Annotated in this window: 53 protein-coding genes and 1 tRNA gene (2 of these 54 only partly in view); 31 read left to right on the top strand and 23 right to left on the bottom strand. The window is 67.3% G+C overall.

Going from position 1 to position 57671, the window contains the following annotated elements; translation table 11 throughout:
• Positions 1–380, top strand: the 3' portion of a protein-coding gene (gene modA / locus G6N28_RS16000; RefSeq protein ID WP_197745790.1) for a molybdate ABC transporter substrate-binding protein. Its footprint begins 367 nt before the window's first position; only the last 380 of its 747 coding nucleotides appear in the window; its start codon lies beyond the left edge, outside the window; its stop codon occupies positions 378–380.
• Here the strand turns inward: modA and G6N28_RS16005 are convergent, their stop codons facing one another.
• A complete protein-coding gene (locus G6N28_RS16005; RefSeq protein WP_163901876.1) occupies positions 381–1229 on the bottom strand; it encodes an LLM class F420-dependent oxidoreductase in 849 nt (282 codons plus the stop codon). It abuts the gene before it with no gap.
• 301 nt (positions 1230–1530) lie between these two features.
• Here G6N28_RS16005 and G6N28_RS16010 point away from each other — a divergent pair, with 301 nt between their 5' ends.
• The 7 genes from G6N28_RS16010 to G6N28_RS16040 all read left to right on the top strand — a co-directional run bounded on the left by G6N28_RS16010 (position 1531) and on the right by G6N28_RS16040 (position 10285).
• Entirely contained in the window at positions 1531–2442 is a 912-nt protein-coding gene (locus G6N28_RS16010; RefSeq protein WP_163901878.1) for a DUF5336 domain-containing protein, read from the top strand.
• A gap of 61 nt (positions 2443–2503) precedes the next feature.
• Positions 2504–3904, top strand: coding sequence for a cell division protein PerM (locus G6N28_RS16015; RefSeq protein WP_163901880.1), 1401 nt, complete (start codon positions 2504–2506; stop codon positions 3902–3904).
• A 10-nt stretch (positions 3905–3914) separates the two neighbouring features.
• On the top strand, positions 3915–4544 hold the full coding sequence (gene purN, locus G6N28_RS16020) for a phosphoribosylglycinamide formyltransferase (RefSeq protein WP_163901882.1): 630 nt from the start codon (positions 3915–3917) through the stop codon (positions 4542–4544).
• Positions 4541–6109, top strand: coding sequence for a bifunctional phosphoribosylaminoimidazolecarboxamide formyltransferase/IMP cyclohydrolase (gene purH, locus G6N28_RS16025; protein WP_163901884.1), 1569 nt, complete (start codon positions 4541–4543; stop codon positions 6107–6109). Before purN ends, purH begins: the two co-directional genes overlap by 4 nt.
• Positions 6110–6255: 146 nt before the next feature.
• Entirely contained in the window at positions 6256–6825 is a 570-nt protein-coding gene (locus G6N28_RS16030) for a hypothetical protein (protein ID WP_235674589.1), read from the top strand.
• 108 nt (positions 6826–6933) lie between these two features.
• Positions 6934–8316, top strand: coding sequence for a sigma 54-interacting transcriptional regulator (locus G6N28_RS16035; protein WP_163901886.1), 1383 nt, complete (start codon positions 6934–6936; stop codon positions 8314–8316).
• Positions 8309–10285 carry a VWA domain-containing protein gene (locus G6N28_RS16040; protein ID WP_163901888.1) on the top strand — a complete coding sequence of 659 codons (1977 nt, stop codon included), beginning with the start codon at positions 8309–8311 and terminating at the stop codon, positions 10283–10285. Before G6N28_RS16035 ends, G6N28_RS16040 begins: the two co-directional genes overlap by 8 nt.
• 80 nt (positions 10286–10365) lie before the next feature.
• Here G6N28_RS16040 and G6N28_RS16045 read toward each other — a convergent pair whose 3' ends face one another.
• From G6N28_RS16045 to G6N28_RS16080, 8 genes are all read right to left on the bottom strand, one after another.
• Entirely contained in the window at positions 10366–10953 is a 588-nt protein-coding gene (locus tag G6N28_RS16045) for a DUF1707 SHOCT-like domain-containing protein (RefSeq protein WP_163901890.1), read from the bottom strand.
• A gap of 94 nt (positions 10954–11047) precedes the next feature.
• Entirely contained in the window at positions 11048–11809 is a 762-nt protein-coding gene (locus G6N28_RS16050; RefSeq protein WP_163901892.1) for an SDR family oxidoreductase, read from the bottom strand.
• Positions 11809–12576: an enoyl-CoA hydratase family protein gene (locus tag G6N28_RS16055; protein ID WP_163901894.1), complete on the bottom strand. Its 768-nt coding sequence runs from the start codon at positions 12574–12576 to the stop codon at positions 11809–11811. The genes G6N28_RS16050 and G6N28_RS16055 overlap by 1 nt, the downstream gene beginning before the upstream one ends.
• Complete coding sequence (locus G6N28_RS16060) at positions 12576–13736, bottom strand: acyl-CoA dehydrogenase family protein (RefSeq protein WP_163901896.1); 1161 nt, start codon at positions 13734–13736, stop codon at positions 12576–12578. Before G6N28_RS16060 ends, G6N28_RS16055 begins: the two co-directional genes overlap by 1 nt.
• Positions 13733–15682 carry an ATP-binding protein gene (locus G6N28_RS16065; RefSeq protein WP_163901898.1) on the bottom strand — a complete coding sequence of 650 codons (1950 nt, stop codon included), beginning with the start codon at positions 15680–15682 and terminating at the stop codon, positions 13733–13735. The genes G6N28_RS16060 and G6N28_RS16065 overlap by 4 nt, the downstream gene beginning before the upstream one ends.
• A gap of 76 nt (positions 15683–15758) precedes the next feature.
• Positions 15759–17354 (bottom strand): acyl-CoA carboxylase subunit beta, encoded by a 1596-nt coding sequence (locus G6N28_RS16070; RefSeq protein WP_163901900.1) that lies wholly within the window; start codon positions 17352–17354, stop codon positions 15759–15761.
• The gene (locus G6N28_RS16075; protein ID WP_163901902.1) at positions 17351–18511 is read right to left on the bottom strand and encodes an acyl-CoA dehydrogenase family protein; all 1161 of its coding nucleotides are present in this window, start codon (positions 18509–18511) and stop codon (positions 17351–17353) included. Before G6N28_RS16075 ends, G6N28_RS16070 begins: the two co-directional genes overlap by 4 nt.
• Complete coding sequence (locus G6N28_RS16080; protein ID WP_163901904.1) at positions 18508–20241, bottom strand: acyclic terpene utilization AtuA family protein; 1734 nt, start codon at positions 20239–20241, stop codon at positions 18508–18510. Before G6N28_RS16080 ends, G6N28_RS16075 begins: the two co-directional genes overlap by 4 nt.
• 209 nt (positions 20242–20450) lie before the next feature.
• On the opposite strand from G6N28_RS16080, the gene rpmF reads away from it, so the two are divergent.
• The 8 genes from rpmF to G6N28_RS16115 all read left to right on the top strand — a co-directional run bounded on the left by rpmF (position 20451) and on the right by G6N28_RS16115 (position 27320).
• Positions 20451–20624, top strand: coding sequence for a 50S ribosomal protein L32 (rpmF, locus tag G6N28_RS16085; protein ID WP_046749894.1), 174 nt, complete (start codon positions 20451–20453; stop codon positions 20622–20624).
• A 54-nt stretch (positions 20625–20678) separates the two neighbouring features.
• Positions 20679–21365, top strand: coding sequence for a response regulator transcription factor (locus tag G6N28_RS16090; RefSeq protein WP_163901906.1), 687 nt, complete (start codon positions 20679–20681; stop codon positions 21363–21365).
• Entirely contained in the window at positions 21365–22819 is a 1455-nt protein-coding gene (locus tag G6N28_RS16095) for a HAMP domain-containing sensor histidine kinase (protein ID WP_163901908.1), read from the top strand. The genes G6N28_RS16090 and G6N28_RS16095 overlap by 1 nt, the downstream gene beginning before the upstream one ends.
• A gap of 189 nt (positions 22820–23008) precedes the next feature.
• Positions 23009–24346: a S1C family serine protease gene (locus G6N28_RS16100; protein ID WP_163901910.1), complete on the top strand. Its 1338-nt coding sequence runs from the start codon at positions 23009–23011 to the stop codon at positions 24344–24346.
• Between the two features lie 35 nt (positions 24347–24381).
• Entirely contained in the window at positions 24382–24927 is a 546-nt protein-coding gene (locus tag G6N28_RS16105; RefSeq protein ID WP_407664970.1) for a MogA/MoaB family molybdenum cofactor biosynthesis protein, read from the top strand.
• Between the two features lie 59 nt (positions 24928–24986).
• Positions 24987–25145 (top strand): hypothetical protein, encoded by a 159-nt coding sequence (locus G6N28_RS26755; protein WP_170307900.1) that lies wholly within the window; start codon positions 24987–24989, stop codon positions 25143–25145.
• A gap of 387 nt (positions 25146–25532) precedes the next feature.
• The gene (locus G6N28_RS16110; RefSeq protein WP_163901914.1) at positions 25533–26177 is read left to right on the top strand and encodes a porin MspA; all 645 of its coding nucleotides are present in this window, start codon (positions 25533–25535) and stop codon (positions 26175–26177) included.
• A 498-nt stretch (positions 26178–26675) separates the two neighbouring features.
• Positions 26676–27320, top strand: coding sequence for a porin MspA (locus tag G6N28_RS16115; protein WP_163901916.1), 645 nt, complete (start codon positions 26676–26678; stop codon positions 27318–27320).
• A gap of 63 nt (positions 27321–27383) precedes the next feature.
• On the opposite strand, the gene mscL is transcribed toward G6N28_RS16115, so the two are convergent.
• From mscL to G6N28_RS16135, 4 genes are all read right to left on the bottom strand, one after another.
• On the bottom strand, positions 27384–27842 hold the full coding sequence (gene mscL / locus G6N28_RS16120; RefSeq protein ID WP_163901918.1) for a large-conductance mechanosensitive channel protein MscL: 459 nt from the start codon (positions 27840–27842) through the stop codon (positions 27384–27386).
• Between the two features lie 106 nt (positions 27843–27948).
• Positions 27949–28599: an SAF domain-containing protein gene (locus tag G6N28_RS16125; protein ID WP_163901920.1), complete on the bottom strand. Its 651-nt coding sequence runs from the start codon at positions 28597–28599 to the stop codon at positions 27949–27951.
• 71 nt (positions 28600–28670) lie between these two features.
• Positions 28671–29021: an FmdB family zinc ribbon protein gene (locus tag G6N28_RS16130; protein WP_163906311.1), complete on the bottom strand. Its 351-nt coding sequence runs from the start codon at positions 29019–29021 to the stop codon at positions 28671–28673.
• A gap of 72 nt (positions 29022–29093) precedes the next feature.
• Positions 29094–29696, bottom strand: coding sequence for a 5-formyltetrahydrofolate cyclo-ligase (locus G6N28_RS16135; protein ID WP_235674590.1), 603 nt, complete (start codon positions 29694–29696; stop codon positions 29094–29096).
• 66 nt (positions 29697–29762) lie between these two features.
• On the opposite strand from G6N28_RS16135, the gene G6N28_RS16140 reads away from it, so the two are divergent.
• The 5 genes from G6N28_RS16140 (at position 29763) to G6N28_RS16160 (ending at position 34079) form a co-directional block, all read left to right on the top strand.
• Positions 29763–30674 carry a UTP--glucose-1-phosphate uridylyltransferase gene (locus G6N28_RS16140; protein WP_163901925.1) on the top strand — a complete coding sequence of 304 codons (912 nt, stop codon included), beginning with the start codon at positions 29763–29765 and terminating at the stop codon, positions 30672–30674.
• Between the two features lie 67 nt (positions 30675–30741).
• The gene (gene glp / locus G6N28_RS16145; protein WP_163901927.1) at positions 30742–32010 is read left to right on the top strand and encodes a molybdotransferase-like divisome protein Glp; all 1269 of its coding nucleotides are present in this window, start codon (positions 30742–30744) and stop codon (positions 32008–32010) included.
• A gap of 14 nt (positions 32011–32024) precedes the next feature.
• The gene (locus tag G6N28_RS16150; protein ID WP_179962095.1) at positions 32025–32678 is read left to right on the top strand and encodes a GNAT family N-acetyltransferase; all 654 of its coding nucleotides are present in this window, start codon (positions 32025–32027) and stop codon (positions 32676–32678) included.
• 257 nt (positions 32679–32935) lie between these two features.
• On the top strand, positions 32936–33940 hold the full coding sequence (sepX, locus tag G6N28_RS16155; protein ID WP_163901929.1) for a divisome protein SepX/GlpR: 1005 nt from the start codon (positions 32936–32938) through the stop codon (positions 33938–33940).
• A gap of 63 nt (positions 33941–34003) precedes the next feature.
• Positions 34004–34079, top strand: a tRNA-Ala gene (locus tag G6N28_RS16160).
• 32 nt (positions 34080–34111) lie between these two features.
• Here the strand turns inward: G6N28_RS16160 and G6N28_RS16165 are convergent.
• Positions 34112–34762 (bottom strand): tyrosine-type recombinase/integrase, encoded by a 651-nt coding sequence (locus G6N28_RS16165; RefSeq protein ID WP_235674591.1) that lies wholly within the window; start codon positions 34760–34762, stop codon positions 34112–34114.
• A 41-nt stretch (positions 34763–34803) separates the two neighbouring features.
• Between G6N28_RS16165 and G6N28_RS16170 the strand changes: the two genes are divergently transcribed.
• A complete protein-coding gene (locus G6N28_RS16170; RefSeq protein ID WP_163896473.1) occupies positions 34804–36414 on the top strand; it encodes a VldE C-terminal domain-containing protein in 1611 nt (536 codons plus the stop codon).
• Positions 36415–36482: 68 nt separating this feature from the next.
• A complete protein-coding gene (locus G6N28_RS16175) occupies positions 36483–36785 on the top strand; it encodes a hypothetical protein (RefSeq protein ID WP_163901931.1) in 303 nt (100 codons plus the stop codon).
• Positions 36786–37062: 277 nt separating this feature from the next.
• On the opposite strand, the gene G6N28_RS16180 is transcribed toward G6N28_RS16175, so the two are convergent.
• Positions 37063–38022 carry an IS481 family transposase gene (locus G6N28_RS16180; protein WP_163901933.1) on the bottom strand — a complete coding sequence of 320 codons (960 nt, stop codon included), beginning with the start codon at positions 38020–38022 and terminating at the stop codon, positions 37063–37065.
• Between the two features lie 219 nt (positions 38023–38241).
• Between G6N28_RS16180 and G6N28_RS16185 the strand changes: the two genes are divergently transcribed.
• The gene (locus tag G6N28_RS16185; RefSeq protein WP_163901935.1) at positions 38242–38880 is read left to right on the top strand and encodes a hypothetical protein; all 639 of its coding nucleotides are present in this window, start codon (positions 38242–38244) and stop codon (positions 38878–38880) included.
• A 76-nt stretch (positions 38881–38956) separates the two neighbouring features.
• Positions 38957–40498 carry an AlbA family DNA-binding domain-containing protein gene (locus G6N28_RS16190; protein WP_163901937.1) on the top strand — a complete coding sequence of 514 codons (1542 nt, stop codon included), beginning with the start codon at positions 38957–38959 and terminating at the stop codon, positions 40496–40498.
• A gap of 39 nt (positions 40499–40537) precedes the next feature.
• Here G6N28_RS16190 and G6N28_RS16195 read toward each other — a convergent pair whose 3' ends face one another.
• A complete protein-coding gene (locus G6N28_RS16195) occupies positions 40538–41443 on the bottom strand; it encodes a S1 family peptidase (RefSeq protein WP_235674592.1) in 906 nt (301 codons plus the stop codon).
• A gap of 387 nt (positions 41444–41830) precedes the next feature.
• Positions 41831–42172, bottom strand: a complete 342-nt coding sequence (locus G6N28_RS16200; protein ID WP_163901941.1) for a hypothetical protein — start codon at positions 42170–42172, stop codon at positions 41831–41833.
• A 142-nt stretch (positions 42173–42314) separates the two neighbouring features.
• Here G6N28_RS16200 and G6N28_RS16205 point away from each other — a divergent pair, with 142 nt between their 5' ends.
• A complete protein-coding gene (locus tag G6N28_RS16205; RefSeq protein WP_163901943.1) occupies positions 42315–42509 on the top strand; it encodes a hypothetical protein in 195 nt (64 codons plus the stop codon).
• A 152-nt stretch (positions 42510–42661) separates the two neighbouring features.
• On the opposite strand, the gene G6N28_RS26900 is transcribed toward G6N28_RS16205, so the two are convergent.
• From G6N28_RS26900 to G6N28_RS16220, 3 genes are all read right to left on the bottom strand, one after another.
• Entirely contained in the window at positions 42662–43063 is a 402-nt protein-coding gene (locus G6N28_RS26900) for a ribosome modulation factor (protein WP_197745791.1), read from the bottom strand.
• Positions 43064–43074: 11 nt separating this feature from the next.
• Complete coding sequence (locus G6N28_RS16215; RefSeq protein WP_163901945.1) at positions 43075–43293, bottom strand: hypothetical protein; 219 nt, start codon at positions 43291–43293, stop codon at positions 43075–43077.
• 80 nt (positions 43294–43373) lie between these two features.
• On the bottom strand, positions 43374–43727 hold the full coding sequence (locus G6N28_RS16220; protein ID WP_163901947.1) for a hypothetical protein: 354 nt from the start codon (positions 43725–43727) through the stop codon (positions 43374–43376).
• Between the two features lie 482 nt (positions 43728–44209).
• On the opposite strand from G6N28_RS16220, the gene G6N28_RS16225 reads away from it, so the two are divergent.
• From G6N28_RS16225 to G6N28_RS16235, 3 genes are read left to right on the top strand one after another with little or no spacing between them, the layout of a single operon-like run.
• Entirely contained in the window at positions 44210–44533 is a 324-nt protein-coding gene (locus G6N28_RS16225; protein ID WP_163901949.1) for a WXG100 family type VII secretion target, read from the top strand.
• A gap of 9 nt (positions 44534–44542) precedes the next feature.
• Positions 44543–46219 carry an alpha/beta hydrolase gene (locus tag G6N28_RS16230; RefSeq protein WP_163901951.1) on the top strand — a complete coding sequence of 559 codons (1677 nt, stop codon included), beginning with the start codon at positions 44543–44545 and terminating at the stop codon, positions 46217–46219.
• Entirely contained in the window at positions 46216–46872 is a 657-nt protein-coding gene (locus tag G6N28_RS16235; RefSeq protein ID WP_235674593.1) for a hypothetical protein, read from the top strand. The genes G6N28_RS16230 and G6N28_RS16235 overlap by 4 nt, the downstream gene beginning before the upstream one ends.
• Before the next feature lie 41 nt (positions 46873–46913).
• On the opposite strand, the gene G6N28_RS16240 is transcribed toward G6N28_RS16235, so the two are convergent.
• From G6N28_RS16240 to G6N28_RS16250, 3 genes are all read right to left on the bottom strand, one after another.
• The gene (locus G6N28_RS16240) at positions 46914–47294 is read right to left on the bottom strand and encodes a hypothetical protein (RefSeq protein ID WP_163901953.1); all 381 of its coding nucleotides are present in this window, start codon (positions 47292–47294) and stop codon (positions 46914–46916) included.
• Between the two features lie 153 nt (positions 47295–47447).
• Positions 47448–48212 carry an SDR family NAD(P)-dependent oxidoreductase gene (locus G6N28_RS16245; protein ID WP_163901955.1) on the bottom strand — a complete coding sequence of 255 codons (765 nt, stop codon included), beginning with the start codon at positions 48210–48212 and terminating at the stop codon, positions 47448–47450.
• A 114-nt stretch (positions 48213–48326) separates the two neighbouring features.
• Positions 48327–48947, bottom strand: coding sequence for a superoxide dismutase (locus G6N28_RS16250; RefSeq protein WP_163901957.1), 621 nt, complete (start codon positions 48945–48947; stop codon positions 48327–48329).
• Positions 48948–50216: 1269 nt separating this feature from the next.
• Between G6N28_RS16250 and pks2 the strand changes: the two genes are divergently transcribed.
• Complete coding sequence (gene pks2 / locus G6N28_RS16255; RefSeq protein ID WP_264072905.1) at positions 50217–56507, top strand: sulfolipid-1 biosynthesis phthioceranic/hydroxyphthioceranic acid synthase; 6291 nt, start codon at positions 50217–50219, stop codon at positions 56505–56507.
• Between the two features lie 25 nt (positions 56508–56532).
• Positions 56533–57671, top strand: the 5' portion of a protein-coding gene (locus G6N28_RS16260) for a condensation domain-containing protein (RefSeq protein ID WP_163901961.1). The gene runs 307 nt beyond the window's last position; 1139 of the gene's 1446 nt are visible here — the first part of the coding sequence; it begins with the start codon at positions 56533–56535; its stop codon lies beyond the right edge, outside the window.

Raw genomic sequence — 57671 nt, forward strand, 5'->3', positions numbered from 1 at the left:
TCCGCGACCTGACCCGCCCCGACATCGCCGTCGTCGTCTGCGCCCCCCAGGTGCCGTGCGGCGCGGCCACCCGCCGCGTCGAACGGGCCGCGGCCGTCGACCTGTCCCCGGCCAGTGAGGAATCATCGGTCACCGACGTGCTCAACAAGGTGACCAGCGGGCAGGCCGACGCCGGGTTGGTCTACATCACCGACGCGATCGACGCCGGAGACAAGGTCACCGCCGTGCCCTTTCCCGAGGCGGAAGGCCTCGTCAACACGTACCCGATCGCGGTGCTCGAGCAGTCGCAAAACCCTGATCTCGCAACGAAATTCGTCGCGGCCGTCACGGGCGAACCCGGGCAGCGGGTGCTCGCCGCGGCCGGTTTCACGACACCCTGATCACGACATGTCGGCCAGCTTGCCCGCCAGACGCTCGACATAGGCGGCGACATCGTCGGGGGACTTGTCGGGCAGCCCGAACAGCACCTCGGTGACGCCCAGGTCGGCCCAGCGCGCCAGCTTGTCCGCATCCGGCTTGAAGTCCAGCGCGACGATCTGGGGTGCGCCCTGCCGGCCCGCGTCCGCCCAGATGTCCTGCAGCAGCTTCACCGGTTCGTCGATGTCGAAGTCGCGCGGCGTGGTGATCCAGCCGTCGGCCGAGCGGGTGATCCACTTGAAGTTCTTCTCGGTGCCCGCCGCGCCGACGAGCACCGGGATGTGCGGTTGCACCGGCTTGGGCCAGGCCCAGCTCGGGCCGAAGCTGACGAACTCGCCCTCGTAGGACGCCTCCTCCTGGGTCCACAGCGCCCGCATGGCCTCCAGGTACTCGCGCAGCATCGTGCGGCGCCGGCCCGGCGGCACGTTGTGGTCGGCCAGCTCGTCGGTGTTCCAGCCGAAGCCGACACCGAGGCTGACCCTGCCGCCGGACAGGTGATCGAGCGTGGCGATCGTCTTGGCCAGCGAGATCGGGTCGCGCTCGACCGGCAGGGCGACCGCCGTCGACAGCCGCACCCGCGTCGTCACCGCGCAGGCCGTGGCCAGGCTGACCCAGGGATCCAACGTGCGCATATAGCGGTCGTCGGGCAGCGACTCGTCACCTGTGGTCGGATGGGCGGCCTGCCGCTTGACCGGGATGTGGGTGTGTTCGGGCACGTAGAAAGTGGTGAACCCGTGGTCGTCGGCGAGTTTGGCCGCGGCTGCCGGGGTGATTCCGCGGTCGCTGGTGAAAAGTACGAGCCCGTAATCCATGACTGGATTAGAACGTGTTCTAGTCGCCGGAGCAACACCGGGGTGCGATAACCCATATTCACGCCCCGCCGGAACCACTTCGCGGAAGGTATTGCGGCGTATCGCAAACGTCGCCCGGTTCGGCGGCGCGGCGGCTTTTCGCGCCTTGACTAGGAGATCGAGGGCGTCGATGCGCCGGGGTCGTTGCAGATGCGCGAAATCGAAGATTCCGAAGAGAATTCGATCGGCCAACCCGCGCCCGCGTCGGACCCATCCAGGTGCGCTAGCGTGGTCTGCACGCCCGTCCAGCACAGGAGAGGTCATGACCTACCCGCCCGGTCCACCCGGTAGCCCCGGATACTCCTCGGCACAGCAGCCGACCAACCAGTTCGCCGCGCCCACACAGCAGTTCGGCAAGGTCGGCGAACCTTCTTCGTCAGCGCCGGAAGCCGCCAGCAGGCTGCCCCGCTACCTGACCGCCGCCATCGCCGCGCTCGGCCTGGCGGTGTACCTGTCGAGCTTCGGCCCGCTCTTCACGATCGCCGCATCCGATTTCCCCGGCCTGGTGGACGTCAGCGGTGGCTCCTTCGGACTGGTGCTGACCGTCGCCGCCGCGGTGCTGGCCGGACTGCTCGCCGGCGTCGGCCTGCTGCCCAGGCAGACGGTCTCGACGTCGCTGGTGACGGTCCTCGCGCTGCTGGCGTTCCTGCTCGTCATCGCCGAGGTCATCAACAAACCCAGCGTCGCCTCCATCGACTGGGGGCTCTACCTGGTCATCGCGTTCACGGTGCTGCAGGCGATCGTCGCCGTCGCGGCATTGCTGTTCGAGACCGGCATCATCGCCCCGCCCGCCCCGCGCCCGAAGTACGACCAGAACTACGGGCAGTACGGGGGTCCAGGCGGCTACTACGGTCAGCAGTACGGCGGACCGCAGCGGCAGCCGCACCAGCAGCGGCCGGGCTATCCCACCCCGTACGGCGGCTATCCGAGCGGCCCGTCGACCGGCGGGTTCGCCAGCCCGCAGACCGGCTCGCAATCCGGATCGCAACCCGGCTCCCAGCCCGGCTCGCAGGCGGGTTCGCAGTCCGGTGGCCAGGGCGGCGGTCAAAGCGGGCCCCCGACCCCGCCGACCGGGTTCCCGACCTACGGCCAACCGCCGTCCAGCTCGACCCCGGCGACACAGACTCCCTCGCAGCCGTCGTCCTCCTCGCAGTCCGGGCAGCCGCCGTCGTAGTCTGAGCCGCGCGTGCGTCAACCTTCGCGCGCGCTGAGCTTGTGCGAGGAGCGGCCAACCAGTGGACAACCGACCGGTCGGCCCGCGCCAGGCACGGGAGCTGCTTCGGGTCGCGTTCGGGCCGTCGATCATCGCGCTCGTCCTCATCGCTGCGGTCGTCCTGATCCAGCTGCTCATCGCCAACAGCGAGATGACCGGCGCGTTCGGGGCGACCGCCAGCATGTGGCTGGGCGTGCACCTGGTGCCGGTGTCGATCGGCGGCGCCGAACTGGGCGTGCTGCCGCTGCTGCCCACACTGGTGATGATCTGGGGAACGGCCCGCACGACGGCGGCTGCGACCTCACCCCAGAGTTCGTGGTTCGTGACGCGCTGGGTGGTGGGCTCCGCGCTGGGCGGGCCGCTGCTGATCGCGGCAATCTGTCTGGCCGTCGTCCACGACGCCGCGTCGGTGCTGACCGATCTGCAGACGCCCAACGCCCTGCGCGCCTTCGGCAGCGTGCTGGCCGTGCACGCGATCGGCGCGGCCGTCGGGGTGGGATCCCGGGTGGGTCGACGGCTGCTGGACGCGTCGCCGCTGCCGGAATGGCTGCCCGACGCGATCCGCGCCGCCACCGCCGGGGTGCTGGCGCTGCTGGGTCTGTCCGGTGCGGTGGCGGCCGGATCGCTCATCGTGCACTGGTCGACCATGCACGACCTGTTCGGGATCACCGAGTCGACGTTCGGGCAACTCAGCCTCGCCGCGCTGTCGATCCTGTACATCCCGAACGTGCTCGTGGGTACCGCGGCCGTGGCCGTGGGCTCCAGCGCCCACATCGGGTTGGCGACGTTCAGCTCGTTCACGGTGTTCGGCGGCGACATCCCGGCGCTGCCGGTGCTGGCCGCCGTGCCGACGCCGCCGCTGGGCCCGGTCTGGGTGGCGCTGTTGATCGTGGCGGCCGTGTCGGGTGTGGCGATCGGCCAGCAGTGTGCGCGACGCCCGTTGCCTTTGCTGCCCGCGCTGCTCAAGCTCGTCGTCGCCGCAGCGCTGGCGGCCGTGACGATGGCGCTGCTCGGCCACGCCGGCGGGGGCCGGCTGGGCAACTTCGGCGACGTGGGCGTCGACCAGACCACGTTCGGGCCCGCCGTGTTCCTGTGGTTCGTCGCGATCGGTGGGCTGACGGTGGCGATGTCGGGCGGCGTCGCCCGCCGCCCCAAGGCACCGAAGCCCGCGCCCGAGCCCGAGCCCGAGGCACAACCCGAATCCGAGCCCGAACCCGAGCTCGAGGCGGACGACGACGGCGACGTCGAGCCGGAACCCGAGCCCGAGCCGTCCGAGGAGACCGCCGCCGACACCTCTGCGGGGGTGGACGAGCACGTGCCGGCCGAGGCACCCGCGACCCTCGAGGACCTCGAGGAACACTTCCTCGTCGACGACGACGCCATGCCGGACACCGCGAAGCGACCCCGTAACGGTGACGATTAGGCTCCCAGGCGTGCAGGAACCGCTTCGTGTGCCACCCAGCGCACCGGCGCGGGTGGTGGTGCTGGCATCGGGCACCGGGTCGCTGCTCGCCTCCCTGCTCGCCGCCGCGGTCGGGGATTATCCGGCCCGAGTGGTCGCGGTCGGCACGGACCGCGAGTGCGCCGCGCTGCAGATCGCCGCGTCGTCGTCGGTGCCGACCTTCACCGTCGCGCTGCGTGACCACCCCGACCGCGCGGCATGGGACGCCGCGCTCACCGAGGCCACCGCCGCATACGAGCCGGACTTGGTGGTCTCCGCCGGTTTCATGAAAATCCTTGGCCCGCAATTTCTTTCCCGATTCCCGGGTCGGGTGATCAACACCCATCCGGCTCTGCTGCCAGCGTTCCCCGGCGCGCACGCGGTGCCCGACGCGCTGGCCTACGGCGTCAAGGTCACCGGCTGCAGCGTGCATCTGGTCGACGCCGGCACCGACACCGGGCCGGTGCTGGCCCAGGAGGCGGTGCCGGTCCTCGACGACGACGACGAAGCCACCTTGCACGAGCGGATCAAGGTCGTGGAGCGACGACTGCTCGTGGACGTAGTGGAAGCGCTCGCGACCCGCGGCGTGACCTGGACCGGACGAAAGGCGACCCTGGGATGAGCGATAAACGACCGATTCGCCGCGCGTTGGTCAGCGTGTACGACAAGACGGGGCTGCCCGAACTGGCCCGCGGACTGCACGACGCCGGGGTCGCCATCGTCTCGACCGGATCGACTGCCAAAACCATTGCCGACACCGGGGTTCCGGTGACGCCGGTGGAGGAGGTGACTGGCTTTCCCGAGGTGCTCGACGGACGGGTCAAGACCCTGCACCCGCATGTGCACGCCGGGCTGCTGGCCGATCAGCGCAAACCCGAACATGTTTCGGCGCTGGCCGAACTCGGTGTCGCCCCGTTCGAACTCGTCGTGGTGAACCTGTATCCGTTCAGCGAGACCGTCGCCTCGGGTGCGAGCATCGACGAATGCGTCGAGCAGATCGACATCGGCGGCCCGTCGATGGTTCGCGCCGCCGCGAAGAACCACCCGAGCGTCGCCGTCGTGGTCGACCCGCTCGGCTACGACGGCGTGCTCGCCGCGGTGCGCGCGGGCGGGTTCACGCTCGAGGAGCGAAAGAAGCTGGCGGCCCTCGCCTTTCGGCACACCGCCGAGTACGACGTCGCGGTGGCGTCGTGGATGGGATCGGTGCTGGCGCCCGAGGGCGACGCGGCGCCCGCCTCCCTGCCGCAGTGGCTCGGTGCGACGTGGCGGCGCGATGCCGTGCTGCGCTATGGGGAGAACCCGCACCAGCAGGCCGCGCTGTACCGCGACGACTCGGCGTGGCCCGGCCTGGCGCAGGCCGAACAGCTGCACGGCAAGGAGATGTCCTACAACAACTACACCGACGCCGATGCGGCCTGGCGTGCGGCGTTCGACCACGAGGAGATCTGCGTCGCGATCATCAAGCACGCCAACCCGTGCGGCATCGCGATCTCGACGGTGTCGGTGGCCGACGCGCACCGCAAGGCCCACGAATGCGATCCGCTGTCGGCGTTCGGCGGGGTGATCGCGGCCAACACCACGGTCAGCGTCGAGATGGCCGAGACCGTCGCCGACATCTTCACCGAGGTGATCGTCGCGCCGGCCTACGAGCCCGGCGCCGTGGACGTGCTCGCGCGTAAGAAGAACATCCGGGTGCTGGTGGCCGCCGAACCGCAGCCGGGCGGCTCGGAGTTCCGTCAGGTCAGCGGGGGGCTGCTGGTGCAGCAGCGCGACGCGTTCACCGCCCCCGGCGACGACTCGGTCAACTGGACGCTGGTCGCCGGGTCGCCGGCCGATCCCGCGACGCTGGACGATCTGAAGTTCGCGTGGCGGGTGTGCCGCGCGGTGAAGTCCAACGCGATCGTCGTCGCGGCCGACGGCGCCACGGTCGGGGTGGGCATGGGCCAGGTGAACCGGGTCGACGCGGCCCGGTTGGCGGTGCAGCGCGCAGGCGACCGGGTGCGCGGCGCCGTCGCGGCCTCCGACGCGTTCTTCCCGTTCCCCGACGGGCTGGAGGTGCTCATCGAGGGCGGGGTCAAGGCCGTCGTGCATCCCGGCGGATCGGTGCGCGACGAGCAGGTCACCGAGGCGGCCGCCAAGGCAGGCATCACGCTGTACCTGACCGGCGCCCGCCACTTCGCGCACTGAGATCGAGATCGGCCGAACGTCGCACCAACAGCCGGGACGCGACTAAGTTGCTCCCATGGTCACGGCATCGCGGACGGTCGCGGTCCTCGTTCTGGTCGCCACGACGCTGATGGCCTCGTGCACGCGGTACGTGGACGACGCGCGCGGTGGCCGGTGCCGAACTGTCGATGGCGGCCGAACCCGGTGGATCCGACTCGTCGCTGTGCGAGTCCGTCGATGTCCCGTTGACGACGATCCCGGCGAGGAACCACGACGAGCCGGTGCTGAAGATTCCGAAGCCGCCGGGCTGGGGGCGGTCGACCATGTTGGATTCGCCGCTGATCCGCTTCGGTATGCGAAACGAGGCGCTTACATCCGACGCCTTCACGGCGAACGTGATGGTGACGCTCGAGAGCACGCCGGGCGCCGAAGATGTGGACCTGATCTTCGCGACGATGCAAGACGCGTTGGAGTCCGGTCTGGGCGTGACCGACCTGCGGGTCAGCGAGCGCTCACTGTGCGGTCTGCCCGCCAGGACGTACCGCTACATGATGCCGGTGATGGGAAACATCGACCCGCACCCCGCGATTGCGCTTGGCGCGGTGATGCACGCCGAGGGTATGACGTACGTGATCAGCGTGACCGCCCAGGCGATGGACGCCGAGGACCCGACCTATCAGCGGGACAGCGCGACGATCCTCGACGGGTTCCAGATGCTGCCGCCCTCACCGAACTGACCTTTCGCCGGTGCGCCGAACGTGGGTTACCCGCACGGCGTCGGGGCCGGAAGCGTGGCTTAACGACACACTCGACCGCGGCCGCGCGGAGTTGCGTAACTTGGAGTGGTGACCCAACCACGTGATCTACCCCGTACCGTCGGCGAACTGAGGGCCTCCGGCCACCGCGAACGGGGCGTGAAGCAGGAAATCCGGGAAAACTTGCTGGCCGCTCTCGGCGAGGGCCGCGACCCCTGGCCGGGCATCCTCGGGTTCGAGGACACCGTGATCCCGCAGCTGGAGCGGGCCTTGATCGCCGGCCACGACGTCGTGCTGCTCGGCGAACGCGGCCAGGGCAAGACGCGGCTGCTGCGCGCCCTGACCGGTCTGCTCGACGAGTGGACGCCGGTCATCGAGGGCGCCGAGCTCGGCGAGCACCCGTACAGCCCGATCACCCCCGAATCGATCCGGCGCGCCGCCGACTCGGGTGAGGACCTGCCCGTCGTGTGGCGCCACCGCAGCGAGCGCTACACCGAGAAGCTGGCCACCCCCGACACCAGCGTGGCCGACCTGGTCGGCGACATCGACCCGATCAAGGTGGCCGAGGGCCGTAGCCTCGGCGATCCCGAGACCATCGCCTACGGGTTGATCCCGCGCGCCCACCGCGGCATCGTCGCCATCAACGAGCTGCCCGACCTCGCCGAGCGCATCCAGGTGGCGATGCTCAACGTGATGGAGGAGCGCGACATCCAGGTCCGCGGCTACACGTTGCGATTGCCGCTCGACGTCCTCGTGGTCGCCAGCGCGAACCCCGAGGACTACACCAACCGCGGCCGCATCATCACACCGCTGAAGGACCGGTTCGGCGCCGAGATCCGCACCCACTACCCACTGGCGCTCGACGCCGAGGTCGGCGTCATCAAACAGGAGGCCCAGCTCTCGGCCGAGGTCCCCGAATACCTGCTGGCGGTGTTGGCGCGGTTCGCCCGCTACCTGCGCGAGTCCCGGTCCATCGACCAGCGCTCGGGTGTCTCGGCGCGGTTCGCGATCGCCGCCGCCGAAACCGTCGCCGCCGCCGCGCGGCACCGCTCGGCGCTGCTCGGCGAGGAGGATCCGGTGGCCCGGGTGGTCGACCTGGCCACGATCATCGACGTGCTGCGCGGCAAGCTCGAATTCGAGACCGGTGAAGAGGGCCGCGAACAAGCGGTGCTCGAGCACCTGCTGCGCCGGGCCACCGCGGACACCGCGCAGCGCGTGCTGGGCGGCATCGACGTCGGTCCGCTGGTGGTCGCGATCGAGAACGGGTCGGCGATCACCACCGGTGAGCGGGTGTCGGCGCGCGAGGTGCTGGCCGCGGTGCCCGAGGTGCCCGCGATCGCCGAGATCCAGACGCGGCTCGGCGCGACGACCGACGGGCAGCGCGCCGCCGCCGTCGAGTTGGCGCTCGAGGCGTTGTATCTGGCCAAGCGAATCGACAAGGAGTCCGGAGAAGGCGAAACCGTTTATGGCTAAACGGACGTCGCGGTATTCGCGGTACACCGGCGGGCCCGACCCGCTGGCGCCGCCGATCGACCTGCGCGAGGCGCTCGAACAGATCGGTCAGGACGTCATGGAGGGCAGCTCGCCTCGGCGCGCGCTGTCCGAGATGTTGCGACGCGGCACCAAGAACATGCGCGGCGCCGACAAGCTGGCGGCCGAGGCCAACCGTCGGCGTCGAGAGCTGTTGCAGCGCAACAATTTGGACGGCACCCTGCAGCAGATCAAGAAACTGCTCGACGACGCGGTGCTGGCCGAACGCAAGGAACTGGCCCGTGCGCTCGACGACGACGCGCGGTTCCAGGAGATGCGCATCGAGAACCTGCCGTCGTCGCCGGCCAAGGCCGTCCAGGAACTCGCCGATTACCAGTGGCGCAGCCCGGAGGCACGCGAATCCTATGAGCAGATAAAGGATCTGCTGGGCCGCGAGATGCTCGACCAGCGGTTCGCCGGGATGAAGCAGGCGTTGGAGAACGCCACCGACGAGGACCGGCAGCGGGTCAACGACATGCTCGACGACCTCAACGACCTGCTCGACAAGCACGCCAGGGGGGAGGACACGCCGCAGGATTTTCAAGACTTCATGGCCAAGCACGGCGAGTTCTTCCCGGAGAACCCGCAGAACGTCGAGGAGCTGCTGGACTCGTTGGCCAAGCGGGCCGCCGCCGCGCAGCGGTTCCGCAACAGCCTGTCCGCCGAGCAGCGCGCCGAGCTGGATGCGTTGGCGCAGCAGGCGTTCGGCTCGCCATCGCTGATGAACGCGTTGAACCGGCTGGACGCGCACCTGCAGGCCGCCCGGCCGGGGGAGGACTGGACCGGTTCGGAACGGTTCTCCGGCGAGAACCCGCTAGGGATGGGTGAAGGCGCCCAAGCGCTCGAGGACATCGCCGAGCTCGAACAGCTCGCCGAGGCGCTGTCCCAGAGCTACGCCGGCGCGACGATGGAAGACGTCGACCTGGACATGCTCGCCCGCCAACTCGGCGAGGAGGCCGCCGTCGACGCCCGCACCCTCGCCGAACTCGAGCGGGCGTTGATGGACCAGGGCTTTCTGGACCGCGGCTCCGACGGGCAGTGGCGGCTGTCGCCCAAGGCCATGCGTCAGCTCGGCCAGACCGCGTTACGGGATGTGGCGCAACAGCTTTCGGGTCGGCACGGCGAGCGGGAGACTCGGCGTGCCGGCGCGGCCGGTGAGCTCACCGGGGCGACGCGGCCGTGGCAGTTCGGCGACACCGAGCCGTGGAACGTCACCCGCACGCTGACCAACGCGGTGCTGCGCCGCGCCGGCTCGGGCGCCGCGACGCTGCCGATGGACATCACCGTCGAGGACGTCGAGATCTCCGAGACCGAGACCCGCACGCAGGCCGCCGTCGCGCTGCTGGTGGACACCTCGTTCTCGATGGTGATGGAGAACCGGTGGCTGCCGATGAAACGCACGGCGCTCGCGCTCAACCATCTGGTCAGCACACGGTTCCGCTCAGATGCGTTGTCGATCATCGCATTCGGCCGCTACGCGCGCACCGTGACCGCCGCCGAGCTCACCGGCTTGGAGGGTGTCTACGAGCAGGGCACCAATTTGCATCACGCGCTGGCCCTCGCTCTGCGGCATCTGCGTCGACACCCCAACGCCCAGCCGGTGGTGCTGGTGGTCACCGACGGTGAGCCGACCGCGCACCTCGAGCACTATCCCAGCGAGGAGGGCGGACCCGCGGTGTTCTTTGATTACCCGCCCCATCCGCGCACCATCGCCCACACGGTCAAAGGCTTCGACGACGTGGCCGGCATCGGCGCGCAGGTGACGATCTTCCGGCTGGGCAGTGATCCCGGTCTGGCGCGGTTCATCGATCAGGTGGCACGGCGGGTGGAGGGACGCGTGGTGGTGCCGGACCTCGACGGGTTGGGCGCCGCGGTCGTCGGCGACTACCTGCGTTCTCGGCGGCGCCGCTAAGTTCTTGCGCCGAGACCGACGCCAAGGCTGGTTTTCCGGCGCCCCGACGACCATTGCGTCGGTTTCGCGAAGAGTAGGCGTCAGGCGGCGGCAGACTTGCGCTTCTTGCGCTTGACGCCGACGCTGCCCCACAGCGAGAAGCCGCGGATGCGCACACACGGCGCGCCGGGGGAGCCGTCGCCGCTGACGCTGTGGTCGAAGCTGCCCATCACCCCGACACCGCGCAGGTCGACATTGACCTCCGGCGGTACCAGGATCGTCTGCCCGCCGAAGATCGAATACGAGTTGATCTCCACCTCCGGCGAGGTGAAGTCGGCGTACCGCAAATCCACGACGCCGCCGCCGAAGATGGCAACGGTCGTCATCCGCTTGGGCACGTTCCACCGGCCGCGGCGCTCGAAGCCGCTCAGGATCGCCAGCAGCAGCGTCGAAGGGGCGGGCCGGCAGGGGCCGCCGGTGCGGCCGCGGCTGAAGGCGCCGGGTAGGTCGGCGGACAGCCGGTCGAGTTCCTCGTACGTCTGGGCGGCGTATGCCCTGGTCAGCCGGTCTTCGTATTCGCTCAGCTGCAGCCGGCCCTGCGCGGCGGCGTCCGTCAGTAGCTGTGCTACCTGAATCCGATCGGTGTCAGCAGCACGCATCGAACCGTTCCGCGACGCTGGGGTACTCATCGGATACGAGCCTACGACGAACGCTGGCACATGCAAGGCCGTTGTCCAAACTGTGCCCTCAGCGTTCTTGGCGAAGCCTGTAGATGTGCGAAGTTTATGACTTCTGCGCCAGGTAATCGGCGAAGCTGACGGAGCCGACCGCGTTGTCGGGCACCAGGTTGGCACCCGAGCGGTACCCGCCGACGATGCGGCCCGGCACCGGTAACGCCACCGCTTTGCGACGGCTGCCGCGCGCCGCGAGATACATCCGAGCCAGCTCCAGATGGGTGTGCACGGCGGGACCGCCGATGTCCGGCGCGTGCCCGAGCGGCTCGGCGTCGGCCAACTCGACGAGCCGGGCCGCGACGTCGTGGGTATCGATCGGCTGGAACCGCACCCCGCGCAGGGCGCACAGCACGGGCGAGAACCGCTGGGCCGCGAAGATGGCGTGGATCAGGTCGTGAAACTGCGTGGCCCGCAGCACCGTGTGGCCGATATCCGACGTCTCCAGCAACTGCTCGACCCGCAGCTTCGTGCGGTAGTACGGCAACGGGATGCGGTCGATGCCGACGATCGACACGTGCACGATGTGGCCGACACCGGCCCGGCGCGCCGCCTCGATGAGGTTGGCCATCGAGGTGACGTCCTTGTCGCCGGCGAACTGCGTCGCGCAGTTCACCACCACGTCGACCCCGTCCAGCGCCGCGGCCAGGCCAGTGCCGGCGAGCAGGTCACCGCGCGCCCAGTGCACACCGGTGTAGCCCATCCGGTTCTTTCGGCTCAGCGCCCGGACCCGGTGACCGGCGTCGACGGCTTCCGGGACCACACAGTGCCCCAGCGTGCCGGTGGCGCCGGTGACGAGGACGCTGCGGCCCATCAGTCCGCCCAGCGCGGTGGCCGTTTCTGCAGAAACGCCGTCATGCCTTCGCGGGCCTCCTCGGAGACGAACAGCTCGGCGGATTGCTTGGTCAGTTCTTCGGCGTGGCGGTCGAAGGTCTCCAGTATGCGCGCCGTGGTCAAGGCCTTGGAAGCCGCGAGCCCCTGCGGCGAACCCTTGCCGATCGCCGTGGCCAGCTCGGCCACGCTGGCCTCGACGTCGTCGGCGGCGACGGTGACCAGCCCGATCTCGGCGGCCAGTCGGGCACCGAACTTCTCGCCCGTCAAGAAGTAGCGGCCGGCCGACCTCGGGGTCATCTTCGGCAGCAGCGTCAGCGAGATGATCGACGGCGCGACACCGATGCGCGCCTCGGTCAGCGCGAACGTGCTCGCCGGCCCGGCTACCGCGATGTCACAGGCGCCGACCAGGCCCAGCCCGCCCGCGCGCACGTGCCCGTCGACCGCCGCGATGACCGGCATCGGCAACTCGAGGATGCGGCGCAGCAGCCGGGTCATCTCGCGAGCGCGGTCGACGGCGACATCGCTGGGATCCCGGCCCGCTGCCTCGCCGAGATCAGCTCCCGCGCAGAAGGTTCCGCCGGTATGGTCGAGGACGACGACGCGCGCTGACGGTTCGGCTTCCGCGTCGGTGAAGCCCTGGTGCAGCTGGTCGACCAGCTCGGTGGACAGCGCGTTGCGGTTTGCCGGCGAGTCCAGCGTGAGCCGGGCGACCCGGCCGTCGACGCGGTAGCGAACGAGGGTGCCCATCAATACGACCTCGGCAGGCCCAGCGAGGTCTGCGCCACGAAGTTCAGCACCATCTCCCGGCTGACCGGGGCGATACGCGCCAGCTTTGACGACGTCACCGCCGCGGCGATCCCGTACTCCTTGGTCAGCCCGTTGCCGCCCAGCGATTGCACGGCCTGATCGACCGCACGCACCGACGCCTCGCCGGCGGCGTACTTGGCCATGTTGGCGGCTTCGGCGGCCCCGGCGTCGTCGCCGATGTCGTACAGTGCGGCGGCCTTCTGCATCATCAGTTTCGCCAACTCGATCTCGATATGGTTCTGCGCCAACGGATGTGACAACCCCTGGTGCGCGCCGATCGGCGTGTTCCACACCTTGCGGGTCTTGACGTAGTCGACGGCCTTACCGATCGCGAAGCGGCCCATGCCGACCGCGCTGGCCGCGCCCATGATCCGCTCGGGGTTCAGCCCCGCGAACAGCTGCGCGATCGCCGCGTCCTCGGAGCCGACCAGCGCATCGGCGGGCAGCCGCACCTCGTCGAGGAACACCTGGAACTGACTCTCGGGGCTGACCAGCTCCATCTCGATCTTGGTCCAGCTCAACCCCTTTGCATCGGTCGGCACGATGAACAACGCGGGCTTGAGGTTGCCGGTCTTGTGATCCTCGGTGCGGCCCACGATCAGCACCGCCTGGGACTGGTCGATGCCCGAGATGAACACCTTCTGGCCCGACAAAATCCAGTCCGAGCCGTCCCGACGGGCCGTGGTGGTGATGCGGTGGCTGTTCGATCCGGCATCGGGTTCGGTGATCGCGAAGGCCATCGTGATCGAGCCGTCGGCGATGCCGGGCAGCCATCGCTTCTTCTGGTCCTCGGTGCCGAACTTGGAGATGATCGTGCCGTTGATCGCGGGGGACACCACCATCATCAGCAGCGCCGAACCGGCGGCGGCCATCTCCTCCATCACCAGCGACAATTCGTACATGCCTGCGCCGCCGCCACCGTACTCGGCGGGCAGGTTGACGCCGATGAAGCCGAGTTTGCCTGCCTCCTGCCACAATTCGGTGGTGTGCTGACCGGTGCGGGCCTTCTCCAGGTAGTAGTCCTGGCCGTAGTTGGCGGCCATCGCGGCGACGGCCTTGCGTAGCTCCTGTTGTTCTTCGGTCTCGATGAAGCTGCTCATCGGGGCTCTCCTTCTTCGGAATCGACGGGGGCGAGGACCCGAGCCATCACCAAGCCGACGTCGACCTGCTGACCGGGTTCGACGTTGAGTTCGGCGAGGATGCCATCGGTCGGGGCGGCAACGGTGTGCTCCATTTTCATCGCTTCCAGCCACACCAGCGGCTGTCCGGCGCTCACCCGGTCGCCGACCGCGGCGCCTACGCGCAGCACCGAACCCGGCATGGGGGCCAGCAGCGAGCCGTGGGCGACGGCGGCGTCCGAGTCCGGAAAGCGCGACAGCGCACCGAGTTGCACCGGTCCCAGTGGCGAGTCGACGAACACGTCGTCGCGGTAGCGGGCGACGTCGAACGGGCGGTCCACGCCGTCCACGCGCAGCACCACACGCTCCGGCGCGTGCGACACCAGTCCCACCCCGGCCACGTCGGGCAGTTCCACCCCGGCGCGGGTGAACCGGTAACGCACCTCGTGCTCACCGCCTGAGGCGTCGGCGTAGCGTTTGGTCTGGAAACCGGATGGCAGGTTGCGCCAGCCGCTGGGTGCGGCGGCGAACACCGTTGCGCTCGCGCGGTTTTGGGCAGCCTCGGCGAACGCGGCGGCGACGGCGCTCAACGTGACGGCACGTTCGTCGCTCAACGGCGCCGACAATGCAGCCAGGTCGTGGGTGTCGAAGAACGCCGTGTCGGTGTTGCCGTCGAGGAACGCCGGATGTCGCAGCACGTTGACCAGCAGGTCGCGGTTGGTGCGCACGCCGTGGATGCGGGCGCGGGTCAACGCGTCGGCGAGCACCCCCGCGGCCTGGCGGCGGGTCGGCGCGTGCGAGGCAACCTTGGCCAGCATCGGGTCGTAGTAGATGGAAACCGTTGAGTCATCGATGATCCCGGAGTCCACGCGCACGTTCCCGGGCACCTCGAACCGGTGCACCGTGCCGGCCTGGGGCTGCCAGTCTTTGGCCGGGTCCTCGGCATAGACGCGGGCCTCGATGGAGTACCCGTGGCAGGACGGCGGGTCGGCATCCAGGCGGCCCCCGTCGGCGACGCGCAGTTGCAACTCGACGAGGTCGAGGCCCGTGGTGAGCTCGGTGACCGGGTGCTCGACCTGCAGCCGGGTGTTCATCTCGAGGAAGAAGAACTCGCCCGACCCGTCGGCCATGAATTCGACGGTGCCCGCCCCGGCGTAGTCGATCGCCTGTGCGGCCAGCCGTGCGGCCTCGAACAGTTTGGCGCGCATCCCGGGTGTGCGCTCGACGAGCGGCGACGGTGCCTCTTCGATGATCTTCTGGTGGCGGCGCTGAATCGAGCACTCGCGTTCCCCGACCGCCCACATCGTGCCGTGGAGGTCGGCGAGCACCTGGACTTCGACGTGGTGGCCGGTGGTCAGGTACCGCTCGCAGAACACCGTCGGATCGCCGAAGGCGGACTGCGCTTCCCGCCGGGCCGCCTCGACCTGGCCGGGCAGCTCGGCCAGCTCACGCACCACCCGCATGCCCCGGCCACCGCCGCCCGCCGACGCCTTGATCAGCACCGGCAGGTCTTCGGCTGTCACGGCGTCGGGATCCAACTCCTCGAGCACAGGCACGCCCGCGGCCGCCATCAGCTTCTTCGCCTCGATCTTGGAGCCCATGGCGGCCACCGCGGTGGCAGGCGGTCCGATCCAAGTCAGGCCCGCATCCTGGACTGTAATCGCGAAATCGGCGTTCTCCGAGAGGAATCCGTAGCCCGGGTGGATCGCGTCAGCACCCGCGGCCCGCGCGGCGGCGATCAGTTGGGCGGCATCGAGGTATCCGCGGGTGCCCTCCAGCCGAACCCGGGCGTCGGCCTCGGCCACATGCGCGGACCCGGCGTCGGGGTCGGTGTACACGGCGACGGTGCCGATGCCCAGACGGCGGCACGTGGCGAACACCCGCCGCGCGATCTCCCCGCGGTTGGCGACCAGCACCCGGTTGATCATTCCCGGCCTCCCTCGGTGATTTCGGTGCACTTTGTCACGCTCACCGTGACCAAATACGCCGAAATCGCAGTCATCTTCACATCCGGAAGACGCCGAAGTTCGACGTCCCCTTGATCGGGCCATTGGCGATGGCGGACAGACACATTCCCAGCACGGTGCGGGTGTCGCGTGGATCGATCACCCCGTCGTCATAGAGGCGGCCGCTCAGGAACATCGGCAGCGACTCGGCCTCGATCTGAGCCTCCACGGCCGCGCGCAGGGCGGCGTCGGCGTCCTCGTCGAATTCCTGGCCGCGGGCTTCGGCGGCGGCGCGGCTGACGATGGAAAGCACCCCGGCCAACTGCGTTCCGCCCATCACCGCGGACTTCGCGCTGGGCCATGCGAACAGGAACCGCGGATCGTAGGCGCGCCCGCACATGCCGTAGTGACCCGCGCCGTAGGAGGCGCCGATCAGCAGGGAGATGTGCGGGACGGTGGAGTTGGAGACGGCGTTGATCATCATCGACCCGTGCTTGATCATCCCGCCTTCCTCGTACGCCTTGCCGACCATGTATCCGGTAGTGTTGTGCAGGAACAACAATGGCGTGTCGGCGCGGTTGGCCAGCTGGATGAACTGGGTGGCCTTCTGGGACTCCTCGGAGAACAGCACGCCGCGATGGTTGGCCAGGATGCCGATCGGATAGCCGTGCAACGTCGCCCATCCGGTCACCAGCGAGGAGCCGTAGAGCCCCTTGAACTCGTCGAACTCGGAACCGTCGACGATGCGGGCGATCACCTCGCGCGGGTCGAACGGCACCCGCAGGTCAGAGGGCACGATGCCGAGGAGTTCCTCGGCGTCGTACAGCGGCTCGGCGACCGGCCGCGGGGTGGGGCCGTGCTTGCGCCAGTTCAGCCGCGCCACGATGCGGCGCCCGATCCGGATCGCGTCGGGCTCGTCGACGGCGAAGTAGTCGGCCAGACCCGATGTGCGGGCGTGCATTTCAGCGCCACCCAGTGATTCGTCGTCGGACTCCTCACCGGTGGCCATCTTGACAAGGGGCGGCCCGGCCAGAAATACCTTGGAGCGTTCCTTGATCATCACCACGTGGTCGGACATCCCGGGAATGTAGGCGCCCCCCGCGGTGGAGTTGCCGAAGACCAGCGCGATCGTCGGGACGCCGGCCGCCGAGAGCCGGGTGAGGTCGCGGAACATCTGCCCGCCGGGAATGAAGATCTCCTTCTGCGTGGGCAGATCGGCACCGCCGGACTCCACCAGCGAGATCAGGGGCAGCCGGTTCTCCAGGGCAATCTGATTGGCCCGCAACACCTTCTTCAACGTCCACGGGTTGCTCGTGCCACCCTTGACGGTCGGGTCGTTGGCCACCAGCATGCACTCGACGCCCTCGACCGCGCCGATCCCGGTCACCACGCTGGCGCCGACCGTGAAGTCGCTGCCGTAGGCGGCCAGCGGGCTCAGCTCCAGAAACGGGGAGTCCGGGTCGACGAGCAGTTCGATGCGCTCGCGGGCGGTCAGCTTGCCGCGGTCGTGGTGGCGCGCGACGTACTTCTCGCCGCCGCCGGCCAGCGCCTTGGCGTGCTCGGTGTCCAGCTCGGCCAGTTTGGCGGTCATCACCGCGGCCGCCTCATTGTATGCGGGGGAGCTCGGGTCCAGGGTGGAGCGCAGCGCGGTCACGATTGGAATCCCAACGTCTTGGCGGCCAGCGCGGTGAGGATCTCGGTGGTCCCGCCGCCGATGCCCAGGATCCGCATGTCGCGGTATTGCCGTTCGACTTCGGACTCGGTCATGTAGCCCATCCCGCCGAACATCTGCACCGCCTGGTTGGCGACCCATTCGCCGGCCTCCACGGCGGTGTTCTTGGCGAAGCACACCTCGGCGATCAGATTCGTGTCACCCGCGAGCTGCCGCTCGACCACGTGGTGCGTGTACACCCGCGCCACGTCGATGCGACGGGCCATCTCCGCCAACGTGTTCTGCACCTGTTGGCGCGAGATCAGCGGCCTGCCGAAGGTCTCCCTGTCCCGGCACCACGAAACGGTCAGGTCGAGGCACCGCTGAGCGCTGGCATAGGCCTGCGCGGCCAGCCCGACGCGTTCGGCGACGAACGCTCCGGCGATCTGGACGAACCCGGAGTTCTCGGCACCGATCAGGTTGGCGGCCGGCACCCGGACGTCGGTGTAGGACAGCTCGGCGGTGTCGGAAGATCGCCAGCCCATCTTGTCGAGCTTGCGGCTGACCGCGAAGCCAGGCGCCTGCTTGTCGACCACGATCAGCGAAATCCCCGCTGCGCCAGGACCTCCCGTGCGCACCGCCGTGACGACGTAATCGGCTCTCACGCCGGAGGTGATGTAGGTCTTGGCGCCGTTGATGATGTAGTACGGCCCGTCGCCGTCGGACACCAGCTCAGCGCGGGTGGTCAGATGCCCGACGTCGGAGCCGCCGCCCGGTTCGGTGATCGCGAGGCTGCCGATCAGCTCGCCGCGCAGCGTGGGCCGCACGTACGTGTCGATCAGCCGCCGGTCGCCGGAGGCGATCATGTGCGGCACCGAGATACCGCAGGTGAACAGCGACGCGAACACACCGCCGGGGCAGCCCGCCTGGTGCATCTCCTCGCAGATGATCACCGCATCGGCGCCGTCGCCGCCGCCCCCGCCGACCGACTCGGGAAATCCCGCGCCAAGCAGCCCGGCCTCACCGGCCTTGCGATGCAGGTCCCGGGGCAACTCGCCACTGCGCTCCCACTCGTCCACATGCGGCAGGATCTCGCGTTCGGCGAACGCGCGCACCGATTTTCGTAGTTGTTCGCGTTCGGGGGTGTGCCAGATGCTCAAGCCAACAGCTCCTCGGGTATCTCTGCCGACAACTCGACAGGTATGTCAACGGTCCGGCTGCGCAGCCACTCGCCGAGCGCCTTGGCCTGCGGGTCGAACCGGGCGTGATAGGCCACCCCCTCGCCGAGGATGCCGTCGATAACGAAATTGACCGCCCGCAGGTTGGGCAGCACATGTCGGGTCACGGGCAAATCCGCTGTCTCCGGGAGCAGTTCGCGCAGCTTGTCCACGGTCAGCGCGTGCACCAGCCAGCGCCACTGCGGATCGGTGCGCACCCACACGCCCACGTTCGCGCTGCCGCCCTTGTCGCCGCTTCGAGCGCCGGCGATCGAGCCGAGCGGCACCCGTCGGGTCTCGCCGAACGGCAGCGGCTCGGGCAACGCGAACGGCGGGACCGGCGCGAGCTCCAAGGTCTGTGTGGCGGGTGCGATGTCGACGCGGGAGCCGTCGGCGTGCACCGCCACGTGTGGCACGTCGCCGGCCGCGACGAACGCCGGCCTGAACACCCCGTAGACCTGACCGTCACCCGGCGGGCTGGTGGCGTGGAAGCCCGGATAGCTGGACAACGCCAGTTCTACGGCGGCAGAGGAGAACTTGCGTCCGACGTTGGCCGGATCCGGATCGCGCACCACGCACCGCAGCAGCGCGCTGGCGGTTTCTTCGGTGTCGGCATCCTCATGGTCGGTGCGGGCCAGGGTCCACTCCATCTGGGCGGGTTTGGCCGTCATGCTGGTCTCCAGTTGCCTGCGCACCAGCTCGGCCTTGGCCTCGATGTCCAAGCCCGTCAGCACCAACGTCATCTCGTTGCGGAACCCGCCGATGCTGTTGAGCGACACCTTCAGTGTCGGCGGCGGCGGCTCGCCGCGCACCCCGCCGATGCGCACCCGGTCGGCGCCGTCGGAGGACAGCTCGACGGTGTCGACCCGCAGCGTCGCATCCGGATTGGCATAGCGCGCACCGGTGATCTCGTAGAGCAGTTGCGCTGTGACGGTGTCGACGGTGACCGCGCCTCCGGTGCCGGGGTGCTTGGTGATGACCGACGACCCGTCGGGGTGGATCTCGGCCAGCGGAAACCCGGGACGGATCAAGGCGGTGAGGTCCGGAAAGTCCCGCGCGAAGAACGCGTAGTTGCCCCCGGTGGCCTGCGCGCCGCACTCGATGACGTGGCCTGCGGCGATCGCGCCGGCCAGCCGGTCGTAGTCGGTGCGCTGCCATCCGTGGTGCGCGGCGGCGGGCCCGACGATCACCGACGCGTCGGTCACCCGGCCGGTGACGACGACGTCGGCGCCGGCGTTCAGGCATTCGACGATGCCCCACGCGCCGAGATAGGCGTTGGCCGCCAACACCGAGCCGAAACCGAGCTCGTCGGCCCTGGGCAGCAGGTCGTCGCCCTCGACGTGGGCGACGTTCACCGTCAACCCCAGCCGTTGGGCCAGCGCTCGCACCGCGTCCGCGAGGCCCGCGGGGTTCAGCCCGCCCGCGTTGGCGACGATGCGCACGCCGCGGTCCAGCGCGAGGCCCAGGCATTCCTCGAGCTGCTTGAGGAACGTCTTGGCATAGCCGCGGTCGGGAGCCTTCGCGCGGTCGCGGGCCAGGATCAACATGGTCAGCTCGGCCAGGTAATCGCCGGTGAGGTAGTCCAGATCGCCGCCGGTGAGCATCTCGTGCATCGCCGACAGCCGATCGCCGTAGAACCCCGAACAGTTGCCGATGCGGACCGGACCAGTCACCAGGCCTCCCATCGCGTCACCGGCGTGCCGTGCCGACCAACCGGTAGGTTAGCGATTACCAGCGGTATCGCGTCAAGGCAATCCGTAATTTTGGAGGCTACGCAGCGCGGAGGCTATCCTGAAGGGCAATTGTCGGCGCTGGACGCTTCCCGCGGCGCAAGTTGAATTTCCGGCTCGACCGGTGACCCCCTCACGAGGAGACTTCGATCATGGCTGTGCCCAAGCGCAGAGTGTCGCGCGCGAACACCCGTAGCCGTCGCGCCCAGTGGAAGGCCAAGCGCCCCGAGCTGGTCAGCGTCACCGTCTCGGGCCGCGAGCACAAGGTGCCACGGCGGCTGCTTAAGGCTGCCCGCCTCGGCCTGATCGACCTCGACCGCCGCTAGTTGGTCCGGCACGCCTCTCAGGTCACTCTCAGATAGGGAGATGACACTGTGGCTGTGCGCATATTAGTCGTCGACGACGATCGCGCGGTGCGCGAATCCCTGCGCCGCTCGCTCTCGTTCAACGGATACTCCGTCGAGCTCGCCCAGGACGGTGTCGAAGCTCTCGACGTGATCGCCAGCGACCGGCCCGACGCCCTGGTGCTGGACGTGATGATGCCGCGGCTGGACGGCCTGGAGGTGTGCCGTCGGCTGCGCAGCACCGGCGACGATCTGCCGATCCTGGTGTTGACCGCGCGCGACTCGGTTTCGGAGCGGGTGGCCGGACTGGACGCCGGAGCCGACGACTACCTGCCCAAGCCGTTCGCCCTCGAGGAGCTACTGGCCCGCATGCGAGCGCTGCTGCGCCGCACCTCCTCCGACGACGGCGAAGAGTCGCCCGCGATGACCTTCTCGGACCTGTCGCTGGACCCCGCCACCCGTGAGGTCACCCGCGGCCAGCGCCGGATCAGCCTGACGCGCACCGAGTTCGCGCTGCTCGAGATGTTCATCGCCAACCCGCGCCGCGTGCTGACCCGCAGCCGCATCCTCGAGGAAGTGTGGGGCTTCGACTTCCCGACGTCCGGCAACGCACTGGAGGTGTATGTCGGATATCTCCGCCGAAAGACTGAGGCCGAAGGAGAGCCGCGACTGATCCACACCGTTCGAGGCGTGGGTTACGTGCTGCGCGAGACCCCGCCCTGATGACCGGCCCGAGCTACGGATTTCGGCCACAGCCCGACCCCTCGCTGGCGGTGCCGACCACCAAGTCCGTGTCCCTGCGCTGGCGGGTGATGCTGCTCGCGATGTCGATGGTCGCGATGGTCGTGGTGTTGATGGCGGTCGCGGTATGGGCGGTGGTGTCGCGGGCCCTCTACGACGACGTGGACAACCAGTTGCGCAGCCGGGCCCAGCTGCTGATCGAAAGCGGGTCGCTGCAGGTCGACCCGAGCAAGGCGATCGAGGGCACGGCCTATTCCGACGTCAACGCGATGCTGGTGATCCCGGGCCGGGCGATCTACACGGCGAACCAGCAAGGCGAGACGCTACCGATGGGCGAGCCGGAGAAGGCGGTGCTGCGGGGTGATCTGATCATGTCGCTGCGGACCGCCAACCACCAGCGGGTGCTGGCGATGCGGCTGTCCAACGACAGCTCGCTGCTGATCTCCAAGAGCATGGCCCCGACGACGCAGGTGCTCAAACGGTTGGGCACCGTGTTGTCGATCGTGGGTGGTATCGGGGTGGCGGTGGCCGCCATGGCAGGCGGCGCGGTCGCCCGTGCCGGCCTGCGCCCGGTGGCACGGCTGACCGAGGCCGCCGAACGGGTGGCCCGCACCGACGACCTACGGCCTATCCCCGTCGTGGGCAGCGACGAACTCGCAAGGCTCACAGAGGCTTTCAATATGATGCTGCGGGCGCTCGCGGAGTCGCGGGAACGACAGGCCCGATTGGTCACCGACGCCGGCCACGAACTGCGCACCCCGTTGACGTCGCTGCGCACCAACGTGGAGCTGCTGATGGCGTCGATGGCCCCCGGTGCGCCGCGGCTGCCGGACGAAGAGATGGCCGGTCTGCGTGCCGACGTGATCGCTCAGATCCAGGAATTGTCCACGCTGGTCGGCGATCTGGTCGATCTCACCCGCGACGACGCCGGCGTGATCATTCACGAACCAGTCGACATGACCGAGGTCATCGACCGTTCACTCGAGCGGGTTCGGCGCCGCCGCAACGATATCGAGTTCGACGTGCAGGTCATGCCGTGGCAGGTCTACGGGGACGGTGCCGGGCTGGGCCGCGCGGTGCTCAACCTGTTGGACAACGCCGCGAAATGGAGCCCTCCGGGCGGGCGGGTCGTCATCCGGTTGACCCAGATCGACCCGTTGCACGCCGAGCTGGTGGTGTCCGACGAGGGCCCGGGAATACCGCCGCAGGAACGGCAATTGGTGTTCGAGCGGTTCTTCCGGTCCGCGTCGGCGCGGGCGATGCCGGGCTCCGGTCTGGGATTGGCGATCGTCAAGCAGATCGTGGTCAAACACGGCGGCACGCTGTGGGTGGAGGACGCGGTGCCCGGCGGACAACCTCCCGGCACCGCCATGCACGTGGTGTTGCCGGGACGACCGATGCCTGCCGACGACGCCGACACCGACACGCCGCGCTGACGTCGGCGTGGACCGGGCCGACGTCGCCGATGATTAATGGGCGCATTACTGGGCAAACACAACTCAGAGCATGTCCCGAAAATTCTCTAAGTGGATTCTCAGCCCACTTGGGCACATTCGGCGTTGCTCGACCGTTGACCTTGATGAGCACGCACGCCGCCGTAACAGAAAGAAGAGCACCACAGCGTCATGACAAACCATCCGAGGTATTCGTCGCCGCCACCACCGTCGGGTCGTCGGCCCGGCGGCCAGCAGAACGCGGGACCCGGTTACCCCGGTGCTCAGCGGCCCGGCCCCTACCAGCAGCCCTACGACTGGCGCTACGCGACACAGCAGCAACAGCAGCAGTCGGCGGCGTTTCGTGCGCCGTATGACCCGTACCGACCGATGGCCGGCGGGCCGTCCGGGCTGCCTCCTCAAAAGCGTTCGCGGACAGGGGTATTGACGCTGGGCGCGATCGCGGTGGCGATGGTCTCCGCGGGCATCGGCGGCGGCGTAGCGGTGCTGGCACAGCCCGATCTGCCCGCGGCGACGTCGACGCTCAACGGGGCGGCGCCGACGGTGCCTGCCGCCAGCCTGCCCGCCGGTTCCGTCGAACAGGTCGCGGCCAAGGTGGTGCCCAGCGTGGTCAAACTCGAGGTCAATCTCGGCCGTCAATCCGAGGAAGGCTCCGGCATCATTCTCTCGTCGGACGGGCTGATCTTGACCAACAACCACGTCATCTCGGCCGCGGGCCCGGCGCCCCGCGGTGGCCCGGCCAATGCCGAGACCAAAGTGACGTTCTCCGATGGCCACACCACTTCGTTCAGCGTCGTCGGCACCGATCCGAGCAGCGACATCGCGGTAGTGCGCGCGGAGGGCGTGTCCGGTCTGACGCCCATCACGATCGGATCATCGGCGGATCTGCGGGTCGGCCAGGACGTGGTGGCGATCGGCTCACCGCTCGGCCTCGAGGGCACGGTGACGACCGGCATCATCAGCGCGCTGAACCGGCCCGTCGCGGCCGGCGGTGACGCCCGCAACCAGAACACCGTCCTCGATGCGATCCAGACCGACGCCGCGATCAACCCGGGCAACTCCGGTGGTGCGCTGGTCAACATGAACGGCGAACTGGTCGGGGTGAACTCGGCGATCGCCACGCTCGGTGGCGACGCGGGTCCGCAGGCCTCCAGCGGGTCGATCGGGCTCGGGTTCGCGATCCCGGTGGACCAGGCCAAGCGCATCGCCGACGAGTTGATCAAGAACGGCTCGGCCTCCCATGCCTCGCTGGGTGTTCAGGTCACCAGCGACGCGTCCATCGACGGCGCGCGGATCGTGGAGGTCACCCGCGATGGCGCAGCCGCCGCGGCCGGGCTGCCGAGCGGGGTCGTGGTGACCAAGGTCGACGGCCGGGTCATCAACAGCGCCGACGCGCTGGTGGCCGCGGTCCGGTCGAAGGCCCCCGGTGATCAGGTGACGCTGACGTATCTGGACAACTCAGGTAAACCGCAGACCGTGCAGGTCACGCTCGGCAAGGCGCAGCAGTGACGGCCACAACGAGGACCGGGTCACGTGGAACCACATTGACAGTGGCCGCGCCGGCGTCGCTGCCCGCATATACGGTTGCACTCATGGAACAACCAGGCGAGTTGGTGGGCCGGGCACTGGTCGTCGTCGTCGACGACCGCACCGCACACGGCGACGAAGAGGACCACAGCGGTCCGCTGGTGACCGAGTTGCTCGGCGAGGCCGGGTTCGTGGTCGACGGCGTGGTCGTGGTGTCCGCCGACGAAGTCGAGATCCGCAACGCGTTGAACACCGCGGTGATCGGGGGAGTCGACCTGGTGGTGTCGGTCGGTGGCACCGGGGTCACCCCGCGCGACGTCACGCCCGAAGCGACGCGGGAGATCCTCGACCGCGAACTTCTCGGCATCGCCGAAGCGTTGCGCGCGTCGGGGTTGTCCGCGGGCATCGTCGAAGCCGGAGTGTCCCGCGGGCTCGCCGGAGTCTCGGGCAGCACGCTGGTGGTCAACATCGCGGGGTCGCGGGCGGCGGTGCGCGACGGTATGGCGACGTTGGGCCCGTTGGCGACCCAGATCATCGGCCAGCTCTCCAGCCTGGAAATTTGACGTACGAGTCAGCCGCTTGCTGATCCATTGTGATCTTCATCACACCAAAGGGGCCCGCGATGGGAGACGTGCCCAAGCGTTCGCGCGAGGAGATCGACAAGATCTTCGGTGATCCATTGCCGGCCAAAGAAACTGACGAGGACGACATTTCCCGTCGCGGCCAGGACGTCGCACACGAGCGATGGTTGCGAGACAACGTGCCGCCTCACCACGAGTGATCAGCGATCCGAGAACCGACTTGCCGGGCCGCGCCTGATGGTCGTGGCCGCCCAGGTGGTCACCCGAAGGGGGTATGACGGGTCGCTTCGTGCGGCCCCTATGCTGGGCATGCGTTCCAGTAGCGATCCGGGCGCGCGCAGGTTGGGTAAATGTGGAGGTCAGTAACGATTCGCGGGCTGCGGGCGATCACTCGTTGCCGGGGTAATTGACCGACCGTTATGTTCCTCCTGTCGAAGGATGAGCAAGACGTAAGTACCGCGTATGGGGTTTCTCATTCGCATCACATGGGGCTGCTGAGTCGTGTGTGGTGTAGCGGTACGGCCAGGCACGACGGGACAACGCACGCTGGGCCAGCCGGGCTTGGCGTCGACATAGCTAGGGAGATCATGAAGGCAATCAGTCGGGTGCTGATCGCGTTGGTTGCGGCCGTCGCGTCTCTGTTCGTGAGTACGGGCACCTCTCACGCGGGCCTGGATAATGAGCTGAGCCTGGTTGATGGTCAGGATCGCACGTTGACGATCCAGCAGTGGGATACCTTCCTCAACGGTGTGTTTCCGTTGGACCGCAACCGGCTTACCCGCGAGTGGTTTCATACCGGTCGAGCGGAGTACATCGTGACCGGCCCCAACGCCAACAAATTCGAGGGCACGTTGGAGCTGGGTTATCAGATCGGCTTTCCGTGGTCGTTAGGCGTGGGCATCAACTTCAGCTACACCACCCCGAACGTGTTGTTCGACCAGGCACCGCTGGTGCTGGGTCCGCTCGACGCCCTCGGCTTCGGCTTCCTGACCACCCCGAACCTGTTTCCCGGCGCGTCGATCAGCGCGGATCTGGGCAATGGTCCGGGTATTCAGGAGGTCGCGACGTTCTCGGTGGACGTCAAGGGTCCTGAGGGCGGTGTGGCGGTGTCGAATGCTCATGGCACGGTGACCGGTGCTGCCGGTGGTGTGTTGTTGCGTCCGTTTGCCCGGTTGATCTCCTCGGCCGGTGACAGCGTCACCACGTATGGCGAGCCCTGGAACATGAACTGACGATGAACTGACGCAGGCGAAGATTCTCCCAGGCAACGGCCCCCGGAAACCCCGGGGGCCGTTTTCGTCGGTTTCGTCAAAATGTCGCCGAGATTGCCGCACGGTGAATAAAAGTAGGGGAGCTAAGTGGTCTTGATCACAAGGGGCGCCGACGCATGCGGGTCTGCAAAAATTTCGTTTGCGCGGGCGACTGCCCGTTGACGTCGGGGCCGAGTGCTTGTCACGTGCGGTTCTGGGCTGAGTGATCGCGAAATCGCAACCACAGATTTGTCATCGCGGTCAGCGACACGTCGAGATCGCGACCCGCGCAAGGGAAGGCGAGCAAGCCTCGTTCGCGTTGCCGGTTCACCATCCGACCGTTATGTTCCTCCTGTCAATGATGAGCACAACGTAAGAGCAGCATGTGGCGCCTCTCATCTGCACCGCATGAGGCTCCTCGGGAAGCGGACAACCCACGCTGGGCCAGCCGGGCTTGGCGTCGACATAGCTAGGGAGATCATGAAGGCAATCAGTCGGGTGCTGATCGCGTTGGTTGCGGCCGTCGCGTCTCTGTTCGTGAGTACGGGCACCTCTCACGCGGGCCTGGATAATGAGCTGAGCCTGGTTGATGGTCAGGATCGCACGTTGACGATCCAGCAGTGGGATACCTTCCTCAACGGTGTGTTTCCGTTGGACCGCAACCGGCTTACCCGCGAGTGGTTTCATACCGGTCGAGCGGAGTACATCGTGACCGGCCCCGATGCCGAAGAGTTCGAGGGCACGTTGGAGTTGGGTTATCAGATCGGCTTTCCGTGGTCGTTAGGCGTGGGCATCAACTTCAGCTACACGACTCCGAACGTGTTGTTCGACCAGGCGCCGTTGGTGCTGGGTCCGCTCGACGCCCTGGGTTATGGCTTCCTGACCACCCCGAACCTGTTTCCCGGCGCGTCGATCAGCGCGGATCTGGGCAATGGTCCGGGTATTCAGGAGGTCGCGACGTTCTCGGTGGACGTCAAGGGTCCTGAGGGCGGTGTGGCGGTGTCGAATGCTCATGGCACGGTGACCGGTGCTGCCGGTGGTGTGTTGTTGCGTCCGTTTGCCCGGTTGATCTCCTCGGCCGGGGACAGCGTTACCACGTATGGCGAGCCCTGGAACATGAACTGACGCAAGCGAAGATTCTCCCAGGCAACGGCCCCCGGAAACTCCGGGGGCCGTTTCGCTTGTGGTTCAGGACTTGTCGGCGCTCGTGGTCTTCGCGGTGTCCGGACTCGGTCCGGTGCCCGGGCCGCTGACATGCTTGCCGGAGGAGCCGTTGGTTTCGGCGAGGATGTTGCGGATCTCGGTCAGCAGCGACAGTTCGGTGTCCTGAGCCTGCTCGAGCTCGCCCCGCTGGCGCAGCCTGTTGTAGGGCACCACCACGAGGAAATAGACCACCGCGGCGACCAGGATGAAGTTGATCAGACCGGACAACAGGATGTTGAGATCGATGGTCTCGCCACCGCCGATGTTGATTCGCAGAATGCCGTAGTCGGATTCACCGCCCGCCCCAACACGATTGATCAACGGTTGGATGATGCTGTCGGTGAAACGGGTGACCAGCCCGGTAAACGCCGTGCCGATGACCACCGCGACCGACAGGTCGACGATGTTGCCGCGAGCGAGAAATTCCTTGAACCCCTTCAGCATGGTGTCTCGATCCCTCCGTGCAGTGGTGTTGGCTGACAGACATGCCACGTTAGTCCGATGGAACTGCGCTGACGGCGGATCGACGTGAGCTCGCCGCGTTTCGTGATCAGTGAAAGGTGAGCGTCACGGCCGAAACCAGCGTGGCCGCCGCGACTTCGTTGGCAGCCCGGGCAGGTAGCGCCACCAACACCGCTCGCTCACCACCGCTGCCTGCGCCCGTCGGCCTTTCGGACACCACCACCACGACCGCGTTCGTGGCGATCACGCTGGGTTTGGCCGTCGTCTCGGCACCGGCCGTCAGCACGTCGACGACGTCGCCGGGGCGCACGAGATCGAGCAGCGCCGGATCCTCGAGACGTAACGGCACGATTCGCGCGTCGGGGCCCGCAGCCGATTCGGCCAGCCGCGGACCGAGCAGTCGGACATCGGTGAGCGCTTCGCCGCGCCGGGCCGGGCCGGCAAGCGTCGCACCGACAACGGCGCTCAGATCGGCGTGTGTGCCGTCCGGAATCATTGTGGCGGAGCGGGATTCGAGGTCGACGTCCGCGGCGCTGAGTTTCCTGCCCGGCGCCAGATCGTGCGCGGCGACGACGACATCGACCCGCTGGTCGTCGGGATCGGGACGCAGGGCCGCGACGGCGGCCAGCACGACAAGCACACCCGCCGCGACGCGGCGCGCGGCCAACGTGCGGGTCCAGTCGGGGCGTAGCGCGTCATGAAGTCGGCTCATCGCCGACGGGTTCAGAGATTCCCCCATACCGCCAAACTAGGCAGCGAATCGCCGTGATGGTGCGAGCTGGACGCCCGCCTGTGGATAACCGCCGGAGGCTAGCTGGACGCCGCGGCGGCCGGCGTCGAACTTGACGAACTCGAGCTCGAACTCGACGAGGTGGAACTCGAACCGGAGTCGCTGGCCGAACTCGACTTCTCCGACTTCTCGGACTTCTCCGACGAGGCGCTCATCGAGCTGGTCGACTTGCCGTTGGAGGAGCTCTTGCCCGCTTCTCGGCTGTCGGTGCGATAGAACCCGCTGCCTTTGAAGACCACACCCACGTTGCCGAACAGCTTGCGCAGGCGGCCGTTGCACTTCTTACATGTGGTCAGCGTGGCGTCGCTGAAGGACTGCACGGCGTCGAACCGGTCATCGCATTCAGTGCACGCATAGGAGTAGGTGGGCACGCGAACCTCCGAGGTGGTCAAACAACTTAGCACTCTACCGTGTCAAGTGCTAGAACCGCTATGTGGGTTGCGTCATTCCCGCTTGTCGACCGGTTTCGCGAGCGTGACCAGGCCGCGGCGGGGCGTCAGCGCGTGAGTCATCGGGATGTCGTGCGGCTCGGCGGGCAACTCGTCGATCAACTCGTCGTCGCGCACCACCGCGATGATCCGCGCACCCGGGGCGGCCAGCCGTAGCGATCGGTCGTAGAACCCCGCACCCCGGCCGAGCCGCGTCCCGGTCCGGTCGACGGCCAGCGCGGGCACCAGGATCATCGACGCCTCCGCGATCGCTTCGGCGGCCAGCCACGGCGGTCCTGGCTCGCGCAGCCCGAACCGCGCGTCGACCAACCCGGCTGGCCGGTACTCACCCCACTGCAGGGGCAGCGGGACACCCGCCGCGTCATGGCGCGCCACCGGAAGCAACACCCGGACCCCTCGGCGGTATAGCGCATCGACGAGTTCCGTTGAGCCCGGCTCGGAGCCGACGGGCACATAGGCGCAGACGGTCCGGGCGTCGGACACGAGCGTGGCGAGATGCGTGACCAAGGCGTGCGCCTCGGCGTCGTGCTCATGCGGCGGAGACGCGCGGCGGGTCGCAAGGATCGTGGCGCGCAGGTCGGCTTTCGTCACGCCCACCGCACCACCTCCAAACCAGGAACCTTGGGAGGTTAAACCAACCGCGAGGGGGTTAATGTGTGAACGATGACACGGCATTCGAAAGCGATACCGCTCACGGCGGTGGTCCCGGCGGCTGGGCTGGGGACGCGATTCCTGCCTGCGACCAAAACCGTGCCCAAAGAGCTGCTGCCGGTGGTGGACACCCCCGGCATCGAGCTGGTGGCGGCGGAGGCAGCGGAGGCCGGCGCCGAGCGGTTGGTCATAGTCACCTCCGAGGGCAAGGACAGCGTCGTCGCGCACTTCGTCGAGGATCTGGTGCTGGAAGGCACGCTGGAAGCCCGCGGTAAGAAGTCGATGTTGGAAAAGGTGCGCCGCGCACCGGCACTGATCAAGGTCGAGTCGGTGGTGCAGGCCGAACCGCTCGGTCTCGGGCACGCGGTCAGTTGTGTCGAGAACGTGCTCGGCCCCGACGAAGACGCCATCGCGGTGCTCTTGCCCGACGACCTGGTGGTGCCGAGCGGAGTGCTCGAGACGATGGCGAAGGTCCGGAGCAAACGCGGCGGCTCGGTGCTGTGCGCGATCGAGGTCCCCAGCGAGGACATCAGCGCCTACGGCGTGTTCGACGTCGAAACCGTTCCCGACGCGGACAATCCCGACGTGTTGCGGGTCAACGGCATGGTCGAGAAGCCCAAGGCCGAGGACGCGCCGTCGCCCTATGCCGCCGCCGGCCGCTACATCCTCGACCGCGCGGTGTTCGATGCGATCAAGCGCGTAGCGCCTGGTGCGGGTGGCGAAATCCAACTGACCGACGCGATCGCGCTGATGATCGACGAGGGCCATCCCGTGCACGTGGTCGTGCACCGCGGCTCTCGACACGACCTGGGAAATCCCGGCGGCTACCTCAAGGCTGCGGTTGACTTTGCATTGGAGCGCGAGGACTACGGGCCCGAATTGCGGCGCTGGTTGGTAGAGCGACTGGGCTTGACCGAACGGTAGATCCACGCGCCCGCAGCCGCCCGGTCGGCAACATGGGGAGAGCCCCCGCAAGGCAGAAAGGCGTGTTGTGCGTTCGGTGGAGGAGCAGCAGGCTCGGGTAGCGTCCGCCGCGGTGGCTCCCCGGCCTGTCCGGGTGGCGATCGCGGAAGCCCAAGGGCTGATGTGCGCCGAAGAGGTGGTCACCGAGCGTCCGCTGCCCGGGTTCGACCAGGCGGCCATCGACGGATATGCCGTGCGCAGCGTGGACGTGCTCGGGGTCGACTCGGGCGACTCCGAAGACGGGGCCGACGGCTCGTCGGAGCGCGAGATCAGCCTGCCGGTGATGGGGTACATCGAGGCGGGGGCACGCACCCCCAGCCGGCTGCAGCCACGCCAAGCCGCGCGGGTGCAGACCGGCGCGCCGATGCCGACGCTCGCCGACGCGGTGCTGCCGCTGCGCTGGACCGACGGCGGTGACTCGCGGGTGACCGTGCTGCGCGGCGTGCGTTCCGGGGCCTATGTCCGCCGCACCGGCGACGACGTGCAACCCGGCGACGTCGCCGTGCGGGCGGGCACCATCATCGGACCGGCGCAAGTCGGGCTGCTCGCCGCGGTGGGGCGCGAACGCGTGCTGGTGCATCCGCGGCCGCGGCTGTCGGTGATCAGCGTCGGCGGTGAACTGGTCGACATCTCCCGCACACCCGGCAACGGTCAGGTGTACGACGTGAACTCGTACGCGTTGGCCGCCGCGGGCCGAGACGCCGGCGCCGAGGTGAACCGGGTGGGCATCGTCGACTCCAACCCGGTGAAGCTTCGGGAAGTGGTGGAGGGCCAACTCAACCGCGCGGAGGCACTGGTCATCGCCGGCGCGGTCGGTGGGGCCGCCGCCGAAGGTGTGCGGTCGGTGCTCACCGAACTGGGTGACATGGAAGTCACCCGCATCGCGATGCATCCCGGCTCGGTTCAGGGCTTCGGTCAGCTCGGGCCGGAAGGCGTGCCGGTGTTTCTGCTACCCGCCAACCCGGTCAGCGCGTTGGTGGTGTTCGAGGTGATGGTGCGTCCGCTGATTCGGTTGTCGCTGGGCAGACGCCAGGCGCATCGGCGGATCGTGCAGGCCAGGACGCTGTCGCCGATCAGCTCGGTGCCCGGTCGAAGAGGTTATCTGCGCGGGCAGCTGATGCGCGATCAGGACACCGGTGAGTACTTGGTGCAGGCGCTCGGCGGCGCGCCGGGGGCGTCGTCGCACCTGCTGGCCACGCTGGCCGAGGCCAACTGTCTGGTGATCGTGCCCAGCGAAGCCGAGCAGATCCGCACGGGCGAAATCGTCGACGTCGCGTTCCTGGCCCAGCGCGGCTGATCAGCGCGGCCGACGTGAACTTCTGGCGGTCCAGTTCCCAGCACCCCGGTTGGCCGTTGCCCGTAGGCCCGCTTCGGGTCGCCGCCGGAATGGTGCGGCTGCGGCCGGTCCGGCTGCGCGACGGCGCGCAATGGAGCCGCATCCGGGTGGCCGACCGGGCCCATTTGGAACCGTGGGAACCCGCCACAGGCATGGATTGGGATGTCCGACATGCCGTTACGGCGTGGCCGACGGTGTATTCGGGACTGCGGGCGGAGGCCCGCAAGGGTCGCATGCTGCCGTATGTCATCGAGCTCGACGGCCAGTTCTGCGGCCAGCTCACGATCGGCAACGTGACACACGGGGCGCTGCGGTCGGCCTGGATCGGTTACTGGGTGGCGAGCTCTGTCACCGGCGGTGGGGTGGCCACCGCCGCGTTGGCGTTGGGTGTCGACCACTGCTTCGGCCCGGTCTCGCTGCATCGCGTCGAGGCGACGGTGCGGCCGGAGAACGCGGCGAGCCGCGCGGTGCTGGCAAAGGTCGGCTTCCGCGAGGAAGGCCTGCTGCGCCGCTATCTCGACGTCGACGGGGCGTGGCGGGACCACCTGCTGGTTGCGATCACCGTGGAGGAGATCGACGGATCGGCGGTCTCGACGCTGGTGCGCCGGGGTCGCGCGGCCTGGGCTTAGCCCTCCTGGCGACGTCGCTCTCGCGGTTGTCGCTTCTGGCACCGCGACGTCGTTTTCGCGAGGTGTGCAGGAGGGCTGTGCGCGGGGGTCAAATTGCAACCCTCGTGCAGATTTCGCGACACGACCTTGTTACAAATGTGACATTTGTGGCTGGTGGTGCTTGTCAGCAGTGAATTACAGGTGTGTAATTGTCTCGGCGCGCCGCCCACGGATGCGCTGGTCACAGACCTAGCCTGATGGGGAAAGGAGCAGGCGCAATGCCAAGCATCCCCCAATCCCTGCTGTGGATATCCCTCGTCATCCTCTGGTTGTTCGTGCTCGTCCCGATGCTGATCAGCAAGCGGGACGCGGTACGCAGGACCAGCGACGTGGCGCTGGCGACGCGGGTACTCAACAGCGGCCGCAACGCCCGGCTGTTGCGACGGCCCCGGCCGGCGGCCGGCCACGCCAGCGACCCGGACTGGCGCCCCGCCGAAGACGACGACTTCGACGACGCCGTCGACGACGAACCGGTCTCGCGCGAGCGATCGCTGGTGCGTGCGGCGGCGGTCGACGTCGAGCAGGACGCGGAGCCGGAGTACCTCGACGTCGACGTCGTGGGGGAGGACTCCGGCGCGCTGCCGGTCGGCGAGTCCGCGATGGCTGACGCCGAGGAGCCCGACGCCGAAACCGGCGAGCTGACACTGGAATTCGAGGAGCCCGCCGATGACGAGCCCGTCGAGGCGCGCAGTGAGTCCGAGGGTGCCGACGACGAGTACGAATACGTCGACGACTCGTCGGGGCTGGAGGCGCCGTCGGAGACCGACCTGAAGCTCGCCGATTCGATGAGTGCCGCGCGACGCCGCAGGCACGAATCCAAGACCGCCGCCGCGGTGAGCGCCCGCAAGTACAAATTCCGCAAGCGGATGCTGACGGCGATGACGGCGATGCTAGTGGCATCCGCCGTCGCGGCGGCCACCCTGACACCGTCGTTGTGGTGGCTCTGCGGCGCGGTCGGCGGCGTGACGGTGCTCTACCTGGGCTATCTGCGCAGGCAGACCCGCATCGAGGAGCGGCTACGGCGGCGCAGAGCCCAGCGGCTCGCCCGGTCGCGGCTCGGTGTGGCGAACACCCACGACGGCGAACTCGACGTCGTGCCGTCGCGGCTTCGGCGCCCGGGCTCGGTGGTGCTGGAGATCGACGACGAGGATCCAGACTTCGAGCACCTGGAATACACGGCATTCGCTCGGGGTTTCGACCTGCCGAGGGCAGCGGGTCAGTAAGCCGGCTTCTCGTTATCGATTTTCGGGGGCCGCGGGCAGGCTGGTAGCCTGCTATCGGTACCAGGGGCTATGGCGCAGTTGGTAGCGCGACTCGTTCGCATCGAGTAGGTCAGGGGTTCGATTCCCCTTAGCTCCACCACGATTGGGCAGCGGATTCGCCGCCTCGGCGCGTCATCGCTTCGAGCCAGTCCGCAGCTGGTCCGCAGCAGATTTGATTGCCGCGTCGAGATTGTCCGCAACGATGTCCAGATCGTCGTCGAAAAAGTCGGCGTAAACGTCGAGCGTCATCGACGCCTTGGCGTGGCCGAGCATCCGTTGCACCGCTTTGACATTCGCGCCCGCCGATACCGCAAGGCTCGCCGCAGTGTGCCGCAGATCGTGGGGAGTGATCGATGGGAATGTGTCGTCGGCCTTCTGGCAGACCTTCACCGCGGGCCCGAACACACGCGCGCGGTAGTTGGAATTGCGCAGCACGCCGCCGCGCATATCGGTGAACACCAGCGCGTCGCGGGCATTGCCGGCCATCAGCGCCGCGAGCTCGTCGGCCAGCGACGCAGGGAACGGCACCGAGCGACGCTCCCACGTCTTCGGAGTGCTCCACACCAGGCCGCCCGACTCGGTGACCGAACGCGACACGTTCACCCGGCGCCGCAACATATCGAAGTCCTGCACGCGCAGCGCCGCCATCTCACCCCACCGAAGGCCGGTATAGGAGAGGAATCGGACAACCTCGGGATGGCGGTCGACGGCCCCGGCGAGCGCCGCAACCTGCGCATGGCTCAGATAGCCACGGTCAGCGTGCTTGCGTTTCGGCAGCTTCACACCGTCGCACGGGTTGCGCGGGATCCGGCGGCGGGCAGTCGTTGGCCGACCGCGCAGCCGGCATTCCTGGCTTGTGGGGGCTGGTCGGATCGCTGAACAGTTCCAATCCCACTGAGAACCTCGCCAACTGGGGCAACAACACGATCGACTGGCTGGGTAACTTCGCCGCCGGCGCGGTGACCCGGCTCGGCACGTCGCTGTGGAAGGGTGCGCTCGGCCTCGTCGGCCTCGAGAACAGCATCCTCTCACCCGACAACGAGTGGTTTCAGGCCGCGGCGAAGTCGGCGGGGTTCTTCCTCGGCAACGACGGCCCGTTCGCCACGCTGCTCGGCCAGCCAGGCGACGCGACCTCAGCGACGAAGGCGGCGACGCCGAAGCAGTTACGCGAAGGCCAGGACCGCATCACCGACAAGGACAACGCCGTCGCCGTTGCGTTGGCCCGGCTCAACGAGCTACCGGCGGATGCCAAGGAATCGCAGCGACTCTCGGCGCAGAACGCGCTCGACAAGGCTCGCCGCGAGGCCGAACAGGCCCGCACCGACTACGCGGCACTGACCAGCGGCGGCGCAGCCACCACGGGTTCGACGGGCCAACTCTCCTACGAGATGTTGCCGTCGATCGGGTCACGCGGCAGCGAACGCGGCCTGCAGGTCAACACACTCACGACCGCGCGGGCGATCGCCGCGACGTTCCCACAGATCCGCGAGATCGGCGGATACCGCCAAGATCCGCTGAAGTGGCACCCCAACGGTCTGGCGATCGACGTGATGATCCCGAACTGGGACACACCGCAGGGCAAGGCGCTCGGCGACCAGATCTATTCGTTCGTCATGGGTCACGCCGACACGCTCGGCATCGACCGCTCGGCGACGCTGTGGCAGGTCAAAGACCACTTCAACCACCTACACATCGCCACCACCGGCGGCGGCTACCCGGCGACCCACGACATCGGCGGCCGGGTTCCTCCCGGCCTGTCTGTGGTGTCGAACCAGACCGGCGGCGACGAGTACATCCTCAACCGGCCGCAGGCGATGGAAGCAGCCGCCGCGCTCGAGGCGCGACGCATCCTGCCGACCCCGCCGCCGCGGCCCGGCGGATTCCAGCAGGTGCCTGACGCGCACCTCAAGCAGATCCCCGGCGGTGAACGCATCGCGCCATCAGGGCCGGCAGAACCGGCCCCGGCGCCAGGCGCTCCGAGCGAACCGACGCCGACGATTCCGCACGGCCCAGCACCGGGCGCGGGACCGGCGCCGTCGATCGCAATCCAGCCCACGGTGGCGCCGCCGCCCGGCGGCGGCGGGGGAGGCGGGAACAACAACCACCCCGCGCTGAACCAGGCGATCTCGTCCGGTGCGGCCACGCTGGGCAACCTCGCCTCAACTGCCGCGAGTTTCGGGCTGGGCGGTGGCCCGCTCGGCGGGGCGGCCGGATCGCTGATCAGCGGCCTGTTTCAGCAGGGCGGCAAGATCGCCCAAGGCGTCGCGAACGTCGCGAGTTCTTTCCTGATCGGCAACGTCACCGGCGGCACCACCCCCGAGGCGTACGGGCGCACGCTGCGCTCACGCCAGAACGTGCCCGTCACCGCGGCCGACCGAGGCGGCAACAAGAGCTACATATTCAACGGCATCAGCGACATCGGCAGGCTCACATAGGAGCTCGACCTGCGCGACGCCGTCGAACAGCAGGCAACTCTCGCTCACCGTCCAGCGAGGGTCGGATGATGACCGCCCACCAGTGCGATCCGCACCTGAGAACAACCGGGTACGGGCCTCTGACCCGATCGAGAGTCCTGCGCCTGCTGCTGACGCCGTTTGACGACGGGCCGGCCGAGGTCGAAAGCATCGCCGCCGTGGTGCTACACGAGGTCAAACCGTGTGCCGATTGCTTGACCGGCATGCTGCTGCTGATGACCGAGGTGGCGTATGCGCTTGTACCGGAGGCCGCCCGGCGGCAGGTGGTTGTGAATTGGGAGAGGCAGCTCATCGAGGCCCTGGACCAGATTGGCGGCCAGCGACCCACGTGATGCAGCTAAGGAGTGTGACACCGTGCCCGAAATCGAGCTGACGAACGTGGCCCCGGCCGGAGTGGAGCAGTGGCCCACAGGAGTCGGGTTGGGTGTGCAGTACCACGACGGTCCGCCGGGGCCGAACGGCACCGCGAACACGTTCGTCGTCACCGATCGAATCATCGGCGGCCGCGCCATCGAACCGACCGGCCATTCGATTGAAGGCCGCGCATCCGTCGACTACGGCCATCGGCCAGAGCAGCACGTCGTTGAGGTGACTAGCTGTACTCAGCCATCAGGTTGGTCGCAGTCGGCTGATGGGTGGTAGTCCCTGGAGTGCGCTGTGGCGGCGTTGAGTGTTGTAGAACTCGACCCAGGGTGCAAGGGCTTGGGTGCGGTCGGCGTTTGAGGCGAACACCCGGCGATATGACCATTCGCATTGCAGTGTGCGGTTATAGCGCTCCACCTTGCCGTTCTGCCATGGGCAGTGCGGCTTGATGAACAGGTGTTTGGCGTGCAGCTGGTCAATGACGGCGGCCACGTGTGCTGAGCGTCGATAGCTCAGATGGTTGTCGGTGATCACGCGTTCGATGTGCGAAATGCCCTGTGATTGAAAGTAGCGCGCCGCGCGAGCGATGAACTCGGCACAGGTCGGTCCTTTTTCATCGGCATGGATCTCCGAGTACGCGAGCCGGCTGTGATCATCGACCATCGAGTGGACATAGTCATAGCCGATGCCGCGTCCGCGGACCTCTTCGCTGCGCCCGTGAGCGCGCCACCCGCCTCCGTCAGGGATGCGGCCGAGTTTCTTGACATCGACGTGGACCAGTTCACCAGGATGGTTGCGTTCATACCGCCGTGTGGTGGCCTTCGATGCCTTGATCACCGCGCCGGTCATTGGATCGCAGTCACGCAGGTAGGGCACATTTCGGCGCCGCAGGATTCGTCCGACGGTGCGCGCGGGCAGCCCGAGCTGGGGGCCCAGCCAGTCCTGGCCCCGACGATGCTTGCGCCGGGCAGCGATCACCTGACGCTCCACGCGCGCTGACGCCTTTGTCGGGCAGTGGTGCGGTCGTGAGGACCGATCGTGCAATCCGGCCTCGCCTTCAGCGGCGTAGCGGCTGATCCAGGTGTGAACACACTTGCGCGAGATACCCATCGCCGCGGCGATGTGTGCCTGTTTCCACCCTTGTTGGTGGCGCTGCACGATCAGCATCCGGCCGTGCAGCGTGGTGCGGGCATTACCGTGGGACACGAGAACCTCCGGGTTAGCGATGGGCCTTCGACAAGCCACACCTCACCCGGAGGTTCTCCTCACATCAAGCCAACACGCCTGCTACCAACGTCATGACCGGGTACAACTAGCGCCCCACTCATCACGCACGTCACTGTGTGGCCCGCCGTAGCTCCATGGTCGTTCTGGTCTGCCGAGCTTGCGTCTCCGGTGCAGGCGGAGCCCGGCACGATTCTGCGGATGGACGCGACCACCGGAATGCTCGACGTGACGCCGGTGCCTGGCGATCCGACCTATGTGCCGGTCGCCTCGACGTATCCGACGGGCGTGTTCGTCAACTGGGGCATCGGCTTTGAGGTCGACGGCGCCGCCGTGATCCGTGAGCTGGACTCCGGCGGCGTCGAGGGTGACACCTATGGCGGGGGTGTATATCAGACGGCGATGGCCACGCTGCGGCACCGGGTACTCGTTACCGCGGCGAACGCGGCCAGTGGCGGCAACAACCGCGGCATGGGCGGCGGCGTGCACGGCTCCGACGCCAGCTTCACCGACGGCGTGTTCTTCACCATGGACTCCGGCGCCAGCAGCGGCGGCTGCCAGATCTTCCACAAGAACGGCGCCACCATCACGCCGGTCGGGACGGCCACCGACGACGACAACGACGACAACGACACCCTCGAGCTGCGCCCAACACTCACGGCTGGAGTGTGGACGTACACCGTTTACCGGAACGGCAACCCGACCGCGTGCGCCTGGACCGACAGCAGCAACGCCGCGACGCCCGGCCTGTACACGTGCTTCGCCTTCCAGCACCGCCGCGCCGGCGGACTCGAGTTCTACAGCAACGGGCTACGCGACTTCACGGCGGAGGACTTCTAGCAGCTAGAGTCGCACCAAAAGGCTGAGCGTTACTCTAGGCGGGCTGCCGATCAGCGACTGCAGAGGGGCTCCCAGTATGGCCGTCATCCCTGACGGACGCGTCGACTACGACAAGCTGCTCGAGCTGTTGCTTGAAACCGAGGAAAACCACCTCGATTTCAAATCAGGTGTCGACCTCGACGACAACGCAGATCGGCTGAAGCTGGTCAAGGACATCGTCACGATGTCCAATCGTCCTCCCGGCGGCTACATCCTAATCGGCGTCACTAACGACGGAAAGCCGTGCATGTCACAGGGAACCATCGCTGACCGCCGCGAGTTCGACGGCGCCAAGCTCGGCGACCTCGTGAGGCGCAACATCGAAGGCCAAGTCAACGTCCGCACGGTTGTACACGACCATGACGAATACGAGATCGTCCTGATCTTCGTCGAGCACTCGGGACTGCCAGTTCCGTTCAGCAAGCTCGGCCAGCACCCTGATCCTTCGCTTCCCGACAAGCAGATCGTGATTTTCCGACCGGGCGACATATTCGTACGTGAGGGCGCTCAAAACGTCCCCATTCGAAACGCACACTGGCCAGATCTGCTGTCTGCCTACACCAAGCGGATTCGCGACGAGGCGGGAGACCTAGCCGAGACGGTCATGCGCGAGTTCATCAGCCAGTTCCGCCAGCATCCGACGGGCGCCCCCGCGGAGATTCCGCTGCTTTGGGATATGGACGAAGCGACATTTACCGATGCGGTGGTGGCCATGATAGAGGCGAAAAACGATGTGCGGCTTCGTCAGTTCCTCCGCACACTCCGGAAGTATGTCAACGCTAGTAGCACGCTCGAGGACTGCGAGATGGCACTGGACAGATGGGCCATCTTTTGTGCGCAGGCGACGATTTTCGAGCGCGACGACTTGACGGGCAACGCGATCGCCGCACTATTCGACGCCTACCGCGAGCTGGGCGCTGGCCCCGATCTGACACGAAAGCGCCTAGCGGTCGTCATCCGGATCTACGCCATCGGCAGCCTGGCGGTGCGCATGGCAGCATGGGAGACGGTGCATTCCTTGGTGCTTCGGCCGGTGCCGTCGACTCCGTTCGACAACAGCTGGGTCTACTCCTCTTGGATTCGCCACGCGCAAGTAGAGGCCAGCCGCGCGGGCCTCATCAAGGATGACCGGGGCGGATTCTTGATCTCAGCAGCGCGCGAACTGATGATGAACCAACCGGGAATGCGCCCGGATATCGGCGATGATGAAATCCCGCCCCGGGACGAAGTCACGGCAAATGACGTTCTCCTCAACACGTTGTGCGAATTCGACATCGCCTATTGTCTCGTCGTTGCCGCCGAAGGTACGGGCAAAGGCGCGTTTTACGCCTCTTCCGCCGCTTTCGACGAGGACCGAGCCAAACCGATGGCACTCAAGATCGTTGAGGATTCGAAAGTGCGGAGACTGCTATTCCCAGCGTCAGACGACGATCGGGTCGGCGACGCTCTAGCGCTTGTATATCACCGCACGATCAGGGAATCGGCCAACAACTTAGGCGGTCGATGGTGGACGGCACCGCAGGCTGTGATCGAGTTCATCAATGACAACGGCGGTCCACGGACCTTCGATGACAGTTAGCACTAAGCCGTAGGCGAATCGGCCAAGTCTGACGAGCGGTCACTCCGGATTCTCCACTATCGCAATGCTATTGAACCCCATCTCTTCAATGGCGCGTACGACTTCGCTCGCGGGAATGCCCCGATAAAACGGCGGCGACCCTGATGTGTTCCCAGTGGCGCCAGCTCCGGCCTGACACAGCCCAGACCGCGTGTGGTCGATGACAAGACCGATCACTCGGCCGTCCTGGGCGACGATCGGGCCTCCGCTATTACCAGGCCGCTCGATCGCCGACGTCAGGAAGATCTTGTGTCGCGGGTATCCGCCACACGCTGGCGCCTCCGCCGCAGGGTTTACCACGTGGCCGCGCTCCACCGTGATCACCTGTTCGGTCGTACCGGCAACATAGGGGTAGCCGAACACACGTACTTCGTCACCCCATCTGGGTTGCCGGAAAACCATGCCCGACAGTGCCGGAACGTCTTGCTGGTTGCCAAACTCACCCTCGATGACGGCAACGTCTACTTCTGCATGAGCGCGGACAATGCATTGACGCGACACCCATTGCGCGTCGGGCGGTTTGACTGCCGGATGAATCTCAATCGCCGCAGTGCCGATATTGTGGCCGAACAGTTCCTCGACTACGTGTCTGTTGGTCAGGATATGCGAGCTGTCTAATACGAGCCCGGTCCCAGACGGCTTGCCCTCTCCGCCGCTGATCTGAACTGTAACGGCGTTATAGGAGCGGATGATGAGCTCGGGTCCGAGTATCTCTGAGAGCCACAGGTTGCCCTTGGTCTGAGGCGATCTCGAGCCCTGCGTGACGTACAGCTGACCTTGCATTGGCACGCCTACCATGTCTGCTCGCCAACCACAGGGCAGCAGTATGCCGTGGCGCGCCATCTCAGCCAGGATCCGCCCAGTTTCCCAGGCATGGCTTGGGATGCTGAGCTTCTGCAGGTACATGGTGAAGTATGCAACTGGCCAGGGGCCGGCCCTTCCGGCATCGGCGGGCTGATTGATCGATCGCGCTATTTCCTCGTCATGAACCAGACCGAAGAAGCGATAGGCTGCCCAAGCGACTGTGAGCCGCCATTCGAGGCTCCCCGGGACAAGCTCTGCGGCTAGCGGGGTGTCTGGCGGATTTTCACCGGGTTCCGACATGTGCGCGAATTCATTTCCTCATCGAGCCAGCATCGAATCGTTGACGCTCGTCTTATAGCACTCGCGACCGACAACCGAATGGCCTCGGCCCCACATGGTCACTCCATCGTTCTAGCCTCATCGATGAAAGTCCAAGCGCATACCGTCGCCGCGGATGTCCCAGATGGTCGATCGTGTGATTCCGTCGAACTACTTGCCGTCAATGCGGGCGGCCAGTGCTCGGATTTGCGCCTCCAAGGCTTTGATGCAGACGATCGACGCTGCGGCGGTGGCTGCCGCAGCGTCCGCGCGCGTGACGTAGTTTGGCATCGCGTTCTCAAGCATGTTGACGAATGTCTTGGTGATTGGGAACTCGTCCAGTGGGCCGGCATTGATGACCGGGTGGTCATCCGGCTGATTACGGATGAGACTTTCAAGGTTGCCGAACCCGTTGGTAAGGGCGTCGACAAGAACAGAATCGGGGTGGTCGGCCAACTGTTCTGCCAGCTGTCGCGTCGCAGCCAGGTGGTGATTGATCGGCTTATCCGTCATGGCACCGACGCTATGCCACCCATGCGACAAAACCGGGCCAGACCTACCGGCGTGGCGACAGTGACGAGCGGCCCTGAACCCACCAGGCTGCGCACGTCTCTTACACTGAAGGTGAGCCCGCCTGGCAGGGAGGGGTACGCAGATGCAGTACTTCACCGACGGCACCGGGTTGGTCGCCCGTGTGCTCACAGATGCCCCGTTTGGTCGCGAGTTCTCCCGAGCTGAGGTGCAGACTTACAGCGCCAGGCGCGGCATCTGGAAGCCGGCTTCTCCAGGAATGACGACTGGGCTGCAGTTTGGTGGCGACTGGTCCGAGATCACCGCCGAAGACTTCTGAGGCAAGCTGGTGACTACGACTGCGCACCGCCCCGGCGACGACAAATATGCCGCTATGGCCGACAGCTACGAAGCAGAACCGCCCCGCGCGGAGGAAATCACCTCGATCGAGGTGTACCCGCACAGCGGCCGCGCCAACGGCGCCGACGACGCCTAACGCTCACCGGGATGCTCACGTAAGTACGCCTGGCGAGCAGGGGAATTGGCGAGCATGTCGTCGAGCATCTTGCGATAGCCAGTCATCCAGGCGACGGCGAGACTCCTGCGGCCGCGGTACGGGTTTGGAGTGCCCACTGCGGCGGCCAACCCCTCAGCGTGGACGCGTTTGATCTCGTCCACGCGAGATAACCGGCGTGCGATCGCCGACTCGGCATCACGTTGCGAGCACGGGTCCCAATCGCCGGTGTACGCGATCTCTGACGTCATGCCTGACCGTTCGACCCAGACGCCGCGCTTCATGCTGTACACCTCGGCGCGCGCCGTGATGAAGTCCTCGCCGAACGACGCATCGGTGTGCACGCGTACAACGCGATTCCCGTTGCGGAAATAGCGCATCACGCCCCCTCTTAACCGCCTTCGCACTCGCTCCAGTCGCCGCTGAAACGGATCTCGGTCGTCAGGCCGGGGGCGTCCTTCCAGTCGTCCTGTTTGGCGCTGTAGGTCTGCGCCTGGGCCTGCGAGAATTCGGGGCCGAATGGGGCATCGGTGAGCACGCGGGCAACTAATCCGGTGCCGTCGGTGAAGTACCGCATCGCCTGCTCCCTTCCCGTTTCCGTGGGGCTCACCTTCAGTCTAGAAGTGGTGTACCGATCGGGGTAGGAAGCCGCTGGACGGGGGCTGCGCGGTGCCGACGGCTAAAAACCCCTCAGCGCCGAGCCCATTCGGTCTCGATTGCGGCTTCGATGTCGTCGGCCGCCGCGGTGAGCACCGCGGCGAGCTGACGCGCCTGGCCCGGTGTCATCACGTCGCCGTCGAGCACCACGAAACGCTCGACAAGACCGTCGTCGGCGTACTGATTGCCATCGACCTGCACGAGCAGGGGCTTTTCTGAGGGGTCGGCGCGGGACACCTCCCACTTGCTGCCGATGAAGTAGCGCAGCGACCCAGGCTCACCGTTCGACGACTCAAACGCCGGCTTGTCGGGGTGATACCAGGGCTCCACGCAGACCGCGCCAACGGGCAGCGGGAGATTCTGGCCGGGATTGGCATTACTGTGCATCTGTCGAACTCCTTGTCAGTTCGGCCATACCCCGGGGCGGTGGCAGCCGTCGCCGGGGCCTTACTTTCGGGGGCAGGTTAACTGATGGTCGGGTGTCCGTGGTGGCGATCGCGCCCAGTCCGCAGCTGGTCCGCAGCACACTCGACAACAGCTATCGGGGGCCAACACAGCCAATGCTGTGACCTGCGGGTTAGTGGTGCTGCCAACGCAGCTTGGCGCTGCAAACGCCGAGATCGACTCGTTGCATCGAGTAGGTCAGGGGTTCGATTCCCCTTAGCTCCACCACGATTGGGCAGGTCGGGCGAGACAAATCCTTCCGTATGGACAGCGTTGACGCTCTACGCTCGTTGCTGACGCATTCCCGCAGGTCGGCAAGGGGGATCACCGGTTGGTCAGCTTTCGCAGCGGATTTTGCTTCGGGTTGGTTTGCTGCGGCCGCAGTATCCTGGGCTAGCATGTTTGCTCGCGCGTGAGGAGGGGCTGTGCCGAAGGCAGTTCGGGTTGCTCCGGAGGACTTGCTGGCCTCTGGGTCGACGGTCGATGCGCACGCCGGCATGCTGCGCGCCGCGCACGTGGCCGCCGACGGCCGCATCGAGTCCGCGCAAGCCGGTGTCCCTGCTGGGTCTGCCGCGGCGCTGACCGCCGCCGTCACCAAGTGGCAGGCAGACTCGGCCGCGCTGTTCGCCGGCATGTCGGACCATGCGACGGCGCTCCGGGACGGCGCGACCGCCTACGCACAGGCCGACGAACACGGCGCGAGCGCAATCGGCGCCGCCGGCGATGACATCATCGACCTCGGCCTCTGAGCCGCTCCCGTGACGGTCTCGATCACCGACATCCATCGGTGGGATGCGGGCGATGTTCGTGAGGTCTTCCATGCGACGCGCAACCGGGCAGAAGCGGCCTTCGAGGCCGCCGACGGAATCGCCGAACTTCCCGCGTTCGGAGGTTGGGGCGGTGACGCGGCCGAAGCCGCGAAGGAAGCCAACGGCCAGATCCGCAAGGACCTGGACGTTCACGGCAACGAGGCGTTGGTCGTTGCCCGGGCCGCCGCTGCTGCCGCTGATCGAATCCAGCAGGTCAAGAACGATTTGGTTCAGCTGGAGGCCGATGTCGCAGCCGCCGGTTTCGAACTCGATCCCGCGAGCAGTACGGTCATGCCTGGACCGGCGCTGGAACACGACATGGTTGCGTTGCTTGCAAAGGAAGCCGAGCGGGAGGCGCTGCAGGCACGCCTGAACACCATTCTCGCAGAGGCGGTTTCGGCCGATGAGGAGCTGGCCCGCGCGATCAACATGGCGACCGGCGCGGAGCCGATACCCGACACGCCGCACACCAACGATCCCGAACTCCAGGGCGCACTGTCGCGGCCGCTGCCCGAGGACCCGAAGGAGTTCCACGACCTGTGGGAAAAGTTGACGCCGGAGCAGCGAGAGTGGCTGTACCGACAGGATCCCAACATCGGCAACCATCCGGGCATGCCGTTCGCGGGCGATCACACCGACCCCGGCAGGGACTATTTCAACCGACGGCATCTCGGGGAGCTGACGGAAACGGCGCAGGCCGAGGTCGACCGCCTGGCAAGCCAACACCCCGATTGGGCGCGGAGCGGCGACCGGTTCCCGGTATCGGTCACACCACAGCAGAACGGCCAGTACGCAGACTGGAAACGCCAGTGGGACGCCGCGAACAGCGAGCTCAATGGCTACCACGCGGTATCCGAGACGCTGGCACGAAACAACGGCGTGCCGCGCTACCTCGGGTTGCTCGATGACCAAGGGCACGCGGCCGTCTCGATCGGCAATCCCGACACCGCGACGCGGACTGCGACCCTGGTGCCAGGAACCGGCCAGGATATGGCGAGTTTCGTTGGTAGCGATGGCAAGTCGCTCGATATGTTCAACGCCGCGCTGGACGCCGATCCGAACCTGAGTGCCGAGGACGTCGCTGTCACGACCTGGATGGGCTATGACCGGCCGATGAATTTGTTCGAAGCAGCGTCTCCGGGCCGTGCAGAAGCGGGCGGCGCTGGGCTCGACGCGTTCATCGACGGCATGCACGCGTCGCATGAAGGGTGGTTCCCCGCAACGGATACCGTCGTCGGCCACAGCTACGGCTCGACGCTGGTGGGCGGCGCCAGTAGCGGCGGCAACCATTTGGCAGTCGACAACGTGATCGCGGTAGGCAGCCCCGGCATGCTGGTTGGACATGCGTCCGAAATGAGTCTGGACCCTGGCGCCCAGGTCTACGCCACCCGAGCGCAGCACGACATCATCCATCTGGTCTCCGGAGCTGCACTGGGCTTGAACCCCACCTGGGACGGATTCGGAGCCATCGAGCTGGCGGCCGCACCTGGACCATCGACCGGACCACCCATACTGAACCTGCCGTCTATCGGCGCCCACAGCAGTTACTGGGATGAGGGCAACCCGGCGCTGGCCAATATGGGTGCGATCATTGTTGGCATGCCGCCACCCGAGGTTGTGCCATGACCAGCGGACGTCGACGCGAGGAAGTCACACCATCCGGCGCGATGGTGCGCGCTGCGGCGCTATTGCTGTTGGTGGCGCTGGTTGGCGGTTGCAGCGACGATCGTCCGCTAGGCCCGCCGGTACCTACCGGTGCGACTGACATTGGAGGTCCGCCCATGACATCCGCCCCACCGCCGCCGCCCGGCTGGGACCCGAAAGATGTTGTGCCACAGAGCCAACAGGAAGCCCAGGACACACTGGCGGATTACCTCACCCGCACCTTGCGCGGACTACCGCCGGGCACGGTTCTCGACGCCACCCGGTACGGCAGCGCCGGCCACAACAGCTGGTGCGAAGACGAACCTGCGGATCCGAAGAACGCGCCCACCCGCTACCACACCACGGGTGATCTCAAGTTCCCGCCCGAAACTGACCTCGATGCGATGGTCCGACGCGTGGGCGACATCTGGCGCGGCTGGGGGTGGTATGTCTTTGAGCGTGACGGGTTCCGCAAGCCCAACGAGTTCGGCTACGGGCCGGATGGGTATCGCATGCAGATTGTGACAGCGGGACGACCAGGCTACTCGCCGACACTCAGCGCTTCGTCACCATGCTTCCCGGGAGACATTGCCAACAACGACATTCCGTTCCCGGTCGTCGTTCGTGCGGAGTGAGGCCAATTGCGGTGCCGGGCAGTCGCATCCGCGTCGTTGCCTCAGGCGTCGAAGATCGCCCGCACCGCTTCTCGGTCACCGTCGATCTCGATGATCTCGGAGACGTCGTCGAGGACGAGCGCGCCCGCGGCCAGCCCGAGCACCAGTGGGGCCTCGGCAGTCACGACCGCATCGAACTCGCGCCCGTCGGGCATGCCCACGTCGACCCCGGACGGGGCGACCTGGACCTGGAGCGTCGCCCCCTCAACCGCGATACCGACCGTCGCGGATCGGCCCGTCGGCGCCCTGCGCGCGAACAGCGCGGGTAGCGCGAGCAGCAGCCACTCGGCGCGGAACTCGTCGCCCTCCGGTCCGCGGATCATCAGCGGCGTCGACCAGCGGATGAGCCCTTCGATCGGCTCTCGAAGCCTCCTGAAAACCACTGCCGCACAACCGATGGAGATGAAGGGCCGACCCTACCGCGGCTGGCTACACATCGACGGTGAGCACCTACGTACCAAGCGTGCACCGGAGAAGTGGATAGCGATCGGAATCGACTCTGCGATAGCCACTCTCAAGTCCGAGGCCCGGGCCCGCTAGGTGATGGTCACGCCGCCGTCGACCACGATGGTTTGCCCGGTGACATATCCGCCGGCCTCCGACGCCAGCCAGACCAGCGTTGCCGAAAGCTCGTCGGGATCCCCGGCCCGCTGCAGCACCACCCGCTGGGCGAGGGTGCGTTCCAGGTATCCGGGAGCATACTGGTCGGTCATCTCCGAGTGGAAGAAACCCGGCGCAATGGCGTTGACCCGGATGCCTTTTCGCGAGCCCCACTGCTGCGCGAGATCACGGGTGAGTCCGATGATGGCGGCCTTGCTGGCGCTGTATGCGGCCTGCGGTAGTCCGGCCGTGGTCAGGCCCAGCACGCTGGAGATGTTGACGATCGAGCTGCCCGGCTGCATCACTTTGCCGCACGCTTGCGCGGTCCAGTACGACCCGTGCAGGTTGATGTCGACGACCGAGCGGAACTCGTCAGGGGTCTCGCGGGTGGCGGGCACCGCGGTGCCGACGCCGGCGTTGTTGACCAGCACGTCGACCCGGCCGAACTCCTGCATCGCCGCGTCGACGAGGGCGGCGCACTGCTGAGGATCGGTGACATCGGTGGGCACGATGTGTGCGCGTCGTCCTGCTTTCTGAACCAGTTCAGCTGTGGCCGTGAGCTTTTCAGCTCGTCGGGCTGCCAAGACCACATCGGCGCCCGCCTGCGCACACGCGTCGGCGAAAGAGACGCCCAAGCCCGACGAAGCTCCGGTGATGATGACGACTTTGTCGTCGAGGCGGAACTTGTCCAGAATCGTCATTCCATTGGCCCTTTCGCATAAGCCGGTTGTCCGTCCTGAGACATCCTGACCGGCTCTGTTGCGCGGGGTGCGACGGGGTGGGCCTGTCGCCGTGGGCCGTGGGCTTGGTGGTGCCTAAACGATCAGGCCGCTGGCCTTGGTGGTGGCCGTGGCGAACCTGTTCTGCACGTCTTCCCAGTTGACGACGTTCCAGAACGCCTTGACGTAGTCGGCTTTGACGTTCTTGTACTGCAGGTAGTAGGCGTGCTCCCACATGTCGACCTGCAGCAGCGGGATGATGCCGAGCGGGACGTTGGCCTGCTGGTCGTAGAGCTGGAAGGTGAGCAGTCGCTGTCCGAGCGTGTCGTAGCCCAGCACCGCCCAGCCGGAACCCTGCAGCCCGTTGGCGGCGGCGGTGAACTGTGCGCGGAACTTGTCGAATGACCCGAACTGGTCGTCGACGGCCGCCGCGAGGTCGCCGGCGGGCTTGTCGCCGCCGTGGGGTGAGAGGTTCTTCCACCAGATCGTGTGGTTGACGTGCCCGCCCAGGTGGAAGGCGAGGTTCTTTTCCTGCAGGAAGATCGCCGAGTGGTCGCCGTTGGCGCGGGCCTCCTCGAGTTTGGCGATCGCGTCGTTGACGCCCTTCACGTATGTCGCGTGATGCTTGCCGTGGTGGATCTCGTTGATCTGGCCGGAGATGTGGGGCTCCAGCGCGCCGTAGTCGTAGTCCAGGTCCGGCAGCGTGTACTCGGCCATCTTGCTCCTTCTTGAGGTTGTTCCGTTGTCGCGTCGACGCCCGCACTCCCGCGGTTCCTACGCCGCCGGGGTCGGGTGGACCACACGAGATCGACGTTCTGTCGCGTTCGTCTCGCACTTTGGTGCCCGAATGTCCCTTTGGGCGCAGTAGCAGACTAGCCCATCTGTTCAGCTGTTCACATGTTCATGTGTTAGGTTGGCGCCTGCGGGTCGGTCGCGTGCGGCGTCGATGCAGCACATCGGAACCGACTTCTTCGAGGCGGTAGCTGGTGCCCGGCCGACCCGCTCCAAAGTTCCTGGACGCGATGCAGCGATCGCGTAACCGGAGCCCGCACGACGGATGGTTGCCCAGCCCGCGACAGCCTTACCAAGTTGCTGGTGCCACCGTCGGGGGCGCGGACGCACTGCCCGACGAGGGCATCGGCCGAAATAATGAGCGCAACTAACTATTTGCGAAATTTGCCTTTTGTTGCGCTTCTCTTTCTTACTCAATTTGCCATTCTTGCGGGGTAGCGGACCGATTCCCGGCAAATCCCCACGTCGCACCAGGCCATGTGATGAACGTCACCGCCGAGCGGAAAATTGCCCTCGAAAAACGTGCCGGAACCACCCTGAAGTGCGAGGAGGCGGCGGCCTGGCGGATTATTCGCGCCCAAACCGTGACGCAACCGTTGCCGGATCTTCGTGAACGATGGTTCCAGATGGCCGTAGAGGTGCGCCGGGACAGCCCGCAAGCTTCTTTGCCAGAGTTAGCCACCGAGCAGCATGTAAGCAGTATATTAACGATGAAGTTAGTCTCGGGACGTTTGCTGACTCAGCATGGATTTTCACGGTCATGCGGACCGAGAGCGAATCTGGGAAATATGTCCCAATCTTGGGAATCGCCTGCTAGATTGACTCCCATGCTCGATCTAACTGGCCTGAAGCAAACCAGCTGCGACGCAGCGTGGCCACGGGATCTGCTAACGGTCGACTTCCGCGACTGGTTTGCGGAGTCGGCGGTGCCTTCTGAGGCTGGCCGCGCAAACTACGGGATAGTTGCCGTCGCCAGGGGCGCGTGGCGCTCCCGAGCGGGGTGCAGCTGCGGCTGGCAGGGAAGGCAACACTGGTTGTCAGCTATAGCGGTCTACGATGCGCATCTGCATGCGGCCAGCAACGAATGCCGGCCGGCAGTGCCATTAGTATTCAGGAGTTGAGACAGGGCGCGACTTTCCCTTTATTCTGATCCGGGTCGCATTCAGTGCTCACTCCTGAGAGAGGTATACAGACGTGGGTGAAACGCGCACAATTTCCGTCGCTGTTATCGGAATGTCGTGCCGCCTTCCGGGGGGGATTGTTTCCCCTGAGCAGCTGTGGGAAGCGTTGCTGCGTGGCGACGATTTCGTCACCGAGGTGCCTGCCGAGCGCTGGGACGCCGAGCAGTACTACGACCCGGAGCCGGGTGTGCCCGGGCGGTCCGTCTCGAAGTGGGGCGCTTTTCTCGACGACGTAGCCGGCTTCGACGCCGACTTCTTCGGCATCACCGAGCGTGAGGCCACGGCGATCGACCCTCAGCACCGACTCCTCCTCGAGACCGCGTGGGAGGCGGTGGAGCACGCGGGTCTGAACCCGACGGCGCTGACCGGATCCAAGGCCGGCGTGTTCATGGGCGTGACGCACAACGACTATGCGTACCTGGCCGCCGACACCCAGACCCTGGAGGGCCCATACGGGTTCACCGGCACGAGCTTCAGCCTGGCCTCCGGACGCATCGCCTACGCGCTGGGCGTCCACGGCCCCGCCTACACGGTTGACACCGCCTGCTCCTCGGGGCTGAGCGCGATCCACATGGCCTGCCGCAGCCTGCAGGACGGCGAGAGCGATCTCGCGCTGGCCGGCGGGGTGTCCGTACTGCTCGAAGCCCGCAAGGCGGCCGGCGGTTCGGCGGCCGGGATGTTGTCACCGACGGGCCACTGCCGCGCCTTCGACGAAGGCGCCGACGGGTTCGTCTCCGCCGAGGGCTGCGTGGTGCTCACGCTCAAACGGCTCGACGACGCTCTCGAGGCGGGCGACCGGGTCATGGCGGTCATTCGGGGCACCGCGGTCAACCAGGACGGCCGCACGGTCAACATCGCCACCCCGTCCTCGGACGCGCAGATCGTGGTGTACCGGGCGGCGCTGGCGGCCGCAGGCGTGGACGCAGGCACCGTCGGCATGGTGGAGGCGCACGGCACCGGAACCCCGGTCGGTGACCCCCTCGAGTACGCCAGCGTGGCCGAGGTGTACGGCACCGAAGGACCCTGTGCGCTGACGTCCGTCAAGACCAACTTCGGCCACACGCAGTCGGCGGCCGGCGCGCTGGGCGTCATGAAGGCCGTCTTGGCCGTGCAGCACGGCGTCATCCCGCCGAACCTGCACTTCAACCGGCTGCCCGACGAGCTGTCGCGGATCGAGACGCATCTGTTCGTGCCCCAGTCGACGACGGCGTTTCCGACCAGCGGGCCGCAGCCGCGGCGGGCTGCGGTCTCGGCGTACGGGCTGTCCGGCACGAACGCGCACGCGATCGTCGAGCAGGCCCCGGAGCCGGTGGCGCCGCAGAAGCCCGCCGAGGTCGCCGGTCCGCTGCTGTTCCCGTTGTCCTCGACTTCGGCAGGCGAACTGCGCCGCACCGCAGGAAATCTCGCGGATTGGCTGGCCAAGAGCGGTGACGGCAACGGTCGCGGACCCGCGGTCGATCTGTTCGACCTCGGCTACACGCTGTCGCGTCGGCGCGGCCACCGCTCGGTACGCACCTCCGTGATCGCCGGTGGCCGTGAGGAGCTGATCGCGGCGCTGCGCGACGTGGCCGACGGGGAGAGCCCCTACGAGGCGGCGGTCGGGCAGGACGACCGCGGGCCGGTGTGGGTGTTCTCCGGGCAGGGCTCGCAATGGGCCGGCATGGGGGCCGAGCTGCTGGCGCGCGAGCCCGTGTTCGCCGCGACCGTCGCCGAGCTGGAGGAGCTGATTCGGCAGGAGTCGGACTTCTCCGTCACGCAAGCGATGTCGGCACCCGAGACGATCACCGGGATCAACCGGGTGCAGCCGACCGTGTTCGCGGTGCAGGTCGCCCTCGCCGCGACGATGAGGTCGTACGGTGTCACACCCGGCGCGGTCATCGGGCACTCCATGGGTGAGGTGGCGGCCGCGGTGGTCGCCGGGGCGCTGACCCTCGAGGACGGTGTGAAGGTCATCTGCCGCCGGTCGAAGCTGATGTCGCGGATCGCCGGTTCGGGTGCGATGGCATCGGTGGAATTGCCTGCCTCCCAAGTTCTCTCGGAGCTTGCCGCACGCGGCATCACCGATGTGTCGCTCGCAGTGGTCGCCTCGCCGCAGTCGACCGTCATCGGCGGTGCCACCGGTTCGGTGCGCGACCTGGTCTCCGGCTGGGAGCAACGCGACGTGATGGCGCGCGAGGTCGCCGTGGACGTCGCCTCTCACTCGCCGCAGGTCGATCCGATCCTCGACGAGCTGGAAGAGGTCCTTTCCGACCTCAACCCGAAGCAGCCCGAGATCCCCTACTACTCGGCAACGTTGTACGACCCGCGTGACGAGCCGGAGTGGGACGCCTACTACTGGGTGGACAACCTGCGTCACACGGTGCGGTTCGCCGCGGCGGTGCAGGCCGCCCTCGAGGACGGCTTCCGGGTGTTCGGGGAGCTGTCCCCGCATCCGCTGCTGACCCACGCCGTCGACCAAACGGCGCGCAGCCTCGACATCCCGCTGACCGTGCTGGCGGCCATGCGTCGCGACCAGGAGCTGCCGTTCGGGCTGCGCGAACTGGTCGCCGACGTCCACAACGCCGGCGCCGCCGTCGATTTCGCCGTGCTGTATCCGGCAGGGCGGCTGGTCGACGCACCGCTGCCGACCTGGACGCACGAGTCGCTGCTGCTCGACCGCGATGGTCAGGACGCGACCGCGCGTGGGGCGTGCACGGTTTCGGTGCACCCGCTGCTGGGTTCGCACGTCGTGCTGCCCGAGGAGCCCGAGCGCCACGTCTGGCAAGGCGAGGTCGGCACGGAAGCGCAGCCGTGGCTGGCCGACCATCAGGTCCACGAGGTGGCGGTCCTCCCGGGCGCGGCGTACTGCGAAATGGCGCTGGCCGCCGCGCGCACCGTGCTCGGCGGCACCGCCGAGGTCCGCGACATCGTGTTCGAGCAGATGTTGATGCTCGATGAGACGACCCCGATTTCGGCCTCCGCATCAGCGCTGGCGCCGGGGATCCTCGACTTCGCGGTGGAGACATTCGAGGCAGGCGACCGCACGCGGCGCGCACACGCGGTGCTGCATGCGGAGGTGGCCTCAGACGAACCAGCCACCCACGACATCGACTCGCTGCTGACCGCCCACACCGACGCGGTGGACGGCACAGACCTGCGGGCGGCATTCGGCGCGTTGGGAATTCACCACGGGCCCGCCTTCTCGGGCCTGGCCACGGCCTACCACGCCGACGGTCCCGCGCACACGGTGCTGGCCGACGTCGCGCTGCCCGGGCCCCTGCGGGCGAATCAGGGCGCCTACGGCGTGCACCCGGCGCTGCTTGACGCCTGCTTCCAATCGGTGCTGGCACATCCGGTCGCGCAGAACGCGGCCGGCGGCGGCATGCTGCTGCCGCTGGGCGTGCGCCGGTTGCGGGCCAACGGTTCGGCCCGAAACGTTCACTACTGCTACAGCCGGATCGTCAAGGCCGACGCGGACGGCATCGAGGCAGACCTCGACGTTCTCGACGAGCGAGGCGCAATCCTGTTGAGCCTCGAAGGGTTACGGCTCGGCGCCGGGGCTTCGCAGCAGGCGCAGGCGGACCGGGTGCTCAACGAACGGCTGCTGAGCATCGAATGGCTGCAGCGCGACCTGCCCGAGGCCGACTCCGTCGACGCGGGGTCCTGGCTGCTCATCAGCACCAGCGCCACCGGAGACATCCTCGCTGCCGCGCTCGGCGATGCCCTGAAGGCTGCGGGCGCAGACTGCTCGACGATGACGTGGCCGCAGCACGCCGACCATCAGGCCAACACCGAGTTGCTGACGTCCTACCTCGGTGACCAGGTGCTGGCCGGCGTCGTGGTCGTGCCGAGCCTCGCCGACGCCGATGGCGGCACCCACGTGTCGGTCCGCGGCGGTGAGCATGTCCGGCACCTGGTGCGGATCATCCGCGAGCTGCCTGAAACGCCCGGGGAGCCGCCGCGGCTCTATGTCGTGACCCGCAACGCGCAATCGGTTGTCGCCGACGATGTTCCGAACTTGGAGCATGCCGGACTGCGCGGCTTCATCCGGGCGATGGGGATGGAGCATCCGCGGCTGCGCGCCAGCCAGGTCGACGTCGACGAGGCGACCGGCGTCGAGCAGTTGGCCCATCAGCTGCTGAGCAGGTCGGACGAGGACGAGACCGCATGGCGCGACGGCCAGTGGTACACCGCGCGGTTGACCCCCGCCCCGCTGCGCGCCGACGAGCGATACACCGCGATGGCATCCAACGAGCATGACGGTATGCGGCTGCAGGTCCGCACACCCGGTGACCTGGAATCGCTGGAAATGGTTTCGTTCGAACGGGTTCCACCGGGTCCCGGGCAGATCGAGGTCGCGGTCAGCGCGTCCAGCATCAACTTCGTCGACGTGCTCGTCGCGTTCGGGCGCTGCCCCAGCTTCGATGGACGGCTGCCGGAACTGGGTTCGGAATTCGGCGGTGTCGTCACCGCGGTCGGCCCGGGGGTGACCACCCATCAGGTCGGGGACCGCGTCGGTGGCGTCTCGGCCAACGGCTGTTGGGGCAACTACGTCATCTGCGAGGCGAACCTCGCGACGAAGCTGCCCGACGGGCTGGAAGAGCACCAAGCCGCGGCCGTCGGCCTCGCCTACGGCACGGTGTGGCTCGGCCTGCAGGAGCTGGCGCGGATTTCCTCGACGGACAAGGTGTTGATCCATTCCGCCACCGGCGGTGTCGGCCAGGCCGCGATTGCGGTGGCCCGCGCGGCCGGAGCCGAAATCTACGCCACGGCAGGCAGCGAGGCCCGGCGCCAGCTGTTGCGGGACTGGGGCATCGAGCATGTCTACGACTCCCGCAGCACCGAATTCGCCGACCAGATTCGTCGCGACACCGACGGCTACGGCGTGGACATCGTGCTGAACTCGGTGACCGGTGCGGCACAGCGCGCCGGGTTGGAGTTGCTCGCCTTCGGCGGCCGGTTCCTCGAGATCGGTAAGCGTGACATCTACGGTGACACCCGGCTGGGTCTCTTCCCGTTCCGCCGCAACCTGTCGTTCTACGCGATCGACCTGGCGTTGATGACGGTCACCCATCCCGACAAGGTTCGCGGTCTGCTGGAGAAGGTGTACCAACTGACCGCCGACGGCTCGTTGCCGCTACCGGACATCACGCGCTACCCGGTCGCCGACGCGGCCGAGGCCATCCGGAAGATCGGCGGCGCCCAGCACATCGGGAAGTTGGTGCTCGACGTGCCCCACTCCGGCACCACCGAGGTGATGGTGCCGCCGCAGGAGGCCCCGACGTTCCGTTCCGACGGCGCGTACATCGTGACCGGTGGCCTCGGCGGGCTGGGTCTGTTCCTCGCCGAGAAGATGGCTGAAAAGGGGTGCGGGCGCATCGTTCTCACTTCGCGCAGCCAGCCAAGCGTCAAGGCGCAGGAGATCGTGGAGCTCATCCGGTCCACGGGCGCCGACATCGTTGTCGAGTGTGGTGACATCTCCGCGGAGGGTACGGCCGAACGGCTGGTGGCCGCGGCGACGGCGACCGGGTTGCCGCTGCGCGGCGTGCTGCATGCGGCTGCGGTCGTCGAGGACGCCACCCTGCCGAACATCACCGACGACCTCGTCGAACGGGACTGGGCGCCGAAGGTGTACGGGGTCTGGAACCTGCACCGCGCGACGCAAGACCAGCCACTGGACTGGTTCTGCTCGTTCTCGTCGGCCGCCGCGCTGGTGGGGTCGCCGGGCCAGGGTGCCTACGCCGCGGCCAACAGCTGGCTGGACGCGTTCACGCGCTGGCGCCGGGCCCAGGGCCTTCCGGCCAGCGCCATCGCCTGGGGTGCGTGGGGCGAGATCGGTCGGGGTACGGCACTGGCCGAGAACGACGCGGCGATCCTTCCCGACGAGGGCGCCTACGCGTTCGAAACGCTGCTGCGCTACGACCGCGCCTACACCGGGTACGCCCCGATTCTGGGGACACCCTGGCTGACCGCGTTCGCGCAGCGCAGCCCGTTCGCCTCGGCGTTCAAGTCGGCAGGGCAGGGGTCCAGCGAGGGCCGAAAGCTTCGGGCCGAGCTGGCCGCGCTGCCGCGCGACGAGTGGCCGACGCATCTGCGGCGGCTGATCTCCGAACAGGTCGGCCTGATCCTGCGGCGCGCGATCGATCCTGACCGCCCGCTGTCGGAGTATGGGCTGGACTCGCTGGGCAACCTCGAACTCCGCACCCGGATCGAGGCCGAGACGGGAATTCGCATCACCGCGATGGGAGTGAATACCGTCCGCGCACTGGCAGATAGCCTTTGCGAAACACTCGCGGCGGATGAGACGGTCGCGGCGCCCTCATGATGACGGCACGGAAGGAGGCGAAAGTATGTTCGCGCTAGAGGCGATCCACGAGTGGGTGGATGCTCCGGGCCAGCTCATCACGTGGGTTCCTTCACCGGCGACGCTTGCCAAGGTCAGCGAGGCGCCCATCAGCGACGTGCCTGCCAGTTACCAGCAAGCGCAACATCTCCGGAACTACCGCGCGCACGCGGCTCAGGGAAACGAGATGGCCCGGTTGACCATTCCGGCGTGGAACATCGCCGGGCGGTGTGATGTGCGGGCGATGACCCACGTGCTCAACGCCTACCTCCGACGCCATGACACCTATCGCAGCTGGTTTCAGTTCACCGAGGACGACCGCATCGTGCGGCGCACGCTGCGCAACCCCAGGGACATCAAGCTCGTCGCCACTGAGCGTGGTGAGAAGACATCGGCCGAATGGCGCGACTACATCCTGGCCACACCGTCGCCGCTGAACTGGGATTGCTTCCGATTCGGCGTGATTCAGCGCTCCGATCACTTCACGTTCTGGATGAGCATGGATCATCTGCACGTCGACGCCATGTTCATGGGCCTGGCGTTCGTCGAGATCCACATGATGTATGCCGCGCTGGTGGGCGGGGGAGCGCCGATCCCGCTGCCGGAGGCCGGCAGCTACGAGGACTACTGCGTCCGGCAGCGCGAGTTCACCTCGACGCTGACGCTGGACTCGCCACAGGTCAACGAATGGATCGAGTTCGCCATCGACAACGACGGAACCCTGCCGCAGTTCCCGCTTCCGCTGGGAGATCCGACGGTCCCCTGCGAGGGAGATCTGCTGACCATTCAGTTGATGGACGAAAACCAGTCGGACCGCTTCGAATCGGCGTGCATCGCGGCCGGTGCGCGGTTCATCGGTGGGGTGTTCGCCGCGGCGGCACTCGCCGAGCATCAGCTCACCCGATCGGACACCTACCACGTCATCACGCCCACCAGCACCCGTAGCACGCAAGCCGAAGTGATGACCACGGGCTGGTTCACCGGCACGGTGCCGATCACGGTGCCCGTCAGCTCCGCGTCGTTCGCCCAAACCGCAAGGGCGGCACAGGCTTCCTTCGATTCCGGTCTGGCGCTGGCGCACGTTCCGTTCGACCGGGTGCTGGAACTGGCCGCCGCCGAACGCGGGTTGACGCCGCCGAGGCCGGG

Origin of the sequence: Mycolicibacterium pulveris, from assembly GCF_010725725.1 — a bacterium.
In the GTDB taxonomy this organism is placed as follows: domain Bacteria; phylum Actinomycetota; class Actinomycetes; order Mycobacteriales; family Mycobacteriaceae; genus Mycobacterium; species Mycobacterium pulveris.

What these genes read in the sequence shown, in the direction of transcription:
- G6N28_RS16005 (WP_163901876.1), bottom strand. Translation starts at nt 1,229, where the DNA reads ATGGATTACGGGCTCGTACTTTTCACCAGCGACCGCGGAATCACCCCG.
- G6N28_RS16010 (WP_163901878.1), top strand. Translation starts at nt 1,531, where the DNA reads ATGACCTACCCGCCCGGTCCACCCGGTAGCCCCGGATACTCCTCGGCA.
- purH (WP_163901884.1), top strand. Translation starts at nt 4,541, where the DNA reads ATGAGCGATAAACGACCGATTCGCCGCGCGTTGGTCAGCGTGTACGAC.
- G6N28_RS16040 (WP_163901888.1), top strand. Translation starts at nt 8,309, where the DNA reads ATGGCTAAACGGACGTCGCGGTATTCGCGGTACACCGGCGGGCCCGAC.
- G6N28_RS16045 (WP_163901890.1), bottom strand. Translation starts at nt 10,953, where the DNA reads ATGAGTACCCCAGCGTCGCGGAACGGTTCGATGCGTGCTGCTGACACC.
- G6N28_RS16050 (WP_163901892.1), bottom strand. Translation starts at nt 11,809, where the DNA reads ATGGGCCGCAGCGTCCTCGTCACCGGCGCCACCGGCACGCTGGGGCAC.
- G6N28_RS16055 (WP_163901894.1), bottom strand. Translation starts at nt 12,576, where the DNA reads ATGGGCACCCTCGTTCGCTACCGCGTCGACGGCCGGGTCGCCCGGCTC.
- G6N28_RS16060 (WP_163901896.1), bottom strand. Translation starts at nt 13,736, where the DNA reads ATGAGCAGCTTCATCGAGACCGAAGAACAACAGGAGCTACGCAAGGCC.
- G6N28_RS16065 (WP_163901898.1), bottom strand. Translation starts at nt 15,682, where the DNA reads ATGATCAACCGGGTGCTGGTCGCCAACCGCGGGGAGATCGCGCGGCGG.
- rpmF (WP_046749894.1), top strand. Translation starts at nt 20,451, where the DNA reads ATGGCTGTGCCCAAGCGCAGAGTGTCGCGCGCGAACACCCGTAGCCGT.
- G6N28_RS16095 (WP_163901908.1), top strand. Translation starts at nt 21,365, where the DNA reads ATGACCGGCCCGAGCTACGGATTTCGGCCACAGCCCGACCCCTCGCTG.
- G6N28_RS16100 (WP_163901910.1), top strand. Translation starts at nt 23,009, where the DNA reads ATGACAAACCATCCGAGGTATTCGTCGCCGCCACCACCGTCGGGTCGT.
- G6N28_RS26755 (WP_170307900.1), top strand. Translation starts at nt 24,987, where the DNA reads ATGGGAGACGTGCCCAAGCGTTCGCGCGAGGAGATCGACAAGATCTTC.
- G6N28_RS16110 (WP_163901914.1), top strand. Translation starts at nt 25,533, where the DNA reads ATGAAGGCAATCAGTCGGGTGCTGATCGCGTTGGTTGCGGCCGTCGCG.
- G6N28_RS16115 (WP_163901916.1), top strand. Translation starts at nt 26,676, where the DNA reads ATGAAGGCAATCAGTCGGGTGCTGATCGCGTTGGTTGCGGCCGTCGCG.
- mscL (WP_163901918.1), bottom strand. Translation starts at nt 27,842, where the DNA reads ATGCTGAAGGGGTTCAAGGAATTTCTCGCTCGCGGCAACATCGTCGAC.
- G6N28_RS16125 (WP_163901920.1), bottom strand. Translation starts at nt 28,599, where the DNA reads ATGGGGGAATCTCTGAACCCGTCGGCGATGAGCCGACTTCATGACGCG.
- G6N28_RS16140 (WP_163901925.1), top strand. Translation starts at nt 29,763, where the DNA reads ATGACACGGCATTCGAAAGCGATACCGCTCACGGCGGTGGTCCCGGCG.
- sepX (WP_163901929.1), top strand. Translation starts at nt 32,936, where the DNA reads ATGCCAAGCATCCCCCAATCCCTGCTGTGGATATCCCTCGTCATCCTC.
- G6N28_RS16175 (WP_163901931.1), top strand. Translation starts at nt 36,483, where the DNA reads ATGACCGCCCACCAGTGCGATCCGCACCTGAGAACAACCGGGTACGGG.
- G6N28_RS16185 (WP_163901935.1), top strand. Translation starts at nt 38,242, where the DNA reads ATGGACGCGACCACCGGAATGCTCGACGTGACGCCGGTGCCTGGCGAT.
- G6N28_RS16190 (WP_163901937.1), top strand. Translation starts at nt 38,957, where the DNA reads ATGGCCGTCATCCCTGACGGACGCGTCGACTACGACAAGCTGCTCGAG.
- G6N28_RS16195 (WP_235674592.1), bottom strand. Translation starts at nt 41,443, where the DNA reads ATGTACCTGCAGAAGCTCAGCATCCCAAGCCATGCCTGGGAAACTGGG.
- G6N28_RS16200 (WP_163901941.1), bottom strand. Translation starts at nt 42,172, where the DNA reads ATGACGGATAAGCCGATCAATCACCACCTGGCTGCGACGCGACAGCTG.
- G6N28_RS16205 (WP_163901943.1), top strand. Translation starts at nt 42,315, where the DNA reads ATGCAGTACTTCACCGACGGCACCGGGTTGGTCGCCCGTGTGCTCACA.
- G6N28_RS26900 (WP_197745791.1), bottom strand. Translation starts at nt 43,063, where the DNA reads ATGCGCTATTTCCGCAACGGGAATCGCGTTGTACGCGTGCACACCGAT.
- G6N28_RS16220 (WP_163901947.1), bottom strand. Translation starts at nt 43,727, where the DNA reads ATGCACAGTAATGCCAATCCCGGCCAGAATCTCCCGCTGCCCGTTGGC.
- G6N28_RS16235 (WP_235674593.1), top strand. Translation starts at nt 46,216, where the DNA reads ATGACCAGCGGACGTCGACGCGAGGAAGTCACACCATCCGGCGCGATG.
- G6N28_RS16245 (WP_163901955.1), bottom strand. Translation starts at nt 48,212, where the DNA reads ATGACGATTCTGGACAAGTTCCGCCTCGACGACAAAGTCGTCATCATC.
- G6N28_RS16250 (WP_163901957.1), bottom strand. Translation starts at nt 48,947, where the DNA reads ATGGCCGAGTACACGCTGCCGGACCTGGACTACGACTACGGCGCGCTG.